Source organism: Streptomyces sp. NPDC001153 (assembly GCF_053598315.1).
Genome location: NZ_JBSFJZ010000041.1, coordinates 1 through 57,671, shown reverse-complemented (window position 1 = coordinate 57,671; position 57,671 = coordinate 1). Strand labels below are relative to the sequence as shown.

Below are 57,671 nucleotides of genomic sequence, written 5' to 3'. Positions count from 1 at the left end.
CACCCAGAAGGTGCGCGGCACGGCCACCCTGCACACCACACTCACCCCGACCGCGGAGAGCGGCACCCTGATCGCCTACCTCTACGACGTGGGGCCGCTCGGCATCGGCAAACTGGTCACCAACGCGCCCCTTACCTGGCACGGGCGGACACCCGGCGAGCCGTTCGGCGTCGACCTGGACCTGTTCTCCACGGCCTACGACGTCCCCGCCGGGCACCGCCTCGCGCTGGTGGTCGACACGGTCGACCCGCTGTACATCGAGCACAACCCGTCCGGCGCGCAGCTGACCTTCTCCTCGCCCCCGGACGACCCGTCGTACGTGTCCGTCCCCGTGCGCGAGCAGTGATCTCCGGCTGCCGCCGGACGAGCATGGCCCGTGTGAACTGCCGCCCCCTGGGGTCTCGCAGCATGCAGAACGGCACATCTTAGTCGAGGTTGGCGGCGACGGGCTTCCCGGCAGGGAGGAACTCCTCCTCGCACAACGGGGCATCCGCGTGGAGTACGTGAACCGGCCGGTGTCGAGGAGGAGATACCGGCTCAGGTCTCGGCGATCTCCGCGTACAGCTGGGACAGCTCGGGGACACCGCTCGCGGCCCAGTCCTGCCCGGCGCCCGCCACCTCGATCTCACGGCCGGAGGCCAGCCGTACGACGGGCTCGCCGTCGGCGCGGATCAGCCAGGCGGCGCCGGGCACGGTGCGCACCACGACCGTGCCCAGATACAGTCCCGCGTCGTTGCCCAGCCGGGGCAGGATCTCGGCGTCGTCGCGCCAGCGTGGGACCAGCTGGTCCAGGGCCTCCAGGGAGGCCGGGGTGTCGTCGAGGCGGACGCCCGCCCGGGCCGCCTGCGAGCGGAGCAGTTCACACTCGGACAGCAACTCGGCGATCCCCTCCGGGTCGGCGGGGGTCGCCCCACCCCCGCCTTCACCGTGCTTCTTGTGCCGGTGGCCCAGGAACGGAAGGTTCATGGACCCAGCGTGGCATCAGACGTCGAGGTCGACCACCACCGGAGCGTGATCGGAGGCACCCTTGCCCTTGCGCTCCTCGCGGTCGACGTAGGCGTCCTTGACGGCCTTGGCGAACGGCGCGTTGCCGTACACCAGGTCGATGCGCATGCCGCGGTTCTTGGGGAAGCAGAGCTGGCGGTAGTCCCAGTACGTGAACGGGTGGTCGTACTTCAGCGGGCGCGGCACCACGTCGTTCAGGCCGGCCTCGCGCAGGGAGGTGAGGGCGGCGCGCTCGGCGGGGGTGACATGGGTGGAGCCCTCGAAGACGGCCGGGTCGTAGACGTCGTCGTCCGTCGGCGCCACGTTGTAGTCGCCCATGACGGCGAACGGGCGGCTGCCGCCGGCGTCACCGGCGACGGCCGCCTTCAGGGCCTCGAACCACTGGAGCTTGTAGGCGTAGTGCGGGTGCTCCACCTCGCGGCCGTTGGGGACGTACACCGACCAGACGCGGACCGGGCCGCAGGTCGCCGAGATGGCGCGCGGCTCGGTCACGCCCTCGAAGCCGGGGTCGCCGGGCAGGCCCTTGACGACGTCCTCGAGGCCGACGCGGGAAAGCACCGCCACGCCGTTCCACCGGCCGGTCGCGTGGACCGCCGACGCGTAGCCCAGCTCGCGCAGCTGGTCGGACGGGAACTGTTCCTCGGCGACCTTGGCCTCCTGCAGGCAGAGCACGTCGGTGCCGCTGCTCTCCAGCCAGGCCAGCAGCCTCGGAAGGCGGGCGGTGATCGAGTTCACGTTCCAGGTGGCGATGCGCATGTCCCACAACCTACCCGGAGCCGCTGACAACGGGCTCAGACCTCGGCAGACGCCCCCGGGGCCAGGCGCTGGTGGTCCGTGCCGCCCAGGGCACCGATCTGGCGGTCGTAGATCGGTCGGGCCAGGTCGGTCAGCAGGGCGTCGTGGACGTCGTAGGCGCGCCGCGGCCGCACCTCGCGGACGTAGTCGATCACCTCGGAGATCTTGTTCCACGGGGCCATCACCGGGAGCATCAGCGTCTGAACCGGATGGGCGGGGACGGTGAGGGCGTCGCCGGGATGGAAGACCTTGCCGCCGTCGATGAGATAGCCGACGTTGGTGATGCGCGGGATGTCCGGGTGGATCACGGCGTGCAGTTCGCCGTGGACCTGCACGTCGAAGCCGGCCGCGGTGAAGGTGTCGCCGTGGCCGACGGTGTGCACCCGGCCCGGGAAGGCCGCCGTGATCCGTTCGGCGACGGACTTCAGCGTCCAGATCCGGGCCGCGGGGTTGTTCTCCATGGCGGCCCGGAGCCGGAACTCGTCGAAGTGGTCCGGGTGTTCGTGCGTGATCAGGATGGCGTCGGCGCCGAGCGCGGCGTCCTCCTCGCTGAAGCCGCCGGGGTCGATGACGAGCGTCTGACCGCCCTTGTCGAGGCGGACACACGCGTGGGACTTCTTCGTGAGCTTCATGTCACACCATCCTGCCGTGCCTGCCGTGTACGGCGGCACGGGGCTCACCCGGCGTTCACTCGGCGGGCGTGGTCTCCTCCTGGACGACCTGCTGAGCCACCCGGAAGGCGCTGTTCGCGGCCGGCACCCCGCAGTACACGGCGGCCTGCAGCAGCACCTCCTTGATCTCGTCCGGGGTGAGCCCGTTGCGCAGGGCGGCCCGGACGTGGAAGGCCAGCTCCTCCAGATGGCCGCCCGCGACCAGCGCGGTCAGGGTGACGCAGCTGCGGGTACGGCGGTCCAGGCCCGGCCGGTCCCAGATCTCGCCCCAGGCGTAGCGGGTGATGAACTCCTGGAACTCCCCGGCGAACCCGTCGGACTGGGCCAGCGCCCGGTCCACGTGCGCGTCGCCGAGCACCTCCCGGCGGATCCTGAGCCCGGTCTCGTAGCGGTCGGGCCGCGCGGCGGGCTGTGCCGGTACGGCGGCCGGGGCTATCTCGGCGACCGGCGTGACGTGGGGCGCCGCGGCGATGGCCGGGTTGACGGGGGCGGCCGGCAGGGCGGTCTGGCCGGTGTCGTAGGGCTGGTGCCAGGCGGTGGAGAAGTGGTGCACCAGCAGGTCGGTGACGGCCGCCGGCTGCTCGACGGGGACCAGGTGGGAGGCGCCGGGGACGACCGCGAGCCGGGCGTCCGGTATGCCGGCGACGAGGGTGCGGGCCTCGGCGGGCCCGGTGACCTGGTCGTCGGAGCCGACGAGCACGAGCGTCGGCACGCCGACCCGGCCGAGCTCGGTCCTGACGTCGAAGGAGGCGAGCGCCTCGCAGGCGGCGATGTAGCAGCCCGGGTCGGTGGTGCGGACCATCTGCACGGCCCACTCGGTGATCGCCGGCTGGGCCGCGGCGAAGGAGCCGGTGAACCAGCGGTCCGGCGAGGTTCGGGCGATGGGGTCGAGCCCGTTGGTACGGACGATCACCCCGCGCTGCCGGAACTCGTCGGGGGTCCCGAACCGGGGCGAGGCCGCGACCAGCACCAGCGAGGCGAGCCGCTCGGGGTGGCGCAGGGCCAGTTCGATGCCGACGGCACCGCCGAGCGCGCAGCCCGCGTAGCCGAACCGCTGCACGCCGATCGAGTCCAGTGTGGCCAGCAGCCGCATGGCCAGCTCGGCGACGGATCCGGCCGGGTGGGCGGGGGCCCCGCCGTGACCGGGAAGGTCGAACCGCAGGACCCGCCACTGCTCGGCCAGCTCCGGCACCTGGCGGTCCCACATGTGCCAGGTGGTACCCAGTGAGGGACCCAAGATCAGGACCGGAGCGTCTTCTGGCCCGTCAAAGCGGTATTGCAGGGTGTTCGGGGGTGTCTCACTCACGCCCCAGACCCTCTCACGTCTCACGGACGCCCCTATAACGGGGGAACGCCGGGTACCGTTCTGACCAGGTTGAAGACCTCGCGGGCGGCATATCGCTTGAGGCATCGGATGATCTCGCGCCGGGTCTTGCCTTCCTGGGTGCGGCGTTCGTAGTACGCCTGGGTTCGGGGGTCGTGGCGCAGGCGGGTGAACACGATGCGGTGCAGGGCGGCGTTCGCCCGGCGGTCGCCGCCGTGGTTGAGCCGGCGCGTGCTCCGACGGCCCGACGAATACTCGACTGGGCTGACTCCGCAAAGGGCAGCAAAGGATGCCTCGGTCTCCAGTCGCTCGGGGTTGTCTCCCATGGTGATCAGGAGAGTGACGGCGCTGTCCGGACCGATGCCCACCTGTTCGATTAGCTGTGGGGCGTGGCGTTCGACGAGCCGGGTCAGGCGCTGGTTCAGCTCATCGATCTGCCCGGTGAGCTGCTCAACGCGCTCGGCGAGCATACGCAATGTCAGGTGAGTGGCCTGGGCCACCGCGTCCTCGTCTCCCCCACCGCCGGATAGGCCGAGGCGTGCGCAGGTGCGGAACAGCTCGCGGTTGCCCAGGCTGGACAGTCGTTCCCGCAGGGCGGGATCGGCGATGACCAGGACGGCCTTGAGCTGGTTGATCGCCTGGGTACGGGCCTTGACCGCGGAGTCCTTGGCGAGCTTGAAGATCCGGGCGCTGTGCACCGGACCGTCGCCGGACTTGGCCCGGGCCCGGGCGCGGCCACTGAGCACGGCCCGCGCGGCGGCCTGCGCATCGAGCGGATCCGACTTCCCCAGCAACCGGCGGGCCGAGCGGTCGGGGCGGTTCACCTCGTATACCTCGACCTGCTGCGCCAGCAGGTAGCGGGACAGGCCCGCGCCGAAGGTGCCGGTGCCCTCTACACCGGCCCGGCGCACCGTCCCCCGCTTGCGGGCCCACACGAGCAGCCGCCGGTAGCCGGCCACCGTCGCCGGAAAGGACTCGGTGCCCAGGATCTTGCCCAGCGGGGACACCACGGCGGCGACGTGCACCTCACCGTGCGTGTCCACGCCGAGCACGACCTCTCTCCGCACGGGAGGATCCGTACTGGAGGAGGTGCTGCGCTGTCTGGTCGTCATGGTGGTTCGCCTCCCGCGGGGTGACACGCCGAGTGGACGGCACCGGCCCGCTCGGGCGGTCTGAACCGTGATGGCGCCTGGAACTCGGCAAGGCCCCTATAGGGACACGCCCCGTGGCTCGGTGACAGCAGACGCCATCCCGCAACGACAGTCGACAAGTCCGTGACTGGACACTTCGGTCAAAGATCTCAAGAGTCAGACCCCCGTCCGGGACGGCACTGCACAACCGTCCCATCGATCCCAGCGCAACGGCACGACCCGACCACGGCCGGATGGTTTCGTCCGAACCGGCGCCCAACCTGGCCGGAGCAGGCTGACACTGAGATGACTCCCCGCCCACTCGCGACCGGCAATGACGGACAGCCTGTGACCCGCCTTACTGGTCGCCCTCCATCGGCCATCGCACGAACGGCTTCGAGCCCTCATTCTGGTGCACGGTTGTCCGCAAGTCATGGAGCGGGCTGCCAAAGAGACGGCCTAGCAACTCGGCAAGAGCACCGGCGAGTGCTGGGCGGCGGCCAAGAGCGGCCGGTGTCGGCCGGTCAGTCGGGAACAGGCGCTGGATGCCCTGCGGCAGAACGTGGCGCCGTGCATCCACTGCGGACCGGATACGGAACTCGGCCTACTCGAGTAACGGGGAACCAGCAGCACCGCACGAAGGGGCGCCCGCGTGGAAGGCATGGCGCATGTGGGCGCTGCCGGACCCGATGCTCGCGGCCCCCGTCTCCGACCCGGCGCCGCCCGATGGGTGGGCCGCCGAGGAGAAGTGGGACGGTTCTCAAGACACCTCGTGATGTCTCATTCGCGTTGGCACCGTTCACCTAGGTCACGACTGGTCCTTCGTGCGTGCGGCTGAGGCTTGCCGGGTGTCTGCGCCGGCGCTGACGTGCCGCTGGGTCTCCTGGGGGCCGTGCCAGTCCAGGCAGACGGCGGTGGCATCGTCTTCGAGCCGGCCGTCGGCGGCGTCCCGGACCGCGGACGTCAGCGCCAGCGCGGTCTCCCTCGGGTGCAGATTCCGGGTGCACCCCAGCAGGGCGGGCAGATCGACCTTCTCTCCGTGACGTTCGAGCATGCCGTCGGTGAACATGAGCAGACGGTCACCGGGCCGCAGGTCGAGGTCCTGCACACGGTACGGGTGGGGAGTCAGCTCAGACAGCCCGAAGGGATGGTCCACCTCGCAGGTGATCGTCTCCACAGCCCCGTCGCGCATGCGCAGCGGCCAGGGATGACCGGCGTTGACGAATTGGGCCCGCCCGGTATGGAGATTGATGCGCAGGAGCTGCCCGGTGGCATGACCGTGGCCGTGTTCGATCAGTGCCTGGTCTGCCCGGTGGGCCTGTTCGCCCAGGCCGGTGCCCGCCCGGCGGGCACCGCGCAGGGCGCCCACCAGGACCGTGGCGGCCAGGGCGGAATCCATGTCGTGGCCCATGGGATCGGTCACCGACACGTGCAAGGTGTCGCGGTCCACGGTGTAGTCGAAGGTGTCGCCGCTGAGGTCCTCGGAGGGCTCCAGGTTCCCGCACAGGGTGAACTGTGCGGCCTCGCACGACAGCGACAGGGGCAGCAGCTGGTACTGGATTTCAGCTGCCAGGGTGGCCGGCTTGGAGCGTTTGCCCCAGGTGTAGAGATCGGTGAAGCGGCCGTTGGCGATCACGATGTAGGCCAGGATGTGGGCGGCTTCCCCGACTGCGTCGAGCACGTCCTCGCCAGGGCCGGTCGGCAGGAGCAGTTCCAGCAGCCCGATCGCATCCCCGCGGTTGGTGACGGGCACGATCACCCGCTGCCCCTCGCCGGTCGCGTCCTGATACAGGCGCTGGGTACGGATCACCTCCTCGTAGACACTGCCGAACAGGGGAACCCGCTCGGCCTGCCGCCCACCTTGAGTGGGAGCGGTGGACAGCCGAGCCACCGCCTTCCCCGTCAGGTCCACGATGAGGAAAGAGACCTTAGTGGCCTCGAAACGCCGCCGCAGGTCCTCCGCGATCACGTCGACGGCGTCCGCCGGCGCCGCTGTCTCCGCTGCTGTCAGCAATCGAGTGAGCCCACTTTGTCCACCGCTCACGACCGCAGTCCCTTCCGCAACCCCCCACCAGCTTGGTAATCACCGCAGTGAGCGTCAATCCGTGAACAGTCACGCTCCGGCGTTCGCCCGCGGACGGGGCCGCCACGGCTGCTCTGTACAAAAGCGGCTCGACGGGCCCCTGTCTTATGAGACACACCAGAGTCTGGAGAACGATCGCTGGCGAGCGCTGCTCTCTCTGGATGCCGGGCGTTTGGTGTTGCGCTCTCGCAGGGGCAGGAACCTCGCACCCTCCTTCCCCTAGGTCCGTTCCGGGCGCGGTCCAGCTGCCCGACGCGACGGCCCTGGACGGCGAGCTGGTCGTACGGGAAATCCAGCAGGCTCGCCTTCGAGCGACTCCAGGGTCGCCTCCAGCGGCGCGGTGCCGGCGCTGCCCGGCTCGCCGAGCAGTGGCCCGCCCACTTCGTCGCCTTCGACTTGTTGCGCCTGGCGGGCACCGACACGACCAGGTGGCCGTACGCGGGCGCCGCAGGGCTGCTCTGGATCGCCTCTTTGCCGAACAGAACCTCACCGCGCCGTGGGCGCTGTGCCCGTCGTTCCCGCTGACCTGGGGATTCACGAAACTGCGGACAGAGCCCTGAAAACGGCCAGGGCTACTTGTCGCCCCACTTGGTCCGGCGTTCAACGGAGTGGGGAGTTTCAGCGAGCGTCGCGCCCGCTGCCGACCACGCGGCCGGTATGTTGGCGGCCACCGGTCCCGGCTGACGTGGACCTGCAACGCAGCCGGCCCGCAATCCCGCAGTTCAGGGGCGGCCACTCCGCCGACATGACCGCCGAATACCGAGCCGGGTCCCATGGCCGGCCGCTTCACCGTGCCGTCGGGCCCGTTCCGCGGGGAATTCCTCGATACCGATGACCCGCAGCAGTTCCAGCCGCTCGCGAGCCTCGGCGACGCCGAGCGCGGCGCCGTGGTCGGCGAGCAGAAGACGGATGCCGCACCGGCCGCTCCCAGGAAGGCGCTGTGCACGGTGGCCAGCGGGGAGTCGGGCGGTGCGTCCAGGTCCACCCGCTTCTCAAGGACGGGAGCGCCTCCGTTCAGTACCTGGACCAGGGGCGAGTGGGTCGCCTCCCCGACCGGGGGCAGATGACCGCGCCAGTCCTCCTGCCAGGCTTCACGGCTCTCCGGGCCGGTCACGGCAACTCGGTGCACCTGACGGGATCCGACCCGCAGGTCCACCGCGGCCCAGTCGGCGAGGCGGGGAGCAAGGCCGCGGCTCAACCGGGCGAGGGCGTCGTCCACCTCCAGGGTCTGACCGAGCACCTCGGTGATCTCCGCGACGAGTGTCAACCGCTCGGCGAGACTCTCCAGAGCGCTCGCACGAGCGGCTCGTTCCGCCTGTTCCATCCGTTCTGACTGCCCCGCACGTTCCGCGCGTTCCCTACCGGCATGGCGGTCCGCCGCGGTCTCGACAATCAGCACGACCAGGCCACGCAGACGCCGGAGACGTCGTCCGCCAGGGGTGGCCGACGAGGAGATCGGGACCAGCCGTCCGTCACCACGCAGGCATCTGTCGTCGTCCCCGCGTGCCGAACGCCTCTCGGCCAGTGCCCACAGCAGCGGGCAGCGCTCCCGCGGGACGAGGGCACCTCCCGGGTCGCGATGGCACAGGGTCGTGCGTGGAACTCGCCGTCACCACCCGCCACACCAACGGCGGGGCCATGGGCGCCATCGTGGGGCGCCACCACTGCGGTCCCGTCAGCGGCTCCCCCGGCTCGTTGGCTGAACCGGAGGAGCCTGAGTCGAGCCAGCCCCATGGATACGCTGCTGAACGCGGCCCACCTCCGGGTCCCCCTCCCGAGTCCCCCACCCACACCCGAATGCCTGCCGCGATGTGCGACAGGCGCTCAATCGAAGCCGCGACCGGTCGTGCGCAGGGCCCCGGGAGGAGGGGATGCTCTGGGACGCCGCGATCAAGACGTCTTCTTCCGGCTGCGGTTGATGCACTCCGAACGCACGGCCGTCCGCGCCCCCACCGGAGACCCTCGAACCGACTCTGAAGACGGTCAGCCGAGCCAGGACGACACCCGGCCTCGTGATCCTGCCCCGGTATCTGATGGTCGAACAGTCCTCCGCCCGGATCAGGCGCGCCGGCAGCCACCCGCGACCATGGACGGCACATCCCGCGATCCGAGCGGTACTGATCGTCCGACGGGCAGGTCCCACCGTCATGGCCGAGTGGAACCCCGAGTGAGCTCCGCTCCACCGGCCGGTGCGCGCCGTGGAACGGGATGCACGAGAACGGCAACCTGGGGTAATAGTCGAACTGTCGTCCTCGCAATTCCGTACGGCACCGGCGGCCCGGACGGGAAACCCGAGGTCTGGGATGTGATCATGATGGAAGACTCTCTGAACGGCACCCCGATGCGGCTCGAGGGGGACTTGGTTCCGCCACGGACACCGCTCCTGAACAAGATCAGCGAGTTGCAGACGGAAATCAGTCAGCTGCAGGAGGCCGTCGTCTCCCACACCGTGGTGGACCAAGCGATCGGTGTGGTCATCGCCCTCGGTGGCCTGCGTCCCGTGCAGGGCTTCCAAGTGCTACGAGAGGTCTCACAGCACACCAATACGAAACTGCGGCAGGTCTGCGAACTGATCGTGGACTGGGTACACGGCGAACAGCTGCCCGACGAGATCCGCACCTCCCTGGACAAGGCACTGGCCACCGCACGGTCCATCTGAACGCAGCACAGCTCTGCCGCCCGCGTTCTGAGCCGGACGGCAGGGCGGGCGGACGAGTTGAATGCCAGCTCACTTCCGAACCCGCACGCGACGCGACCTCCGCTCAACGTGTCCCCGCACCCATCTGACCAAAACGTCGCACGCCAGACTTTCCGGCGGTCGCTGATCACGCACGCTACGAAGCGCCGGGGCCAAACCGGAACGCCGCTCGGGACAACGTCGTAGCCGGTCCGTTCTCGTCTGCGTCATGCGCTGAGCGAGACGCCGTATGTACGCGGCCGGTGCCCGCCGAGGCCGCGTACCGGCACCGGGCGGCAGGCCGGCGCGGGCCGAACAGCCGCTCAGTACGCCTGGGACCTGTGCGCTGGAGATCCTCCAGGGCGCCCGGGATGACGGTGCGTCGGTGTCATGCCAGCCAGCTGCCCACCACGTCGGCGGTTTCGCGCAGGGCCGCGAGCTGGCTGCGGGTGAATCCGGCGATGGGCCGGGCGTGATGCGTCGAGATCACTCCCAGCAAGGCACCACGCTCGTCGAGCAGCGGGATGCTGTGACAAGCGCGGCTGCCGGCGTGCAGGATCACGTGCCGGGAACATCGGCGAGCCGCACATGGCCCATGGCGGTCTCGGTGATCTCCAGTACGCGGCGCAGCCCCGCGCCGAGGACCGCGCCCTGCGGAGCCGTCGGGCTTGTGCTGCCGGACAGGCGGAGCCCCGGAAGCCGGGGAGCGGCGGCCCGGGCGCGGTGGGGAAACCAGCCGCCGGTCCGCTCATCCGGCCCGGCGATGCGGTTGACCGCGTCCGCAAGACGCCTGGCCGGACGGACTCGGATGGCTGCTGACGTGAGTGTCGATCTCCTGGCCCACGGGTGGCCGCCTCGCCCTCCTCGCTGCTCGGCAGGCCCCCGTACATGATCCGGGCTCTTGCGGTGTCTCCTTGCCGGCGCGCGCACCTAGGTGTCACGGTCGCAGGATCATCGCGTACGGCCTGCACTGCCTGGCCTCAGGGCGAGACGCCGTCTCCCGGCCGTGGCAGTCGCAGGGCGAGCAGGGCGATGTCGTCGTGGGCCCCTGCCACGAGTCCGTTCATCAGCTCGTCGCTCAGCTCGTCGAGGTCCTGGCCGACCAGGGCGGCAGCGCGCTGCCGGAGCCGGGTCATGCCGTGATCCATGGATTCGCCGCGCCGTTCGATCAAGCCGTCCGTGTACAACAGCAGGGTGCTGCCCTCGGGCAGGGGCAGGCAGGCACTGGGCCGTTCGGCGTGCGGGTCGACGCCCAGCAGGAGGCCGTGTGCTTTCCAGAGGTAGGTGGTGCCGCCGTCCGCGGTGACCAGCAGGGGTGGCGGATGTCCGGCACTCGCCCATTCCAGCTGGTACGGCCCTCCTTCCTGGCCCTTGAGCAGTGCGTACACGCAGGTGGCGGTGCGGTGGCCGTAGAGGGCGTCGACTGCGACGTCCAGGCGGCGCAGGATCATGCCGGGCGGCTCCCGACGGTCGCAGGCGATGCCACGCAGCATGTTCCGGATCTGGCTCATGGTCACGGCGGCATGCAGATCGTGGCCGGTGACGTCGCCGATGATCAAAGTGGTGTCACCGCTTTCCGGCAGGACGAAGCTGTCGTACCAGTCACCGCCGATCTGCGCGGTGGCGAGCGCCGGGGAGTAGCGGGCGGTGATGCGCAGACCCGGTACGACGGGCAGGTCCGGCAGCAGGGAGCGCTGGAGGCGCTCGGCGACGGCCTGGGTCTCGGCGTAGAGCCTGGCGTTGTCGAGGGCCAGCGCGATGCGGTGGGTCAGGTCCTCGACCAGTTCCAGGTCAGCCTCGGCCCACGGCGGGTGTCCCTCGCCCCGGACCAGGGTCAGCGCACCCAGCACTCTCCCGCGTGCCCGCAAGGGTGCCACGATCACGGAGTCTCCCCCGAGTCGCGCGAACGGTTGCATGGTTGCCGTGTGCAGCGGATCGGACGCCTCCTGCGCGGTCGGCAGCCGCCCGGCCGACAACAGCAGCGGGCCGGCGCCGCGAAGCACCCGGGACAGCGGGCCTGTCGCCGTCTCCGGCACCGGCGGCAACGGTCCCGTCAGGCCGGTCAGGGCGGCATTGGGGTCACGGTGCGAGACACAGACCCGCTCGACGGCGCCGTCCTCGTCCATCAGGTCGGCCGCGGACCAGTCGGCCAGTCCCGGCACCAGCACGCGGCACACCCGCCTGAGCCCCTCGACCGCGTCCAGCGTGCTCGACAGCGCCGCCGCGCTCCGGGTGGCGAACGCCAGCTGGTCGAGCGCCGCTCGCAGCGCCGCGTCCGCGTCATCCTCGTCCATGGCGACCACCTACCCGCTTGGGGGCTCTACGGCCGCTTCCGCCCTGGGAAACCACTCCCCGGGCAGTCCACCGCGTCCGTATACGGCAGGGGCCCGGGCATGTCCTTACGGTCTCCCCGGGGCCGAGTCTCGTGCTTCCGGCGTGTTACCGAGCGTTCTGATCGGCCGGTCCGGCCGGCTCTCGCTCTACGATCGCAGCATGCGCGGACGTCGCACGGCCTGTCGGACACCCTCTGGACGCCTCCGGCCCCCGTCGTGGGTCAGGTCTCGGGCCTGACCGACATCCAGTCGGCACGGCCGCCCGCCCCGAGCACGTTGGCCTCGGCCCCGAGTTCGTCGGTCGATCCCTCCCGCAGTTCGCGTCGGGCGATGCGGCCGACCACGAACGGGAAGAGCGGCCGCAAGGGCTGGCACCAGCGTAGCCACGGGGGCGCGTAGATGCTCCGGGCACGGTGTGTGATGCCGGTGGCGAGCCAGTCGGCCACCTGTGCGGGACTGTGGACCCGCCGAGCGAAGGGCGGCTGGTGTCGGCGGAGGACTCTCAGCACCGGGTGCTCGTCCATTCCGGCGATCATGTCGGTGCCGGTCCAGTGCAGGTAGGCGATGCCGACGGCGACCCCCTCGGGGGCGACCTCACCGCGCAGCGCCAGGGCGAAGGACTCCGCGCCTGCCTTGGACGCGCAGTACGCGCTCATCATCGGAGCGGAGCCGAACGCGGCGGTCGAGGCGATCTGGAGGAAGTAACCTCCGGTCCGCGTGAGTTGGGGAAGGAAGGCCCTGGCGGTGTTCGCCGCCCCGACCAGGTTGACGTCGACGACGCGTCGCCACAGCTCGGCCTCGGTGCGGGTGAAGGGGCCGCCGACGGCGATGCCGGCGTTGGCCACGACGACGCCGGCCGGTCCGAGCCGCTCCTCGACCTGCCGCGCAGCCCTGTCGAGGGCGGCCTGATCGGTCACGTCCGCCTCGATGCAGACGGTCATGACGGCCAGTGACGCCGCCACCTGGGACAGCGTCTCCTCCTCACGACCGAGCAGAGCGATCCGCATGCCCTCCGCGGACAGGCGCCGCACCAGTGCCTCGCCGACGCCGCGCGCCGCCCCCGTGACCACAGCGACCCGGCCCCGCAGTGGGCCGTCGCGCATGGCGGGAGGCGGGCGGCTGCCGAGGACAGTACGCATGCGACCCTCATCTCTCCCGCTGCCGTGGTCGGCCGCCTCCCCGCGTGGTCGGCCGCCTCCCCGCGTACCCGTAACTCACAGCCGGTCACCGCGCACGAGGGCTGGATCGTCGGCGGCATCGAGGCTTGAGCCGCGACCGCCCATGTAGGACTTCCGGACGGGAGCAGCGTGCTCCCACGGTCGGCGACCTGCTGCTTGCCGAACGACGGTTCGCGGGGCCCGTGCCCGCGCCGCCGCTCATGCCGCGTCGCGCCAGGCGGCAATACCGGTCACCGTGACCGCGACGGTGACCGGCTCCGCGGCACCGTGGGTGGCGAGGTGGGTGATGAGGGCGTCTGTCACCCGGTCGTGGACGTTTCGGGCGATGTCCAGCGCCCGCCGATCCTCCGTCAGGACGCAGCGCACCTCGATGTGCCATCCCGAACCGTCCGGCGCCCGGTCGGCGCGTATGCCGGCCTCGGGTGGCGTGGTGTCCGCCCGGGTGGGCGCGGCGGCTGCCGCGAGGCGCCGGGCGAGGCGGGGTTGCAGGGCGGCCACGCCAGGAACCGCGAGGGCTGCCTCGGCCGCGACGCCGAGGAGCGCGGTGGTGCCGGTGGCGGTCATCATGCGCCACCGCCCGTCGGGAGGCGGGGACCAAAGGTCGGTCCCGGTTCCAGTACGTCGGCCACGGTGATGTCGACGGCTGTCACCGTGAGCCCCAGGTCCTGTCCGGCCGAGTGGAGGACCGATCGGCGTACCTGGTGGACCCGGTCGGGCAGCGGGCGGTCGAGGGCGGCGGCCAGGGTCATGGTCACCCGCACGTCGGTGCCGTTGCCCTCGGGTACGAGCCGGCAGGTCGCGGCCCTGGCACCGGGGACCGTGTCCGCGGCCCGCCTCAGCACCTTGGCCGCGGCGCTCTCGGCGATCCGCAGGTCCCGGTCGGGGTCGGCCAGGGGCAGCAGCCGCCCGAACCGGACCTCTGCCCTGACGATGTCCATGACCCGGTCGGCGAGTGCGTGCAGGCCCGGAGGGTCCTCGTCGCGCAGCGTCCGGGCGGCCGCGTTCACCGTGGCCAGTCCCTCGACCGCCTCTCGGCAGTATGGACAGGACACCGGGTGCGGGTCCGCGGCCGGTGGTGCGTCCCGTGCCTGTTCCCAGACCCGGCTGAGCAGGCGGCCGCAGGGCAGTACCTCATCGCCTGCGATCGGGGGCACGTCGGCGGCGGCCCAGCCGTTGCGGGGCCCGTCGGCTCCGGGCGGTTCGGGAGGCCGCGTGTGCGGGTCGTCTAGCGCCATGGGCCCATCGCCTCCTGCAGGGATCGGCGTGCCCTGAACAGTCTGCCGCGTACCGTCTGCTCGCCGGTACGCGTCACGTGCGCTATCTCCTTGTAGGGCAGGCCCTGCACCTCCCGCATGATCCAGCAGACCCGCTGTCCGGCGTCCAGCTCGGCGAGTGCGCGGGACAGGGCGGCCGTGGCCGCGTCCTGCTCGGCGGTCCGGGCGGGCTGGCTCCACGCGTCGCCCGCCGCGGGTTCGGCGACGGCGTCCAGGGGGAGGGGCGGCGGTCGGCGGCGGCACATGGTCTGGCAGCGGTTGACGGTGATCCGGTACATCCAGGTGCGGAACTCCGCCCTGTGGCGGTATTCCGGCAGGTGGCGCCAGGCGCTGACGAAGGCGTCCTGAACGGCCTCTTCGGCGTCCTGGGGGTTGCCCAGCATGCAGCGGGCCAGGGTCAGGAGGGACCGGCTGTGCCGCTGGACGAGAACGGCGAAGGAGTCCTCGTCTCCCTCGGCCGCCCGTACCGCCAGCAGGCGGTCGGGCAGGTCGCACCCCAGTCGTGGGGAAGCAGTGCGTTCGATCATGACGCTCCCACGCAGGCTCGGAACGAGCGTGTACCCCTGATACGAGTTGTGACGCACATCACATGCCAGACGCGTGAGGATTGTGCCGCCCGGTATGTCCAACGTTCGACGGGCGCCATTCCGGTGTCCGGCCGACCGATCGAGGCGACCGCCATGACGGACAACATCACCAGCGTCGGCGGGGGCAGCCGGCCCGAAGCGGGCGTGAGCGCGCTCAAGGGCCGCACCGGGGCCGGGGCTCCGGCCGAGACACGGGGCAGGACCACCATCGCGGACGGTGTGGTGGCCAAGATCGCGGGCATGGCCGCCCGCGAGGTACCGGGCATCCACAGCCTGGGCGCGGGCATGGCCCGCGCCTTCGGAGCCATGCGGGAACGCGTCCCCGGCGCAGGCGGAGGCGGAGCGGTCACCCGCGGCGTCAAGGTCGAGGTCGGGGAACGGCAGGCCGCGGTGGACCTGGACGTCGTCGTCGAGTACGGCGTCTCCATCGTCGACGTCGCGGGCGGCGTACGCGTCAATGTCATCAGCGCCGTGGAGCGGATGACGGGCCTGGAGGTCGTGGAGGTGAACATCGCCGTCGACGACGTCCACCTGCCCGACGACGAGGAGGAACAGACCGAACTGGACGAGGGCCGCGTGAGATGACCGCTGCCGGGAGCACCGCCGTGTCCTCGGGCCCGAGCGGATGATCACGGCGAGAGGGACGCTCGCGAGACGGGTGAGTGCGAGATGAACACAGCAACGACGGGACTCGCGGCCGGCATGGCCCTCGGCTTCGCCGGCTACTTCGGCGGCTTCTGGGCGTTTCTGCTGGTGCTGGTCCTGGGTGCGGCGGGGCTGATCGTCGGCCTCGTCGTACAGGGCGACCTGGACCTCCGGACACGGAGGCAGCGGTGAAGACCCGGCCCGGTTCCCCCGGTGAGGGGTCGGGCCCGCCGGCGCCGGCCGCCGGGCTGCCGCCCCCGGCCGAGCGGGGCGCCACCGTCATCCCGGACAGGGTGGTCGCCCGTATCGCCGCGCAGGCCGCGCGCGCGGCGCAGGCGCGGCGCGCCGCGGTACCGCCCGATCGGGGCGGACCTGCGGCACCCCAAGCCTCCGCCGCCGTCCGTACCGGATCGGTGCGCCTGCATCTGACCATGGACCTGCCCTACCCCACGGACATCCCGCGTGTCTGCGAGCGGATCCAGCGGGACGTCGCCGAACGGGTCGCCCAGCTGACCGGGCTGCGAGTGGGAGAGGTCCTCCTCACCGTCCGGCGGCTGGTGACCGCCACCGACCCGAGCCGGGGGCGGGTCCGGTGAGCGGCCGGGCGGCCCGGGTCACCGGGCACGCCGTGCAGGAAGGGCGATCGTGATGACATCCGGTCCACATCCCCCGGGCCGCGGCTCCGCGTCGTCCGGGCACCGTGCCGCAGTGCCGCTGACGAAGGAGCCCGATCCTCCCGAACGCGACGTGTCCCCCTCGGACCTCACAGCCGGTGAGCACGAAGGAGGGCACCGAACCCGTCGCAAGTGGTCGGCGCGCAGCGTCACGGCGGCGCTGGTCGCCGCGGTGATCCTCGTGGCCGCGGTCGCGACGCTCGTCGACGTCGTCGCCGTACGGGCGGGACGTCCGGCCACGGCCTGGCGACGGCACCTGGCCGACGAACTGGCGACCCGCCCGGTGGACGACGTATGGATGCTGACGGGGGCCGCCGTGGCCGCCGCCGTCGGCGTCTGGCTGATCGTCCTGGCCCTCACCCCCGGTCAGCGACGCTGGCTGCCCCTGCGCTCACCCGCCGGCTGCCCGCGACTGCGGGCCTTCGTGGACCGCAACAGCGCCGCCGTCCTGCTGCGCGACGCCGCCATGCGGGTCCCCGGAGTCGGCGCGGCGCACGTCCTGGTGGGCCGCCACCGCATCAAAGCCCGCGCGGACGTCCGCTTCCGAGACCCCCGACAGGTGAAGGACGACCTCACCGCCGTCCTCGACGAGGAGCGCGACCGGCTTGCCCTCGCCCGTCCTCCCCGCATCGCCGTACGGACGCGGCGACGCACCCGCTGACACAAGACCCGCAGCACCGGAGCCCGCCATGACGCCGCGATCGGCTCTCAACCGCAGTCTGCTGGCCCTCGCCGGACTGGTCCTCCTCGGCGGCGGACTGCTCATCCTCTTCGCCGGGCTCGACCTCTACCGGCGGCACGATCTGGCCCCACCCGCCGGCTGGCCCCTGACCACCCCGGCCGACGTCCTGCTCGGCCCCGCCGACCGGGCACGCTGGAGCAGCCAGGGCTGGTGGTGGTGGCCCGCGGTCATCGCCGCCCTCGTCCTCACCGCCCTGCTCGCCCTGTGGTGGCTGCTCGCCCAGCTGAGCCGACACCGCCCCGGCTCACTGCCCGTCGGCGGCACACCCCCGCAGGAAGGCGTCGAACTGCGCGACCACGCACTCAGCGAAGCGATCGCGAACGAAGCCGGTGCCCTGCCAGGGGTAGGCCATGCGGCCGTAGTCATCACCGGCCGACCGGGCCGCCACCGCACCCGCATCAAGCTCACCCTCACCCCCGAGGGCACGCCCGGCGCCACTCTCGGTGCCCTGTGCGAAGGCCCGATCGGCACCGCGCGTCGGTCCACCGGCCTCACCGACATGCCAACCGAGGTCCGCCTACAGGTCAGCCGCCACGGACCACACCGCGTGGAGTGAGGAGGAGATCGGCCGTTCCCGCCGACGCCCTTGCGGCCCATAGCAGTTCGCGGGCGCGCCGGCACCACTCCCCGAAGGAGAGATCATGATCATCCTGGGCGTCATTCTGCTCGTCGTCGGCTTCCTCACCGGCCTGTCCATCCTGTGGACCATCGGGATCATCCTGCTGGTCGTGGGAGCCATCCTGTGGATCCTCGGCGCGATGGGACACGCCGTCGCCGGTCGACGCCACTACTGGTAGGCGGGGTCGGTTGCCCTGCAGGGCAGTGATCCATGCTGCGGGCAGGCCGGCAGACGGCGCGGACCCCACCAAGATGTTCGCGGCGGCGGACGACGACGGCGAAGAGGTCGATCCGGCTGAGGCCGCCGCCGGTGCTGACCAGCCGCCGCGGCTCGGCCGGGGCGCGCCCGGTGGCCGTTGTGCCGGTCCTCGCCGCACGAGCGCACGGCCGACTCGATGGGGAGTCGGTGGATCGACCCCCACGATCCGGGCGGGAGTTCCCCACCGCGTCGACCGGTGAGTCTCCGTCGGGAGTTCGTATGCACAGCACCTTCGTGAAGATCCGCCAGAACGTCCCCCCCGGGCCACGGCGATGACGGGCGGTGAGGGGCAAGGACCCGCGGAAGGCTCCACCCGGTCGGAGCGCTTCGGGGAGGAGTTTCTGGGAATCCTGCTGGACCAGGGGCACGAGCTGCCGCCGCACCAGCTCGGTCCGCTCGTCGCACGGCAGATCGGCAGGCTCGACGGCCGCGAGACCTCGCTCTTCCTGCAGGACTACGGCCAGGTGTGGCTCGTCCCCCTGCCGGGCGACGGGCTGGCAGCCGGGGAACCGCAGCCGATCGACGGCTCCGATGCCGGTCGTGCCTTCCAGGAGGCGCGTCCCGTCGAGGTGCCGCAGGCCGGCGGTGTACGGGTCTATATGCCCCTGCTGGACGGTGGCGACCAGGTGGGCGTCCTGGCCGTCACCCTGGACCGCGTCCACGACGACGAGCGACGGCTGCTGCGCAGGCTCGCCTCGCTCGTGGCCGACATGCTGGTGACCAAGCACGGTTACACCGATCTGTTCTTCCGGCTGCGCCGCAGAGAACCGATGAGTGTGGCGGCGGAGATCCAGTGGTCGCTGCTGCCACCGCTGGCGATGTCCACGCCCCGGGTCGAGCTGGCCGGGATGCTGGAACCCGCCTACGACGTGGCCGGCGACAGCTTCGACTACGCCCTCAACGGCGATGTCCTGCATGTGGCCATGGTCGACGCGATGGGCCACGGACTGGACGCCGCCACGATGGCCACGGTGGTCATCGGAGCCTACCGGCATGCCCGGCGCATCAGCGTCGGCCTGTCGGAGATCTATACGTTCATGGACCGGGCCGTCGCCGATCAGTTCGGCCCCGACCACTTCGTGACCGCTCAGATGATGCGGCTCAACACGGCAACGGGCAGGCTTCAGTGGGTCAACGCCGGACATCCCGCTCCTCTGTTGATCCGTGGACACCGTGTCGTACGACGGCTGCAGGGCCCGACGACGCTGCCCGTCGGCTTCGGCGGTCACGAGCCCCGGATCAGTGAAGTGGCTCTCATCCCCGGCGACCGGATCCTGTGCTTCACCGACGGACTGATAGAGGAGCGCGATGTCGGCGGTGAGGAATTCAGTGAGGAGCAGCTCATCGGGTGGGTGAACCGCCTTGAGCCCACGGCCCAACAGATCCGGACGGTGGCGCGCTCCCTCTCCCACACGCTGCAACGGGCGCGGGGCGGGATCACGACGGACGATGCGACGCTCCTGCTGATCGAATGGCGCGGGAGCGCCACCGACGACCTCGCCCTCCCGGAGTGAGCCGGCCTCCCACCCCCAGGGAAAGGCCGACGGCACGCAGCCTTTCCCCCACCGCCGATCTCTCACACTCCTGCTGCCGCGGTGGGCACGTGACGGGTGACCGGTCCGTCAGGAGTGCGTGAGGCGGAGTGGGGGGCGTCGTGTCCGCCTTCGGAGTCCCAGACCGCCTCCCGGAGCGAGTCCGAGTCGGCCGCTGCCTCTGCCGCGGCCCGGAAACGTTCGGCCTCATGGATCAGGCCGGTCGCCGTGAGGCTCCGCGACGGGTCGGTGGCCGTGGCCATGAGCCGGGCTGCGGTGGCCGGGGCTGTCTCCGGTGGGATCACCAGCAGGTCCCAGCGGCCGAAGGTGTGGGACAGCAGCAACAGCTTGTGCGGGTCCTGCCCGGCGTTGGACCAGCCGACGCGCACCATGTGGCCGTGCGCGGGCACTTCACCCGGGATGACCGGCCACAACGTGCGGCTCACCGCTATCCGGGTGATCCGCCCCCACAGCGGGTCGAGACATTCGACGAGCGCCGGGAGCTCCTCCGTCAGGTTGCGCGAACGGGGCCACCAGGCACCGTCGATCAGGGCCGGAGGGGCGCCGGCCCGCGCCAGCGTGAGTCGGAGCGGTGACGAAGAAGGGGCCCGGTCTCCGACTGCGGGTGTGAACGGAATGGTCGCGGTCATGACGCGGACCCAACCCCGGGCCGGTCACGGCCGACCCGGTTGCCATGAATCGCCGAGAACGACCCGGCGTGGAAGCCGGTGTACGAGATGCTCTCGGTAATCACCAGGATACTCCTCGCCCGCGCCCGGCGGACCGATGCGGAGCGAGGGGTTGAACGGAACACGAGGAAAACCTCCCGCGCAATACAGCCAAGGAGTGCCGGCCAGGGCATGCGAGCCGTCGGGCGTGAGACCGGTCCGGTAGCCGGCGTACGACGTGCCCCGGCGCCCTCAGCCCACTTCCCGCCGGTATCGACAGCCGCTTCACCGAATGCGGCGGCGTCTCCACAACCGCCCCGGCGTGTGCGGAGTACCGTGGACAGCACCGAGGGCATTTCGCACACCGGCTTCCACGCCGGGTCGTTCTCGGCGAGAGACGAAACCCGGGGCGCCGCCAAGGCGGCCCGGAGACGGGTCCGCATCATGTCGGCGACCTTGCACCAACTCCTGCCAGACCACGAGCCCGTCGCAGCCCCGGCCGCGCGTCTCGCGCTGAAGACCGACGGCCCGTCGCGCGGCCTCCTGGACGGTGCCTGGTGGCCCCGCTCCCGGGACCTGCTGAGCGAGCTGCCCGCACTGACCGATGTGCTGGACCCTCTGTGGGGCCGCATCACCCGCATCGCCGTCAACCCGAAGTACTGGCCGGTCATCCCGCACGAGATCCCCGTGGGCGGTCATGTCGTCAAGGTCGGATGGTTCACCCCGGAGATCGACCCGCACAAGCTGCTGCTGCTCTCCTACGGCACCGGCCGCTGGGACCTGCTGGTCATCCCACCCGAGACCGAGACGAAGTCGGCGGCCCGCCTGATGGCGGCCGCGTCCGACTACGACGGCCCACCGCTGACCGCAAGCGCTCTCATGGCCGCGGACGAGACCCGGCACGCCATCTCCGCCGCCGACCGGCCACTCGAACCCGACGAGGCAGGGAAGCACGAGGAGGACGGCCCCGCCTCAGCGGCCGTTCCGGCAGGGACGGATCGCGCCAGTCGCCTGGTCATCGGCATGTGAGACGGCCGCCACGACCGGTGCCTTCACGGGTTTCGGACCTGCCTCACGAGCCGGCGCAGGCACATGCAGGGGTCTCGACCGGCGAGTCTCCGCCCCACGTGGTCCTCGTCCCGAGGAGCAGTACATGCAAGCCCTGATCGTTCTCATCGTCGTGATCGGTCTTCTGGCCGTCCTGGCCCTCGCCCTGTCCGTGAAGGTCGTCAAGCAGTACGAGAAGGGAGTGCTGTTCCGCTTCGGCCGACTCGTCGGAACACGCTCCCCGGGACTGCGGTTCATCATCCCGTTCGTCGACGCCCTGCACCGGGTGTCGCTGCGGGTCGTCACCATGCCGATCCAGTCCCAGGGCATCATCACCCGGGACAACGTGAGCGTGGACGTGTCGGCGGTCGCCTACTTCCGGGTCGTCGACGCCGTGAAGTCGGTCGTCGCCGTGGAGAACGTCAACGCGGCGATCAACCAGATCGCCCAGACCACCCTGCGGAAGGTCGTCGGCCGGCACACGCTCGACGAGACGCTGTCGGAGACGGACCGTATCAACCTGGACATCCGCCAGATCCTGGACGTCACCACCGTCGACTGGGGTGTGCAGGTCACCCTGGTCGAGCTCAAGGACATCCAGCTGCCCGACACCATGAAGCGCGCCATGGCCCGCCAGGCCGAGGCCGAGCGGGAGAAGCGAGCGAAGATCATCAACGCGGAGGGCGAGTCCCTGGCCGCAGCCGCGCTCGGCGACGCCTCGGACACCATGATGGCCCACCCCCTGGCGCTTCAACTGCGCAATCTCCAGAGCCTGGTGGAGATCGGTGTCGACCAGAACACCACCGTCGTCTTCCCGGCCCCCCTCATGAGCACGATCGGCGAGCTCGGCTCCTTCCTCGCCCGGGAAACCGCTGCCGCCGCACCCGCCGCGGCAGCGCCACCGGCCGGCACCGGCCGCACCGACACGTCCCTCAGCCCGGCAGGCAGCGCGCCCGGCACCGCGGCGTGAAGCCGACCACGGCCCGAGCGATCCGTGGCGCCAGGGAGGATTCGTGACCGTCGCCTGTCGCGCGCGTCCTCCGGGCACCGGCTGATGATGGGGGTACGGCCGAACACGCGGAGCTGATCATGACGGGTTGGCGGGTCAGGGACTACACCCAGGACGATCTCGAAGCGGTGATCCGTGTCGACATGCAGAGCGGCACGACCGAGGAGCCGCCGCTCTTCCCACTCTCGGACGCCGTGACGGCCCTCCAGACCCGCCACCCGGCCGTGGTGGCCACGGCCGACGACGTGCTGATCGGCGCCGCGGTGAGCAGGGTGGAGGGCGAACGGGCATGGATCCTGCGCATCTGCATGGCGCCCGGCTGGCGGCAGCGCGGGCTGGGGAGTGCCCTGATCACCGCCCTTGAGCAACGGCTCTTCGCCGCCGGCGTCCGCGCGGTGCACGCCGCCCTGCCCGAGGGCGAGACCGGTGCCACCGCCCTGCGCAACTGCGACTTCGGCGCCCGCCCCGGGCTGGTCTTCTTCGAGAAACGCGGACCGGTGACCCCGCAGTCGGCCGGCACGTTGTCCTCGCTCGGAGCGGAGCTGCCGCCAGGGGGGCTCTGGCAGAAGGTCGCGGGCATGCAACGGGAGAAGCGGCTCATCGAGCGGCGCCTGGTCCTGCCCCTGGCCCATCCCGAACTGGCCGCCCAGCACGGAGTGGAACTGCCACGGGCGGTGATGCTGTTCGGCCCGCCCGGGACCGGCAAGAGCACGTTCGCGCACGCGATCGCCAGCCGCCTGGGATGGCCCTTCCTCGAACTGTTCCCCGCCCGTCTGGCCGCCGAGTACGGCCTGGCGACCGGGCTGAACCGGCGCTTCGACGAGATCGCCCGGCTCGACCACGTCCTTGTCTTCATCGACGAGGTCGAGGAGGTCGCCGGCGAACGCGGCGGCGCGGACGCCACTGCTGTCGGCGTCGTCAACGAACTGCTCAAGGCGATCGTCCGGTTCCGAAGCCAGGACGGACGGCTGCTCGTCTGCGCCACGAACAACGTGACCACGCTCGACTCCGCGTTCCTGCGGCACGGCCGCTTCGACTACGTGCTGCCGATCGGCCCTCCCGACCACACCGCCAGGACCGCGCTGTGGGAGAGCTACCTTGCCCGAGCGGGCGCGCGGGCCGACAGCGCGGTACTCGCGTCCGCCAGCGAGGGGTTCACCCCCGCCGACATCGCCCACGCGGCGCGCACCGTCTCCCAGGCCCAGTTCGAGCGCACCTTCGACACGGGAACCCGGACCACCCCCACCACCGACGACTACCTGGACACGATCCGCGACACCAAGCCCACGGTCAGCGCTGCCATGGCCCAGGACTTCGCCCAGCAGACGGAGGAGTTCGCCCGCATCTAGCGTCCAGGCCGATGGGGAGTCGATCTGCGACGGACGTGTCAGGCCGGCGCAGGTGGCGTGTCGCTGCCCGTATCGATGAGGATCTGCCTGGCCTCGGTGACGTTGTCGGCCCGTACGGCCCTGGCCATCGCGGCGCGTGCCGCATCGGGCGACGTGTCCGGAGGGACCAGCAACAGAGAGAAAAGGTCCCCTTCGCCTCGGGTGATGAGGACGGTGTCGTCACCGACCGGGAAGGAGTCGATGTGCACGACCCGGTCGTCGACCATCACCCGGGTCGGCAGTTCGTCCCAGGCGCTGCCGTCCAGACCGACCCGGGTGACAGGTCCGAGGTGCTCGGTCAACGCGGAGATCAGCGAGGGCAGCTCCGCACCGATGTCCCGGGACCGCGGCCACCATGCGCCGTCCAGGATTCCCTCGCGTGCGTGTGTCGTCTCCAGCCGCAGCAGGGCCGTCCCGGGGTGCACCGACCGGTGGACGGCGTCCGGCAGGAGCCTGGAAAGGTCGGGGGTGTCTGAGTCGGCCATGGTGTCCGCCCGTCCGCAGAGAGCAGTGCGACCGCAGGGCGTGCTGCCACGATACGACCCTGCTACCTCACGGTACTCCGCACGACGCTCCCGCGAGCGCTTCGCCGCAGGGCGCGGTTACGGAAACAGGCAACGGCTCCGGCGTATACCCGCCGGAGCCGCCCTTCCGGGTCATTGCACGTGAGCGTGCGCCGACCCGCCTTCCAGGTTACGTCAAAGGGATTGATCCGGCATAAGCAATCCTTGCGAGGGTTCACTTCGGTCCGAGAAGCCGACGCGGCGGCTCAGCCACGCCCTTCCTCTTCCGTCTCCATCTGCCGGATCCCCTGGTGCGTCAGCGTGATCATCGCGGGCGTGTTGCCCCTCCCCCAGTCCACGACGACCCAGCCTTCACCTGCCAGGTACATACAGGCAGCGGCCATGTCCTGCTCAGGGATACCCAGGTCCGTGCGGAGCTTCGCCCCATCGACACCCAGGAGGCGATTGCCCTCGGCGGCCTGGTACAGAGCCTGCATGATCCTCTCGCGGTACGTCTTCCGGTCCCGCAACATCGCCATGACGCGCCTTCCTCTACTGCCCACGGTCGGGCCGAAGCCGATGTCATCCGCGGTCGCCGTCGCGGTGGGGCGCGTCGGAACGGTCGCGTCCACCGACCGACGGTGTCTCCGGGGCCGACGCCCGATCCCCGGCAGAACATCGCTGTAGTGGAAGGCAGCGATCCGTTCGGCGTGCTGGCCGTTGAGCCGGTGGATCAGAACGACTCCGACGGCGATCAGAAGGAGCAGCGCGGCCGCGGCGATGACCGTCATGGTTCTCTCATCTCCGTCGAACGGCGGGCGAAGGGCCTGCCGATCCGATATGCCGGGGCAGGCACGACGGCCCGACCGGCTCCGCCGTCGGTCTCCCACGCTTCTTCCCTGATCCGGGCGTCGATCCTGTCTGCTGCTTCCTCCAGTGCCGGGGCCTCGATGCCGTCGCCCGCCATGAGCTGCGCGGCTGCCTCCGCACCGGTTTCCGGCGGAATCACCAGGACGTCCCGGCGGCCATTGGCGGAGAAGAAGGTCAGTCTGTGCGGATCCTGCTCCTCGGTGGACCAGCCCACGTGCACTGTACGCCCGGCGATGGACACCCGACACGGGATGACGGGCCAGTGGGCCGGGTTCACCGCGATACCCGTGATGCGACCCCAGAGATCGCCCAGGGCGGCTGTCAAGGGTGGCAGCTCACGGGTCAGGGCACGGGAGCGAGGCCACCACGTGCCGTCCAGCCCGCCCGGCGCGGGTGTCAGGGACAGGCGAGCCGGCAGCGACGGCGCGCGCTTGCCCCATGTCGTACGGTCGATGGTCACGGACATGGTGCGAACCTGCCCCCGGGCTCGTGAGCGGCCCGGCGTTGTCGATCACCGGAAACGGCACCCGCAGCGGAGCCGGTACGCGAAGAACTCCCGGTGCTTTCACACTACTCCGCTCACCGGCCCGAGAAGCCTGGGGTGACCAGGTATTTCCTGCCTTCGGCCTGGTCACCCGCGCCCGGCACTGGGCCGGTCAGAGCCAGTCCTTGCGCTTGAACGTCAGATACAGCACTGCGGACAGGACCACGATGACGGCTGCCGATGTGATGAATCCGGACTGCCGGCCGAAACCGGGGTAGGGAAGATTCTGGCCGTAGTAGCCGGTGATCGCGGTGGGTACGGCGATGATCGCGGCCCAGCTCGTCACCTTCTTCATGATCAGGTTCATGCTGTTGGCCTGGACCGAGAGGTTCGTCTCCATGACCGAGGCCACCAGGTCCCGCAGTGATTCCGTCCACTCGGTGGCACGCAGCACGTGGTCGTAGACGTCCTGGTAGTACGGGGCGAGAGGGTCGTTGATCAGGTGCAGGCCGGGGCGCATGAGGGTGTTGACCACCTCACGCATCGGGAGCACGACGCGGCGCAGCTGGACGAGCGACTTACGCAGTGCGAAAACCCGGCGCTGCACGGCTTCGATCTCACGGCGCCCGGCCGCGAAGAGCAGACCCCCCAGCTCCTCGACGCTGTCGTCCAACTGCTGGACCGCGGCGAAGTGTCCGTCCACGAGATGGTCGAGCAGACCGTGCAGCAGGAATCCGACGCCGTGGCCGGCCAGGTCCGGGCTCTCGTCCCAGCGGGCGACAACGTCCTCGATGTCGAGGCCGTCGTCCTTGCGGACGGTGATCATGGCCTGGCTGGTGAGGAATACGGCGATCTCGCTGTACGTCAGTTGCGCACCGTCCGGGCTGACGGTCACGGCGTAGGCGCTGAGGAACTCGTGGGTGCGATAGCGGTCGAGTTTCGGCCGCTGTCCATGGTGAGCGGCATCCTCCAGAGCCAGTTCGTGGATGCCGAACTCCTGACCGAGCATGGTGAGTTCAGCGGCTCCGGGCCGGTGCAGGTCCAGCCACAGGACCGACGCCGGATCAGCGAGATGCGCAGAGACGTCACTGGCGGGAAAGCCCTCCAGGACCAGAGTGCCGTCGTGATACAGCCGGGTACGCGTCACCATGGCCCGAGGCTAGTGTCTTATACCCCTGTCATGCCGCTTCGCCCCGATTGCCAGCGCGGCAGGTTCATCGACAGCAGCCACCCTCCGTGGGGGCCTTACGTCAAAGCCCGCGACATCCGGAGCTCCGACCGACGAGCATCGGGTGCCGGTCCGAAGGCAGGGATGTGGGTACCCGGCCGCCGCATCGCATCCGGCGTACACCGCACGACCGGATGCGGCCCGTCAGCCGGGAAGGACACTCCGAGACCATGACCACGCATACCCCGCGCCGTCGCCCGCCTCCCCCCGCAGGTGGCAGTGATTTCGCCCGCCTGTCGAAGAAGATCGCCGAGGCCGGCCTGATGAACCGGCGCCCCGGCTACTACACCGTCCGGTCCATCGTCGTGGCCGTCGCCTACGCCGGGGGCTGGAGCGCGTTCGTCGTCATCGGCGCGGGGTGGTGGACCCTGGCGCTCGCCGCGTTCCTCGCCGTGATGTTCGGGCAGGTGGCTCTGCTCGCCCACGACGTCACGCACCGCCAGGTCTTCCGCCGGCGCCGGCCCAGCGAAACGGCCGGCCGCATCGCCGGGGCCGCGATCGGGATGGGCTACGGATGGTGGCAGGACAAACACACCCGCCACCACGCCAACCCCAACCACGAGGACCTCGACCCCGACATCGCCCCGGACCTGCTGGTGTGGTCCCAGGACCAGGCCCGCGCCGCGACCGGACTGCCGAGGATCATCGGCCGTCGGCAGGCGTTCCTCTTCTTTCCCCTGCTCCTGCTCGAAGGGGTCAACCTTCATGTCTCCAGCGCGCGAGCACTGGGCAATCGCGCCCTGAAGAACCGCGCCCTGGACGGCACGCTGCTCTACGGGCACACCGCCGCCTACCTGACCGCAGTGTTCATCGTCCTCCCGCCCGGCATGGCGATCGCGTTCCTGGCCGTCCACCAGTGCCTGTTCGGCCTGTACCTCGGTTGTCTGTTCGCCCCCAACCACAAGGGCATGCCGATCCTGACCGGCAAGGACCGCCCCGACTTCCTGCGCCGCCAGGTCCTCACCGCACGCAACGTACGCGGCAGTTGGTTCACCGACCTCGCCCTGGGCGGCCTGAACCACCAGATCGAACACCACCTGTTCCCCAGCATGCCCAGCCCGCACCTGCGCAGGGCCCGGCCCATCGTCCGCCGCTACTGCCAGGACTTGGGAGTCGACTATCGGGAAACCGGACTGATCGCCTCCTACCGGCAAGCACTCGCCAGCCTCCACCGAGCAGGAGCGCCACTGCGGCGAGCCCGTATCAGCAGCGCCCGAGCATGACGCACCGGCGCCGGCGGTAGATGATCTCGCCGCCCTGTCTGAACCAGGAGGCAATCCCGTCGAACCGCTTGCATGAGTCCGCAGCTGTAACGCATCCAGACGCCCTTGCCGTACTCCAGCGCCTTGTCCCGGTGCCCGGCTGAAGTGATCCGGTGAGACCCAGCGGCTGGAACAGCCCCGTCGGCTTCCCGGCGCGGCTGCGTCGTCTTACGGCTCCCCTCCCAGATGGGCGCAATCGCAAATCCAGCGTCCCGCGAGCATCGCAGGAGCGCGCACTGTGTGCGGAGCCGAACGCGGTCATGCGCGCAAGCACAGTCGAGATCACGGCGAAGCCCCGCCGGAGCGCTCCGGCGGGGCTTCGTCTCAGGGCTCCGAGCAGAAGCCCCGTCGGGGGATGGTTCCCGGATGGGCTTCACTGCTTCGCCCTCTCTCACACCGCTGTCACGAACTGAGCGGACACCCGCGAACCATAGGGACCTGACCTGCAATCTTGTGCGCGCCCCGGAGCGGCTGGACACCCATGGACGATCGTTACGACCTGTGCCATGTGGTACCCAGTGAGGGACCCAAGATCAGGACGGGAGCCTCTTCTGGCCCGTCAAAGCGGTATTGCAGGGTGTTCGACGGTGTCTCACTCACGCGTCAGACCCTCTCATCTGTCACGAGATGTCACATCGCCGGGGTGAACCTAGCGGACCTTAGCCCTCTCGCGTCGGCATGTCCGGACACTGCCGGAACCCTTGAGCGTCTAGGTATGTGGTTCTCCGGCGTGTACTCATGACCGCGTCGACAGCGGACCCTCCGGGCGCGTTCCTGGTAGGAGACTTGGCCGTAGCCGGATGGGCCCTCCCGGTCACGGCTTTCGGTCCACAACCGGCAGCCGCATTCCGAGTCCGCCGGCCATACGGCTCGGCAAGTCGCTCGGCTGGTGGAACGCGTGGCTCACGCTTGCCCCTCCGCCGCACCCCCGTGCAGGCCGTCCCATGTGGTGGCGGCTCCGCGGAGGTCCTCTACATCCGGCTTGACCTACCACCTCTTGGTCGTCTTTACGTTCGTATGCCCGGCCCATCGCGCGAGGATGTGGTCCGGCACGCCGTTGTTGGCTAGGAAGGTGAAGCACGACGAGCGGGCGTCGTAGAGCCTGACGCGACGGAGGCCGAGAAGCTCCATAAGCCGGTACGCACGCCGACGAAGTTGCTTGAGCGTGAAAGCTTCTCCGGTCTCGTGCACCAGCACATATCCGGACACCACGTACCCCTCTCCCAGAGCGAGTTTCTCCTCGGCCTGGAGAGCCCTGAACGTCTTGAGGGCGGCTAGCACCGGAGTCGGCAGCGGCAAATCCCGCTCGCCCGCAAGAGACTTGGTGTCCTTCTCCACCACGTAGCGGTTGCCCATCATCGTGCGCGTGTTGGCAATGACGATCGTTGCGTTTTCCAAGTCAACATCTTCCCAGCGAAGGCCGCAGACTTCAGCTGGGCGGAGCCCCATCAGAGAAAGCAGAAGCGCGGCGTAGAGGCGTTCTCCCCTGATGCCATGGATGAACTTCTGAACCTCCTGGACGTTCCAGGGCTGCACCTCCTCCTTATTCTTCCGCTCCTCTTTGCGTGCCCTGCGGGGGATGGTGACGTGTTCAGCGACATTGACGTATACCAACCGCCGCGTAACAGCTCTCCCCAGAGCTTCCTTCAGTCGAGCGAGGCTCATATCCACACTCGTGACACCGAGTGGCGTACCTGCCCTCTTGCCACGCACACGACCATGCGCCAGCGCCCAGTCCCTCCATTCCTCCACATGCTCTTCAGTAAGATCCTGCAGGAGGATCTTGCCAAGTCTCCCCCGAACTCGATCCAGGGTAAGAGGCTGTCTCACGTGGCAAGTTTCGCGAGCTTCTTGTAGCAGGCCAGGGCGGCGGCCATGGCCCGGCCTCGGCTCTGCCAGTCGTTGCGAACCACGTACGGGATCTTGAGGCCACGAGCAGCCCATGGCAGGCTCATGCCGCATGATCGATGAATTCGCGAAGGACAACCTGCACGGGAGACTGCGGCGGGACCGCAAGGCGCTGCTCTGGAAACTCGACGGCTTGTCCGAATACGACGCCCGCCGGCCTTTGACCGCGACCGGGACCAACCTCCTCGGCCTGGTCAAACACGTGGCCACCGTCGAGGCCAAGTACTTCGGCGAGGTTTTCGACCGCCATTCCCCGGAACCGCTGCCCCGGTGGCAGGACTCCAACGGCAGCGATCTGTGGGCGACCGAGGACGAGACCCGCGATCAGATCATCGGGTTCTACCGGCGCACATGGGAACACTCGGACGCGACGATCAACGAGCTTCCCCTCGACGCCCCCGGCCACGTGCCGTGGTGGCCGGAGCCTTATGCCGACACGAACCTGTTCGCCATCATGGTCCATGTCCTCGGCGAGTCCAACCGGCATGCCGGGCACGCCGACATCCTGCGCGAGGGCCTCGACGGCCGGACCGGGATGCGCCCCGAACACGAGAAGCAGATCGACCAGGAAGCCCGTGCAGCCTACTGCGCGAAGATCGAGCAGGCCGCCAGGTCGGCCGCACCAATCAAGGCGTAGAGGTTGTCTCACGTGACTTGATGTTCGTGCGGCACGATGCCAGTCGTGGGTGCTGATCTCTCGAAGCGTCTGGTTCCTGATGAACTCTGGGAACTGGCCGCCCCGTTGCTACCGTCGTTCGCTGCTCGTCCGCAAGGTGGTGGGACCGCTCCGTGTGACGAGCGGGCCGTGTTCACCGCAGTGGTGTACGCGCTGACCAGCGGCTGTGCCTGGCGGCATCTGCCGCCGACGTTCGGCACGTCGCCCGCCACCGCGCATCGCCGCTTCACGGTATGGACCGCGGCCGGCCTGTGGCGTCGGCTGCACCGGGCGGTGCTGGACGAACTCGGGGCCCGCGGCGAGGTGGACTGGACCTCGGCGATCGTCGACGCGGCCTCCGTTCGCGCCAAAAGGGGGGATCGCTCACCGGCCCGAACCCGGTCGATCGCGGCAAGAAGGGCAGCAAGCTGCACGTGCTGTCCGATGCCCAGGGCATCCCGCTCGCCGTCGCCGTGTCCGGCGCGAACATGCACGACAGCCTCGCCCTCAAGCCGCTCATCCGCGGCATACCCGCCGTCCGGTCCCGCCGGGGACCACGGCGGCGCCGACCCGTCAAACTCCGCGCGGACAAGGCGTACTTCTCCGCCGAACACCTGGCCTGGCTGCGCGAGCGCGGGCTCGTCGCGCGCATCGCGCGGCCCGGCATCGAGTCCGGCGAACGCCTCGGTCGGCACCGCTGGAAGATCGAACGGTCGATCGCCTGGCTCTTCGGCTACCGCCGCCTCACCGTCCGATATGAACGAAAGGGCTCGCACTTCCTCGCCTTCCTCGGCCTGGCCGCCGCCCTGACCTGCTACAAGAAGCTCGCGAAACTTGCCACGTGAGACACCCTCTAATCGTGTAGTTGTAGATGGTGGTCTCTTCGAGGTCATCGGCTTTCATGGCCAGCCATCGATCAAGCCACTCGTTCACAGTGATCTCGTTGGGCGGCACGAACGAGCCCTCGTTCCGCCGGTTAGTTATGTTCGCGTACTCAGCCTTCGCTTCCTTCAACGAATCGAAGGTGCGCCTCAACTGCTTACGCTTCCCGGTTTCAGGGTCGACCCCGACGTCGACAACAAACCGGTATCTGACCTTCCCCTTGGAGTTGGGAGGAAGTTTCTTGATGGGATCGGACAGAATTCTCACTCTCCCCGAATGCGCGGGAACATCTACACTGGGCCGCCTCCGCCAATAAGGGTCTAGGCGAATGGGCTACACCGTCCGCTACGGCTCCACCGCCAAGCACAGCCGAAGACGAACAGCACCAATGGTCCGGACGATCCCCGGTTTCGGTAACCGGGGATCGTCTGCTATGTATCGTCCTGTACTCCGGCGGCGGGATCCTGCCCTGGCCAGGAAGCCAGTCGGCAGGACCTGTGCGTAGGGTTGGCGCCGTCAGTGACGAGCGTTAGGAGTCCGTCGGCGGTAAGGCCGTCGAGGTTACGGGCGACGCGCTCGGAGGCACCGACGGCTCGGGCTATCTGACGGGTCGCCGCTCCTGGGTTGCCCCGCGACGTGCGCGAGGACCTCGCGGTCCCGGTGATAGCCGCGCTGCAGCAGATCTTCGCCGCACAGGCCGTCCGTGCAGATGCAGAGGCACAGTGCCGTGGACAGCGACGCATAGTCCTCCGTCTTTTGGCCGTCCACGCATTCATGGCGCCGAGCGCCAAGAGGGCAGGGGCAGTGAAGCGGGCAGATCGCAGAGCAAGTTTCGACAGAAGGGCCTCCTTGGGACAGAGCTCGGCCGCGAGGCCGAGGGGCGCGGGCTGCCGAAGCGGCCAGCCGTAAGCCGACTGCCCCAGAACCCCTCATCCCTTCGCTGACCTTGTGCTTTCCGGGACGTTGTACGTTGACATGGTCCCGGCGGAGGTTCCAGTCCCTTTGGGCTCTTTCTCGTCTGCCGTGGGCGAATGCCCTGCCGACGCCGCATGTGAGACGCCCGTCAGCTGGTCCCACCCGGACGGCAGAACGGCGGTCTCTTCGCTCTCTCGAGCCTTGGGGAGATTATTGCTGCCGAGGCCCCGCTTCTTATGCACAAGGGCACAAACCTGATAGAAGCGCAGCAAAGGGGCGACCCGTCATCTAGGCGGGGATCCATGACACAGCCGCGCGCACGATATCGAGGACCGTTCACAGATGCTTGCCCTCGAAGCAACGCCCGCCGAGATCGATGAGCTGGACCAATGCCAGCGCGACGCTCTTGATGCGTGCGTCATCGCAGCAATGACGTTGTGCACCCCCGAGGGGGGTGCGCGAGGTCGTGCGCGTCTCCTGATAGAGTGTCACGGCCGCTATACGCGGTCGTGGGGTACATTCGGGAAAGCAGCTTCGTTCCCTGCCTTCCTGAACCAGCTGCAGTCAGCACCTATTGGCACGTTGCTGCCGGGTCCTGGTTCGTGGTCAGAGATCTGGGACGTGCGTCTGCTGGAGGATGACGGCACTGCCACGGCCGCCCTGACGCGTCTGATTATGGAAGCGTCAGCTCAGGCCCACGAGGTGCCTGGGCTCTCGGCTGATCTGCGGCACCTTCACAGTGTGCTGCGAGCCCTGGGGAAACTGCCATCGGGGGCGCGGCTGTCTCGTATCGCGGCCGAGGCTGTGCAGCACGCCGTATTTCGTACTTTGCAGCAGGCCGGGTTCGCCGCCTACACCGAAGGCCGCAGGACCTTGGTGAACGAGCCCGTCCTTGGACGGCGTGCCCTGTCTCGCTATGCCCTTCTCACGGACCTGGGCGTGTATACGGGTATTTCCCCCGTCCGGCAGTTCGCTGGCCAGTGGGCGCCCTGTCCGCTGTGCAAGTGGACCATGCGGGCAACGCCACGAGGCCGCCACGACGCGGAGTTGGCCTGTGAGGACGAGCGCCATCGCCAACGGGGTGCGCGCTTCAAGATGGAGTCGGACGACGGACATTGGCGGCTCAAGCCACTGGGTGAGATCCGGGAGATCCCCGAACTCCGCCCTGTCGAAGGGTGGGTCGCTCTGTCGTACGGGCTGTGGCAGTGGATCACGATTCCCGGGTTGCTGGAGATTGACCTGGAGGCGCTCGCTGACGGGGCAGGCGCAGATGTTCGCCTGTGGCCGTTCGGCGACAGCTACGACCTCCACATCACGAAGAGCGGCCTCACCTGGCGCGTCGATGTCAAGACCTGGGCTGACCCCCAGGGCATCGCGGAGCAGATGCGCGCGGATCCGGAGGGCTGCTCGGGTCTGATCGTCGTCATCCCCGAGCACCTGCGCGGATACACCGCTGTGCTGTACCGGGTACTGGGCCCGTTCGGCGCGAGGGTGATCACGGATCTGGATCTCATCGCGGAGGTTCGCGCGGCATGAGCCGAACTCTTGCGGCGGCTCTCGCGCTGGCCGAGCACTACTTTCCGGCAAAGGATGACGAAGGCCGTGCAGTCGTCCGGCTGGAGGATGCCCACGTCCTGATGTCAGGGCAGTTGGCGCATGTGTGGCCCGAATGGGACTCACTGACGTACCCCGAGCAGCAGCGCATCGGGAGGCTAGTCGCTCAGAGGTCTCGCGGCGAGGCGGATCTGACGTCGGTACAACGCCGTGTGCGCAAGTGCTTCGACCAGCAGTGGGAAGATCCCGTCTTCCACCGCTACGCCGCAGGGGCCCGGGATGGCTGGCGCATGGTGGAGGTGTACCCGCGCCACGGCCAGGATCCGCTGGAGTCGGCGGACCGGCTGCTCGTGCCCACGGACCGGGAGGTCCAGATCCGCGTGGCCAGCGGTGGCGGCTGGGTCGCCACCAGCTCCCGCGGTCCGCTGCAGCTGGCCTTCGAGACCACCGCCATGCCCTACAACCCGCCCGTCATCACCACGGTCGACGCGACCGGCCCGATCCCCATCAACCCGAATGTACTGAGCTGGCTCACGCGCAAGACCGACGTCGGAATGGGTGGCGATCCGTTCCGGGAGCGACAGGTGGGGCTCCTGCTGAGCGGCACGATGGGGGGAGGGAAACTTCCGCAGTCCGCGGTGCTGATGGACCCCGGGCTGATGCGTCATCTGAGCGCACCGACGGGTGTGGGAAAGAATGTGTTCGCCCGCGCCCAGGCCAAGCAGCTGGCCCGGGACGGCTACACAGTCACCCTGCTGGTCAGCGACAACGCTGATGTCTTCGGCGAGGTGGCCACGCTGCGGCGGGAGCTGGCCGCCTTGAGCCTCGATGTGGCGGTGACGCCCTTGATCGCGCCGGGAAGTCGCCACGAGTTCACACTCCAGACCGCGCACAAGGCAGTCGACGAGCACACTGCCCTCTCCCAGATGCCGGCCGACCTCATGGAACGCCTGGCCGAGTCGGGCTATGGCTGCGCGGTTAGGGCGCAGTTGGAGGGGCGCGACGCCTTCGGTGACGGGCGGGAGCCGTGCAGCAGCCTGCGTCATACGGACCCCGACGGTCCCCAAGGCGCGGCCTTGTGCCCGTTCGTGAACCGGTGTGACAAGTTCTCCCATATCCGGGCTGCCTGCTCGGCCCAGATCATCGTGACGACGCATGCCTGTTTCCAGCGCGGCATGGTGAAGATCCCCGTCATCGTGGACGGCGAACTGCGTCGTCAGGTGAGCGTGCGCGAGACGCTGCTGCGTCTCTCCCACTTGGTAATCATTGATGAGGTCGACGCCTACCAGTCCCGTGGCTTCGAATCGTCGCAGAGCTTGGTGCTGGCGTCGGTCAGCGAACCGAACACCATGATGCGAAAGATCCGTGACAACCTGCACCGTGCCCCTGAACGGCTGCGACTGGAGGCGCGGGGACCGCTGACTCGGGCCGTCTTCCTCTCCGAGCAGCTCTTGGACCTGGCCAGCAGTGGCGAGGTGTGCACGGAGACATATCAGGCGCACGCGTTGGCCTCGGGGCAGGACCCGCGACGGATGCGGCAGGTGCTCCGCGACCGCCGGCGCTGGTATCAGCCGCATCATTGGGACCGCGAACTCCTCGAAGATCTCATCGGCGTAGAGGTCGATGACAGCGCCTCCATCGCGCAGATGGACCAGCTGCAGGCCCTTCTGCCACCTGTCGCTGCCCGTCCGGAAGACCGCGTTTCCGCTGATGTGCTGCCCGACCATCTGCGGCAGATCCCCAACGTGCTGGAGCGGATGCTCAGTATCGACAAAGGCGGTCAGTGGGAGCTCGACGAAACCAAGGAGTTGCTGCGCGAGGTCGTGGAGAAGGCCGTCACCAAGCTCGCCAAGCACCGCGAAGGCAAGAAGAGGGACACGGGTCAGCAGATCCACGAAGCATCACCGCCTCCCGAGCAGAAGAGCCGCAGCGAAAAGCGCCAAGAGCTGCCTGCCCCGGTCCTCGCCGCTGGAGTCTTCCACGCGGTGATGATGAAGGCATGGCTGAGCGCGTTGAACCACACTGTGTTCGATCTCGCCGACCGGGCCGGTGAACTGGCTGGTCACGGCATCGACGCCGCCTCCACGCTGGCCGATGCGGTCGGGCACCGCGACACCGGCAACATCGTTCCCTTCGGACCACTGGGACAGCAGATCAGCGGCTTCCGATTCGAGGGCCTGGACGACCCCACGGCAAAGCCCTGCCTACTCATGGAAGTGTTGCGCGGCGATCCGCACACCGAGACCGCCTATCTTGGCGACATCGTGTCGCTGGCCCTCGCCGGCCACCGCAGGGTCATCCTGGGCATGTCAGCAACCGGATATCTGCCCCGGGCAGCCCGGACGCACCTGCTGGCCGAGCCGCAGTGGACGATGCCCGACGCGCAGCAGGGCGGCCTCACCATCTTCCGCAGCACCCCCGTCGTCGACCAGCGCACCCTGGCGGTGGGCAGTACTCCCTACCGTGAACGCGCCCAACGCGTCGCCGCTCTGGCCAGCGGATACGCGGCTGCCCTGATCGCAGACCTAGCCCGCTTGGCCGCCGACCCGGCCACCGCACATCGTGCCCGGGCTCTGATCGCCGTCAACTCCTATCCACAGGCGCGCTGGTTCGCCGCCGCCTTGTACGAAGCCGCGCTGGCCTTGGGCTGCAAGCTGAAGATCTGCGTAGCCACCCCCGACAAGGAGAACCCCGACCTGCCGCCGGTGCCCGACGCGGTCAGCCTTGTCACCCGCGACCAGTTCTCGCAGCTCGCCGAACGCGGAGGGGAGGTCCTCATCTCACCGCTGCCGCGCACCGAACGAGGCCTGAACATCCTGACCACGGCGCCATCGGGCAAGCGGGAGTCGGCGATCACCCTGATCGGACTCGCCATTCGCCCGGTCATGCCCGTGGACGAACCGCCCGTCCTGGCCGCCAGCATCGCGTCCTGCGCTTGGCGTTCCACACCCCGTACAGGCTCTCCTGCAGCCCGCCTCGCCGCGATCCGCAAGACGGCCCGGCAGCGTCTGTGGGCCATCCTCGCGGCCCCCAAGCGGTTCACCGCCCTGCCCGACGATCTACGCAGTGAGCTGATCGCCACCCTGCTGGGGCAGTGCATCCAACTGGCCGGGCGGGGCAGACGGGGCCAGACCCACGTCGAACTGCACTTCATCGACGGTGCCTTCCATGACACCACCTGGGGCAGCGACCTGCCCACCCTGGTGCGCGACCTGTACACAAGCTACACCGCCACGGAACTAGCCGGCACCGGCCGCACCTACGGGTACACCGCCGAGGAGTTCCTCGACTACGCCCAGGCCCCCCATCTGCGCGCCGGCCTGCGGAACGGATACCCCGACCACTTCGGAGTTGCCGCATGAGCCCATGTCCCCCCGGCGACGAGACCCGCAAGCGCGCCGGCCTCCTGCAATACCGCACCGACGCCAACGTCCTGGGCACTGTCTATGCCTACCGTCCCGGCCCCACAGCCTTTGGGATCTGGTGCGACCTGTGCAGCGCCTACAAGGAGCGCTTCGGCGACAAGAGGAAGGACGTGCAGCCCCCGTACCGCTCCCTGGAGGCCATCCTGCGGGCCGTTCTCGGTGACTGGGCACGCTGGGATGTCAGCGACGGGCAGGCACAGCTGATCACCGGTGCAGAGATGACGGCCGAGGACCGTTATGACGTCTTCCTGTACTGGGGCGAGGCGATCTTCCCCGACGGGCACGGCAGGCAGCTCGCTCAGCAGTTGGCCGAGCTGGTCGCCCAAGCACTGCCGCTGCCCTACCCCGACCTCCCACGCCCAGTAGCCGGACGACGCACCCTGAGCTGGTGGCCCGGCGAACTCGCCCGCTGGCGCCTGGCCCAGGACCTGGCCCGCATCGACTGGAAGCTCGGCGCCAAGGATCCGGTCCGCTTCACGCTGTGCACTGACGGAACACTCGCTGCCATCGGCCACGAGCTGCCCAGTGCCCCCGATTCCCAGGGAAGAATCCGCCGCCTCCTGCCCCGCATCAAGATCGGCACGGCAGCCACAGGACACTCTTCGCGCCACGCAGTCACCATCAATGCAGTCGCCACGCTGCTGGCCAACCGGTGGTACGGCGTCGCCACAGTCCTGCTCTCCAACCCCGAGCAGCCGCTCGCGGTTGCCGCTCACACCGACGGCCTTGCGTGGCAGCGCCGCTTGAACGTGCCCGCTGTCGCCGCCAGCCGACGGCTCGCCGGCCTATCCCGGCTGAGCCGACGCGTCCCGCCCTTCCCCGAGACGCTGGACGAACAGGCCATCGCGCCCGATGCCGAGCTGGGCGCGGTGCGGGCCGTCGCCCCCAAGAGCGTCGTCACACCCGGCCTCGGGCGCGGCCACGGGATGGAGATGTTCCGCCGGATCGAGGAGCACATCGACGAACACTGTGAGCGCTACCGATCCCGCAGCCCGCTGTATGTCGAGGTGCCGGACCTCTCCGTGCCACCGGGCAAGACCGGCATCCGTATCAGCGGCCCGATCCTTCCCAAAGACCTGCCCGCCGCCATGGACGCTGCCCAGCTCGACACGGTCCTGGTCGTGGTGCTGTGGCACACGGATGAGGTTCGTGCCCGCCTCCAGCGCGAGATCGCCCGGCAGTGGAACCTCGATGTTGACTTCGTCGCACCGGACAACACCGTCGTGACCGAAGTGATCCCGGGCCGTGTGCACCTGCTGTTTCTGGAGGACAAGGCCGGGGCGCTCACGCACGGCCCCGCATCCTCAGCACACCGCCAGCAGCAGCTCGAGGCCCTCCTGGCTCCGCATCTCACGCCAGGACTGACGATCGCGGCCCTGTGCGAGACCCAATGGGACCCCGACCGCAAGTTCGCCACCCCGGAGGAGAAGGAACAGGCTGAGGCCGAAGACGGCAAGTGGCCTTCGAAAGCCGCGCTGGCCCGCATGGGCATCACATCGCAGTACATCAAGCAGGCCCCTGCCCCCGTCCCCACGCACAAGAAGAACGGCGAGCCCTGCTCCCCCAAGTACATCGAGAAGGCCACCGCGGCACGGGAGTCGGGCCTCGCCAACTCAACCGAGAACTCGCTGCGCGACATGCTCCGCGGCCTCGGCCTCGCCGACCACCGCCTCGGCGCTGCCTTCGGCCCGCTGCCGCTGCGCCCTTGGTGGCACATCGGTATCCACGTACGACGCCACAACCAGCCACGCCGGTACGGCCAGCGCAACACCAAGCCCGCCCCCATCACCATCACGCTCACCGCCATCCGCCCCACCGGCGGCACCAGCGAACCATGGACCATGTGGGCCTACTCACCTGTCACTTCCCAATGGGCCCCCTACCTCCACACCCGCCTGGCCGTGCACGCCACTGAACTCGGACTCGACGTCGCCAGCTTCGAAACCGTCGGCGACGAGAGCCACCAAGCATCCGCCGCGGCACAGATCACCGAGACCGCTCTGCTGGCAGCCCGAACTCAACTGCCTCTGCCTGGACCCATGGTGATCTACGTCAACGGCGACACCTCCGAGTACATCTGGGCCGGCCTTCGAGATGAGAACATCGGTCAGCAGCCCCCCAGCGACCTTCCACGACCAGCCTCGTGGCTGCCCGGGCACGGCCTTCCGCGGGCCCAGCGCCCCATGGCAGTGGTGCGCACGATCACCGACCTGGAACGCATCGGCCGCCCCACCGGCGCCTACCTCTACGGCAAGGACGGTCAATGGCGTCGCACCAGCACCACCAACAGTCCGTTCCAGCTTGCCTCGGACGACGGTGCAACTTACCTGCCCGACTTCCTCCTCATCAGCGTCCCGCGCACATATGCCGCTGGGCCCGGCGGCCGTTTCGGAGGTGAATACACCCGGCTAGACCTGCAGGCGAAGGCACGGCAAGGAAAGAACGGATACGCCCACACCGCAGTACGCCTCACCGTCATCGTCGCGGCAGAGACAGCCGATGCAGATCTCATCGGCAAAGTCGGGGTCGTACTCACCAACCAGGGCGTCAGTTGGGATGGTCGACAGACCGAGCCCACACCTCTTCGTCTGGCAAGGCAGATCGACAAAGACCACCCCTACTGGCGACGCAGCTGCGAGGAGACGGAGCTACAGACTCCAGAAAGCAATGCAACCGGCGACCACCTGTGAACAGCGAGTTTCGCGTGCGGCCGAAACTCTCCTCCCAGCAGCAAGTACGCCTTCAGCACGCCTAGTTCAGCGAACACGCCTCAAACTCGACGCATTTACCAGCTCAGTTCTGGTCCTGGGTTGTGTACGGCATTGTCAACTCGTGCTCCTCCAGGCTGCGCAGAACTGCCGTGCCATTTGAAATCTTATTGAGCAGGAACAGTTCCCGCGTGCGGCAATCCGAGCACAGGCTGACCATGGCCAATGGCCATAGATCGATCGGAACGCCTGGCGGGGTGCCGTCGACATATATCCTGTCCGGCCGCAGGGGGTGGTTGATCGGCCGGCTAAACGGCTCCCAGCTCGGGTGGCTCCCTCGTAGCCTCAGGCCCACAGCCTGGAAGGAGGAATCATCGAGGTATTCACAGCGCTCCACCCAAAACCAGTCGGTGCTCGACAGCCAGTTGACTGAGTTGAGCGCCGAGACCACATACGGTTCGAGCTTTTCGACGTCCTCGTCGAGTTCGTGACTCCTGCGTACTCCGTGAGCGTGGTGAGAATTATTACGGAGATCCTTGATGTCCTTCAGAAGTGATAGCGTGACGCCGTGTTCGCGGAGCGCGACAAGTTCCGGCAGCTGAGGCGTTGGGACCTCATCCATGAATCTCTTAATGAGCGTGGTCCAGGTGCCAAAGGTCGCCCCTTGACCGAAAGTTTTACGTAGAGAGCTGGTGAAGCTCCCGTGGTGCGCAATGAGTTCATGCAATGCAAGGACGCCCAGAGTGCGTGCCGTTCCTTCACCAAGCTTGAGCAGTCCGTCCTTCCTCTCGGCCGGGTGAGTGCTCACGCGGTAACGCCGCGCGAGAGCGGCTACGTGAAATGGATAGCTCGCCTCCGCACGCCACACGGGGTCATCGAAAGGGCGCACCAATTGTCCCGCGAGGCGCGCTTCGCGGGCGATGAACCGGATGGACTGACGGATCTCCGCAACGCGTGTCTCGGGGCCGGCGAAGACGTTCGGCAGGATGCCGTCCGTCGCCATTCGCAGCGCATGACGGCCCTCCTGCACCTCTGTCAGCAGATCCTCGACCTCCGGGGCTGCGACCAACTCCACTGGTACGGGCGTGTCGAGCAGCTCTCGGGCTTGCGGGTAAGCCGCGTTGCTCTTGCGGGAGTTTAGCCATTCGCATAGTCCACGGCCGCTCCCCGGGGTGGGGTGCAGCACGAACAGCCGAGTGACTGCGTCACCGAACCCTGAAGGCAGAAGGCGCCAGTTACCAGAGCGCCCGACCAAGTCGCCGCCCGTGCATGGTGTCAGTTCGGAGTCATCCAGTTCCGCATCTGGCAGTTCCAAGACCGAGTCGACACTGTGCAGGTAGGAGGCCGTGAGGTGCTTGGGCGGGATGGGCTCTACCTCGCCGCGTCGCGGACGTCGCAGCTTGACACGCTCTGTCTCCAGCTGTGCGAAGGCACGCAGCGGCCCGAACTCCCCGTCAAGCTCCGCGACGTAGAAGAGCGAAGTCCGGATAGCGCACCCGAGCCGGGTCTTCGCATGGTCGAGCCAGGCATCTGGAGCGTGGGGCAGCACCTCTTTGCGGAAGTATTCATCAGGATCGTCCCGCAACGGCACGACGACCAGGTCACGCAACTCCGGATCAGGTTCCGTCACACCCCGGCGATGCTGCACTTCTCCTTGGTCATCGCGCACCCCGATCGCGTTTCGGACGCTCCTTTCGAAGGCGGCACCTCGCGGCCAGGTGTGGCCGACGGTCGCGACCGCGTGCCGTAGTGCCGAGAAGGCGTCTGAGCTGGTGGTCCAAGACGTTCCGACGAGCCCACGCAGCGCGCCAACCAGCTTCTCGGGCTGGTCCCCTCGTTGGATCAGCCGCAGGGAGGAGAGCTGCTGCAAGCCGTCGGTGGTGAGCTCGAAGCGCAAGCGCAGCGGGCGCTCGATGACAATCTGCCGGTACAGCAGGTCCTCGTTCCGCACGACACTCACCTGGTCGCGGGGAGACCCGCCGACCGGAGCCGACAGCGCCTCTTCGTAGAGCCGGACGATCTTGTTAAGTTGATCGGGGCCGAGGTACTTCCGCTTGCTGCCCGATGGCTGCCGCGTCTTCTGCCAGTGGTCCTGCGCCTTGACCAGGGCCACCCTGCCCCTGTGCGCCAACTTCTTGCGATTACTCAGGACCCATAGGTACGTACTGACCCCGGTGTTGTAGAAGAGTTGGTCAGGCAAGGCGACGATGCCCTCGAGCCAGTCATTCTCGACAATCCATCGCCGGACGTCGGACTCACCCAGGCCAGTGGCTCCCCCCTGCATGGGAGAGCCACTGAAGAGGACCACGACACGACTGCCACCATCACCGGAAGCGTCCACCGGCTTCATCTTCGCCAGCATGTGCTGAAGGAAGAGCAGCGATCCGTCGCTGACACGCGGCAGTCCCGCACCGAACCGTCCTGCATTGCCCAGCTCATGCTCGGCGCGGACCTGTTGCTCAGCGTGCTTCCAGCTGAGGCCGAACGGAGGGTGCGCCAACAGGTAGTCGAAGCGCTGGTCCCTGAAGAGGTCCTCCCGCAGGACGTTCCCGAACAGGATCTGTCCCGGATCGCGTCCGCTCATCAGCATGTTGGAGCCAGCGACAGCCCAGGTCTCGGCGTTGATCTCCTGGCCGTACAGGGACACGTGCGCCGAGGGGTTGGCGGTCTCGATGCGCTCGGCAACCTCCTCGAGCAGTCCGCCCGTCCCGCAGGCCGGGTCGTGGACCGTGCGGAGCACGCCGGAAAGCGTGAGCTCATGCTGATCGGGCTGCAGCAGCAGTGCAGACATCAGCCGGCCGACGTCACGGGGGGTGACGTGCTCATCGGCGCCAGCCCCTCCTGCCTGGTCGACAGAGCGCCGTACGAGGTCCTCGAACACAAACCCCATGTCGCCGGCAGAGAGGGGTGCCCCCAGGTCCATGGAAAGGAACCGGCTGACGACGGCGTACAGCAGCCCAGCGTGGTGCAGCCGTTCGACGGTGCGGTCGAACTCGAAGCGCTGGAACACGTCCCTGACGTTCTCGGAGTAACCGCGCACGTACTCGCGCAGCAACGCCACCAAGTTGCTCGGGTCGGCGACGACAGCATTCAAGGCGTAGCGACTGGTGTTGAAGAAGGGATGGCCAGAGGCGCGGCGCAGCGCAACGTCCCGGAATGAGTCCGAATATGCACCCTTATCGGCCAATTTGGCCGAGGTGTCCAGCACCTCCTGGCGAGTGGGTTCGAGCAGGCAATCCAAGCGCCGCAGCACGGTGAACGGCAACACAACGCCGCCATACTCTGATGTCTTGAAGTCCCCGCGAAGAAGATCCGTGAGCGACCAGATATGCCTGGAAAGTTGGGTCCCTGAATCGCTCATGGCATTCCCCCTCCGGCCACCCGGCCCCTCCTGCGCTCAAGGCCGATCTTCACACAGCCAGTTGGATCTTACGCAGAGGGCATCACTGCAACGGCCCACTCCTGCCAATCGGTCATTGCCGCTCCCCCGGCGGCAGTCGGCGCCACATGGGCTCGACCTGGCATGACCGCGTCAGGAATTGCTGCGACACGAAGGTATAACGTCACGGGCACGGCGATGTGATCGCCCACCCGACACCCACCGCTTCATCCGTACACGCAATCGACTCGGCGCTGCTGCGGCTTGAATTGCTATGGCCCACCTGGCCGAATTCGTTCGCCGTGCACTGTGCCCCGTTCCATAGCCACCAGGTCTGCGTGGCAGGGCCTCTGTCGTGCCACGCTCAGGCCGCTCTTGGTGTCAGTGTCACCCTTTACGAGTTGGTGCGTGATAGCGGGTGAGGCGTGTTTGGCCTGGTCGTGGCCTGTGCTCAGGTGTTGTTGGTGCGGTCGGAGACGAGGCCGGCGATGGCGCGGTAGGTGTCGGGCAGGCGGTCGCGTCGATGGGTCCAGCGCATCAGTTGCTTCCAGCGTTTGTCGTCGGCGAGGGCGTGTTCGACGGTGATGCGGTCGGAGGAGTGCCCGTGACGGTCGCGTTCCCACTGTTCGACTCTGCCGGGCAATGCTCCGGGCCGGGGTTTTCTGGGCGGTGTGATCGCTTGCCCGCGGTGGTCGCGGCTCAGGCCCAGGTAGCCGTCGTCCAAGAGGACCTCGACATCGGGAAAGTGCTGGAAGCAGACGGCGATGCCTTCGTTGCGGGCGGCCGTGGCGTCGTGCATACGTCCAGGCCGCAGGGCATCGGTCCATAACGTGCGGCCCCGCCAGTCGGCGATCACGGTGGCCTTCATCGTGTTCTGCTTCTTCTTGCCCGAGACGAACGCACGGCGACCGCCGCGGTTGGCCGGCGGCCTGCGGACCTGGATCTCGGTGGCGTCCAGCCGCAGCTCGACGCCTTCGGCCTGGGCGTAGGCGAACACGTCCGTCAGCGTCCGCAGTCGCAGGCCGGGACGGTCGGGGACCGCGCACCCCCGCTCGGCCAGGAGCGTACGTATCTCTGCGATCGCACGGGTGATGGTGGAGCGGTCGACGTCGAACAGCAGCCCCAGCACCGAATGCGGCAGGTCGTGCCGCAGATGGATCAGCGTGGCCACCAGCCGGTCGACGAACACCAGCTGGTGGCGGGCGCCAGCACCCGCGGCCCGCTTCCGGACTCCTCCTCGTGCAGCATGGCGTCGGCCCTCGAGTCCGGCCTGCCACGGCACCGCCAACTCCTCAACCAAGCAGGCGAGATGCCGTCGAGAGATCCCAGTGAACAGCCGATGCGCCAGCACCGCCCGATTAACCATGATCGCCACAACCAGATCATGCCACCTGCCTGGCACGACACCTCACCCGCTATCACGCACCAACTCGTAAGTGACTTCAGAGGGGCTCCCTTGACCCAGGACCCCAGCAGATCCCGGTGCAGGGCCACAATGTCGTGCCGCAGCGCCAGCCCCTGCGCGGCCTTCGTGAACGTACGGCAGGTGGTGACGAACAGAGCAACGTCCGCGCCGTGCTCGAGGCGGGCCGTGCCGACGAACTTCTGCATGTCCTGCGAGGAGACGCTGCGCTCGGGCGCGTACTTCTTACATTGGACGACCAACTTACGTCCGTCCGAAAGGTGCCCGACGACGTCGGCTCCCAGGTCGCCGCTCCTGCCGCTGACCACAACCTTCGTGCAGCCGTCCCGGCGACACAGCTCAGCGACGTAAGCCTCAAAGTCCTGCCAGGACAAGCCGTCCACCTCCGTCATCGATAGTTCTCGCGCCTTCGCCTCCTCCTGCGCCCGCCACTTTCGGTCCTGGCCTACCGCGTCTTGGTGCGCGCGCCACAGCCTCCAGCCGACCCCGGCCACCACCGTCGCGGCGAGCACGGCCACCAGGACCGGCCACACCGCCGTCCAGTTCCCCGCCAGCCACACCGCGGCGACCACCGCCGCGACGATGCCCCATCCTGAAGCTCTTCCTCGGGCACTGGAGCCCCTACGGCCCCACCTACTGACGCCCGCTCCGTCAAACGTCCGGCCCGCCGAAAGACGGCGGCACCGCGCCTGCCACCGTAATCAGCGGCGCCGGGAACGTGACGTGCGAGCCGATCCGACTGGCCCACCCCGTACCTCGCGTCTTGGTAGCGTCAGGGGCGCATATCGTGTCAGGGGGGTTGGGGGAAGAGCATGGGCAATCCGATGAAGCCGCAGCTAGTCTTCGTGCACGGCATCGGCGGCCCCCGAGATCCGAACGCGGAGTTGACCGCCTGGAAGCGCGCCCTGGCGGAGGGCTTCCGCGCCGCCGGAGGGTCGTCGGACATCTCGGCACTGACCATGGACTGGGCGGCGGACAGTCAATTCGCATACTACGGCGATCTGTTCACCGACGGGCAGGCACAGAGCGGCGACGGCGAGGAGCTGGACGAGGCAGAGGCAACCCTCGCGCTAGGCATCCTGGCGGACTTCCTGGACCAGGAGGCCGCCCGGCCTGAGAACAAGGACAATCTCTCTCTGGCACGAGTCCGGGCACAGATTCGGCCTGATGGAGAAGCCCAAGGAGTCGGCGCCGCAGTCGGGCACCTGTGGGCGGTGTGCACGGCGGTTGCGCGTGTACCGGGGATCACCCCCATCGCACGATGGACCTCGGCTCGGGAAGTCCTCGGCGCCATCTCCCAGCCTGCTCGCTACCTGCGTCGCAAGGACGAGGACGAGGACGGCCACACCCTCGACCGGCGGATCCGCGACCGGGTGCTGGCGTGCCTCGATCCGAACCGCCCGGCTGTGGTGATCGGCCACTCCCTCGGCAGCGTGGTCGCCCTGGAAGCCCTAGGCGAACACAATGGTCCCGTGCCTCTGTTCATCACCATCGGCTCGCCGATCGCGACACCAGCGTTCGTCTGGCCCAGGCTACGTCCTCAGCCCCCGACCACGCCCGAATGTGTGTACCGGTGGCTGGACTTCTGGGACGGGGACGACGTGGTCGTGCCCCGCGCCCGGCTCGCCGACGCCATGCTGCCCAACGCCCGTGGCGTTCGGCCCACCCCCGGGCGGTTCGACTCTCGCCTGCTGTGGGCGCACTCAGCGACGACCTACCTCGCCCGCCATGAGATCGCTGAGCCTGTACGGGAGGCAGTGGTCACCGTCCGCCCCGCGGCTTCATGACAGCCGTGCCACGGCATGTACTCGTCGTCGCCACCCAGTGCGAGGCAATGGAACAGGAGCTCAGCCGCCTGGTGGAGGCCGCAGAGGAGCTCCACCACGTACTGACCGATCCGTCGTTAGGAGGCTGTAAGCCTTCCCGGCCCGGTGTGCCAGCCCGTGCCTGCGGATCGCTCCGCTACGGCAGCGCATCGGCTGGCGACGCCCACGGGGGCGGCGCTGCCGCCCTACGCTCCGGCAAGGCGGCCTGTCAGGACATCGTCACGGCAGTGGAACAGGCCATCCGCGACGCCGCGGAGGTCGGCGCGGTCTTGGTGCTGGTATTCCTCGGCCATGGACAGAGCCCCAAGGCCAGTCCGAGGCTCCATTACATGGCGAGCGACAGCAAGCCCGGCGAACTGCTCGGCTCGATCGACATCGGCGCCCTGCTGATACGGGCAGCGGACCACCCCGGCATCGGCGGGGTCATCGGCCTCGTCGACACTTGTCACGCCGGCGCCGCCGTACCCGAATCCAGTGATCTGAAGGGGGGCTTCTCCATGGGCGCGACCAGGCTGTCAGTGCTCATGGCCTCGGCGGCCCATCAGAAGGCGTACGACCTGGACTTCAGTCGCACGCTCACTCGGCTCATCCGCCAAGGACTGCCGGGCAGGGGTCCGACCCTGCGTGCAGCCACCTTGAAACTCGCCCTAGGCGAAAGCCTGTTGAGGCAGAACACCAGCGTCCTCGATCTGGACGGCTCCCCGGACGCCACCGAAGAACTCTGGATCACCGTCAACGCCCGACGGCCGGACCGGCCGGGCGGACGCGCGGGTCGGACCGGCCCGCTCGGCGAGCACGACCTCTCCGAGGCCCTGGCCGCCGAACTGCCCGGCCACCCTCACCCGCCCGGCGGCTGGACGCGTACGGCCCTCGAAGAACTGCACGACACAGCCGCCGGCCCCGTCGGGGCCCTCTGGGTGGAGGACGTGGCTGGGGCGCTCATCAGGGCCGCCGACACGGTGACGGCCGTGGAGGACTGGGCGGAGGGTGAGCTGACCCTCACCGGTCTCCGGAAGGCGCTGCGCGAGCTGAGCCGTCTTCGTCCGCCCGGCGCCGGGCCAGAGGACGAGGGATCCGCGCCGCCTGACGGGCTGAGCACTTCGGAGTTGCTGCGCTACCTCGTCGAGTACGCCGTCCTCCGGCTCACCCGCGTTGGCAGCGGGGCCAACCCTCTCGCCCGCGCGGTGGCGGCCGTCGGCATCCACTGCGGACTGGACACCTCCGATCCGAAGATCCAGGCGTGGGCGCGGCGCACTGGATGCGCGGCCGAACTCCGACAGGCGCACGAGGCGTACGACCGCACATCCCGGGACCGGGCCCTACGGCTGGTCGTCAGCCTCCAGGCGGCCCAGGTCGACTGGCCGGACTCGCTGTTGGCCTGGCTGCTCGACGGGGCGGACTGCCTGGAGCGGACCGAGTGGGCCTGTGACCCCACCCGGGCGGGGGTGGAGCAACGGCTGGCGGAGATCGTCCTGTGGGCCGACGCGCGGGTCGCCGAGCGGGCCCCGGTGCGCCACATCGACATCGCCGCTCCAGCTCCACTGCTGGCCACCTGGCAACCGGAGACGGTACGTGTCGGCCCCTACCGGCTGGGGGCTCGGCGGACCGTCGTGCTGCGCTGGGCCAGACGACTGGCCGTCCCGAGCCACCTGACCGGCATGAACGAGTTCGCCAGACGCCAACTCGAGGAACTAGACGAGACCTTCAACGGCCCGGGCGCACCCATCGACTGGTTGGGCGCCACGGCAACACAGGTGCTCGACGCCCTGCGGGAACGTCTCTCGACTGGGATCTACCGGCGGGCCATCGGCCTCGACCACCGTCCGTCGCACCTCGGCGAGGTGCTGGAGGCCGTGCTGCCGTACTCCCCCATCGTGCTGTGGCCGCGCGGGGAACAGGGCATCGCCGACGACGAGCGGCGCTGCCTCGACGAGCACTGGGATCGGCTGCCTGACCGGTTCACCGAGGCGTACGCGCATCACTGGCAGCAGGAGTATGCAGACGCCGTCGCAGACCCGCTACTCGACCGGCTGGCCCGGCTCAGCGCGGCCTGGCACGACCCCGGTTGGCTCGACTTCTGCCAGCGGACCTCGCAGCACCACCAGCAGCACACCCCGACCACCCCGTGGAGCGCCTGATGTCCTGGAACACGTACTACCGCGGCACCGGTGAACCGCGCTACGTGCCCCTCCCCGCCCCCCCGCCGTGGCGCGCCTTCCCGCGCCAACCGGTCCCCGGCAGCTTCCAGCCCCCGGAAGGGCTGACCGACGCCGTCAACGCCGCCCTCTACCTGCACCGCCCGCTGCTCCTCACCGGGTCCGCCGGCACGGGCAAGTCCACCGTCATCGAACAGGTTTCCGCCGAGCTCGGCCTGGGCCAGGTGCTGCGCTGGCACATCACCTCCCGCAGCACACTGCCCGACGCCCTGTGCCGCTACGACGCCCTCGGCCACATCCAGGCGCTACGCCTGCAACACCCCAACGCCCCGTCCCGCACCGAGGGCCGGGTTCACAAGCTGGCCCGGCGCCGGGGCAGCGGATCCGGGACCGACATCGCGCCGTTCCTGAAGCTCGGCCCGCTCGGCACGGCGCTGCTGCCTGCCGACCGGCCCCGCGCCCTGCTCATCGACGAAATCGACAAGAGTGACCTCGACCTGCCGAGCGACCTGCTCGACGTGCTGGAGAGCGGCACGTACGAGATCCCCGAGCTGGTCCGCCACCCCAGGCTCAGGGTGGCTGTCTCGGAGTGGGACGGATCGCGGACCCACGTCGTGGAGCGGGGCCGGGTGCAGTGCACCCTCTTCCCATTCATCGTGATGACCAGCAACGGCGAACGGGACTTCCCCGCTCCCTTCCTGCGACGGTGTATTCGCTACACCATGCCGGCACCCACACCAGAAATGCTCCACCGCGCGCTCGAGGCCCACCTCGGGCTGCCGATCGCCGCGCACGGCCCGGCAGCGGACCTCGTCACAGAGTTCGTCGAGCGGATCGCGAGGGGTGAATCCCTGGCCGTCGACCAACTCCTCAACGCAGTACGGCTCGTCACCGACCCTCATGCCCCGAAGGCGGGCGCGCAGCGGGACCGGCTGCTGGAACTGCTCATGCGCGAGCTCGCCGGTGCCTGAGCGGCCGGAGTCCGTGCTGCGTGTCCTGGCGGAGGCGCTGGGGGCCGACACCGACGCCACCTCAATCGCCGACGCCCTGTGGCTGGCGGCGGCTGCGGGGAGCAACCGGTTTGGGCCAACGGACAAGGCACGGGCACCAGTCCCAGCCGCAGACCCGGCCGGCGCGCACCAGGACACCGGGCACGAGCAGGAAGAGGCATCGGCGCCGACGGCACGGCACCCGAAGCCGGACGCGGCGGACCCTGATGCGGCGGACGCGACCTCGCTGGTCCTATACGAACGCCTCCCCGGTGCACGGTCGGCCCCCGGCACCCCGGTGACGGTCGCCCCGGGACGCTCTCTGCCTCAGTCGATGGCCCTCGGCCGCGCACTACGTCCCTTCAAACGCCGCTACCAACACGGCTCACGGCAGGACTTGGACCTCGACGCGACCCTTCGAGACTACGGCCGCAGCGGCGAGCTGGTCCCGGTGTTCGGGCCCACCCCCGAGCCATGGTTCGACGTCCTGCTCGTCGTCGACACTGCCCCGTCCATGGAGCTGTGGAAGAGGACCGTCGGCGAGTTCACCTCGCTGCTGGCAGGTTCGGGCGTCTTCCGGCAGGTGCACACCTGGCGGCTGGCGGCGGGACCACAGCTCACCGACCACCAAGGACGCCCGGCCGCCCCCGGACGTGCGCTCTCCTCCGACGTGCGGCGGCTGATCCTCGTGGTCTCCGACTGTTCCTCGGCCGACTGGCGGGACGCAGGAGTGTGGCAGCTCCTCCGGCGATGGGGCGCAGCCACGCCCACTGTCCTTCTGAACCCGCTGCCGAGCCGCCTCTGGCACCAGACCGCCCTCGATCTGCCCGCCGTACGAGTCACCCAGCGCGGGCCCGGCCTGCGCAACACTGAGCTCGACTACCGGGCACCGCTGTTGCCGCGCACGCAGGAAGGCCCCGGCGCCGAGTGGCTGGCCCTGCCAACCCTCGCATTCACACCGCACTCCATCGGCCGCTGGGCACGGGTCTTCATGCGCGGGGCGCCCCACGGGTGCGACGCCGTTCTCGTCCCTCGGTCCGGCAGGCTCGCCTCGCCCTTCGCGGCACCCGCCGCACCCGCCGGCCGCTCCGGTCCCACCGAGTCCTTCCTACACACCGCCTCACCATCAGCCGTACGACTGGCGATGCTCTGCAGTCCGTTCAGCCGGCTTAGCCTGGACCTCGTACAGCTCCTCCGCCAGGAACTCGTCCCCGAGGCCACCACGGGCGACCTCGCCGAACTCCTGACCAGCTCCCTGGTCACCCTCGCCACGCCGACGGGCGGCGAGCCGTCGGTCATCACCTTCGACCCCGCAGCCCGCGACCGGCTGGCCGCCGACCTCGGGCGCAGGGACGCCCTGCACACCCTGGACACCCTGAGCCGTTACGTAGCGCGCCGTCGGCCTGCCGCCGGCCCGGGCATCGAGGCGACTGCCGTTCCCGACGGGGAACCGCTCCCCGAGGACCTGGCACCCTTTGCCCGTGCCTCGGCCGAGCTCCTCCGGCTGCTGCGGACCGGCACAGTGGTCCCCCTACCGCCGGAGTCCCAGCCGCCGGCGCCAGCGCCACCGGCAGCCCTGCTGCGGGAGGAACCCCGACTGCCGGTTTCGCACCGCAGCGCGGCCCTGCTGTTCGACGCCGAACCATCGAGGCATGCCCCGGCGGGTCCGCGTACGCCCAGGGCAGCGGTACACCTACGAGACCTCCTGATGTCGGACGTCGGTTGGAGGCTGCCGGAGGACCGGTGCACGGCGCTGCCCACCCCTGGCAAACTCCAGCGCGTGGTGAGACTCATCGAAGAGCGCTGCCGATCCGCGGACGACAGCCTCGTGTTGTACGTCGGCGGACATGGTCGACCGGTGGATCTGGAGCCGGTGGGACGGACCCTCGGAGCCTCGGGCCCCGTCTACGCCGTGGTGCTCCTCGACCAGGGTGACGGGCGCCAGGGTGCGGAGCTGCTGATGTCCTCATGGCAGGCGGAAGTCGCCAAGCGAGCGCTCATGCCGGGGTTCCGCCAGCCGACCCTCGAGGTGGCGTTCACGGACGGGCCGGTCAAGAGCGGAGTCGCCGAGGCGCTGCTGCGGACCGCCCGAGAAGGGGTTCCGGATGGACCCCCATACCTGGATCTGCACACGGTCATCTCGGAGTCCCGGCGGTACGGGGACCAGTCTCTGGTTCTGTTGCAGTCTCTGGGGTCCTCCAAACGCGTATGGGTGCGCAACGTGTGCTACGTGCAGCCTGCGCCATCGGCCCTCGGTGCGGAGATCGCCACCGTGTACGCCGAGCTGTGGGAGAGACTCCGCGATCACCTTCCGCAGCACGGCAATAAGTCACACGAAAACGCGGTCGAGTCGCTGCTGCGAGCATTGCTTTTCTTTGCCGCGGAATGGGCGCACAAGAACCTGGTTGTGCGAACGCTCTCGGAACTGGCCAAGAACGTACATGAGTCACTGCAAGGGCAGGGCATCGAGATCCAACACGAACGTGCGGTGGGCGGCCGGGTCAGAAACCTGGTCTGGGATATCGGCGACGCCTACCTCAACGTGACGGTCTCTCGAAGGAGTCGCCGTCAGCGGGCACCAGGGCGACCCCAGAGGCTGTTCGACTCGCCCGTCGCTTTCTGTCTGATCCTCGAGCCGGAGCGAGAGCTGAGAGGCGTGCCACTGTCCCGTCGGGCGTCCGTGCGGGAGGCAGACGGCGGCCCGGGAGCCGATGCGGGCTGCGAGGTAATTCTTACGGTGCCAGGCGCGCCAGCGGAGTCCTCGTTCCCCCCGCAAACCGGTGCTGAGCCGTTGATGACGACGTCCGATCTGGAGGCAGAATTCCATAGGGATACCCTCCCGCGTGCAGTCGAGGTCGCCTGCGAGAACCTCCGTGACGTACCACTCGGCGAGGGGCAAAGGGCCGCCTTCGGAACAGAAGTCGAGCAACTGACCATCGCGCTGGCTGCTCCCGCTCTCGACCAGATCGACTGGCGACCCAGCGGTGCTTATGAGACCGGCCTGGCGGGCGGCAAGGTGTTCGTCGCCGCCCGTCTCGTCCTCGAAGGAGCTCTAGAGCGGACGGCTTTGCCCTTGGCTGACTCGAACGTGGAGGTCGTGGACGACGCCTGGGGCGAAGATACTGTGTGGGTCAGCGTCGAGCGGGACGCCGTGCTGGTCTTCGAGGCCGAGCGGGACCTAGTAACAAGCGACGTTGACCTGGAGTTCTCTACAGCCGAATTTCGCCAGCCATCCGGTCTCCCGTCCGCAGACTAGGCACCCCGACCGTGCTCTGGCATGCAACTGCCGTGCGCTGGAGGAATAGGGCTGGTCACGGTCCGCTCCTGGACACTCGGAACGGTGCGGAATCGGCCGCGTTCTCGGAGCCGGGTATGCGCCCGGCTCATAGGCACGATGGGGCCCTGGACTCCTTGTAGGGTATCCCCCAGCATGGGCTCCCGAGCGGCCTGTCCGCCGTGGTGGCGCAATAGCTGAGCAAGCCGAAGAAACAGCGATAGGCGCGCGATAACACAGGTTTAGGAGTCCTGCGCAACCATAGAGGTGGCTCGACCCATCCCCCGATCCCTGAAACCACCATCCCTGCACCTGCGGGGTGGCTCGGCCCAGTCAGTTTGCTTGGTGTCCCACTGGTAGCAGTCCCCACTGACCGCGCACCGTCGGGACGGCCTGAACCGCACAAGACCCTTTCGCCTACCTGTCGATAATGGGACGATCGGGCAACGAGGAGTTCTTGGCGCGGAATCGGACCAGAGGAGATTGCGGAGCCGCTTCGTCGTTCGAGTCGCCAGGCGGGAGCAGGGCGAAGGCAAGGGAGACCTGGGACGGGTCGACCGGTGCGCCGGGCAGGTACGCGGTGTGTTGGTAGGCGTCACCCGCCTCCAGGACCGGGTAGAGCAATGCGATCCCCCTGCGATCCGGAAGGCTCGCACGAAGAGCCCGGGCGGCCAGGCGATGTGCGGGGCCGCTGATGGCGCCGAAGAGCGGCCCCCTACGCCGACTGCGGACGAAGAGGGAGAGCTCTGGGGATCCCAGCACAGATCCGGCCCGGCGCTGCGGCGGGGCTAGCTGAGGGGCGAGGATCAGCCAATCCTCGATGCTTGCCCCCGTCGTGCTTGCTTTCTGCAGATAGGCGAGGTGCGGTGCAAAATTGTCAGGGGTCAGCCACTCCAGCCTGCTGAGCACCTCAAGGAGCTGCGTGTGTCCGATGACAGTCGTGTACGCGGAGAAGGAGGTCTCCTGCCGACTGCCGTCGGCCGGCACGGAGACGGGGATCAGGGGGCTCTGGAACGCGTCAAGGATCGCACGCCACCGCTCCGTGTTTCGGCGCTTCGCGCCGATCTCCAGAGGGTAGCCCGACGGTTCGATCCACCTCCCCGGTGACCGGACCTCCACGAGTTCGGCGTTGTACATCTTGGTGGGACTCGTCGGCTTGAGCCAGGGCAGGTACTGGGCCACCAGTGGCGGGAGTTGAGCCGGAGTGATCATCGGCTTGCCGTCCACCAGGTGTGCGTAGTCGGCGAGTTGAGACCGAAACTCCTCCTCATCGCGGCACATCGCTGCGAACGCCTCGTAGAGATCGATCTCCTTGTTCCCAGTAGCTTCACCGCGACTGATGTAGAGCCGGACCAGGTCGGCATAGCCTTCGCGGAAGCCGAACCAGCGGCCCATCTGCATCAGGGTGTCCGCCTGTGAGGCGGCACGGCGGTAGTAGCTGATGGTGAGGCCCTCGACGGTGAAGCCTCGGGCGAGCTTGGCGCCCCCGACTAGGATCTTCCATACGGGGCGCTGGTCGAAGTCCACGCTGGCGCGCTCGATATCCCTGTCACCGTTGACAATGATCACAGGCTTCTCTGAGCCGTCGGCGATGCGGGCACGCGCGGCATCGATATGCGGGATCAGCTCGTCGAACGAGACAGGGCGTGCGAGGTCTTCGGCCCGGTGGGCGGATACGGGGGCAAAGTCCAGGTCGTAGAGCGCCCTCAGCCGATGAAGAGCCTCGGCCTCGAGTGGGCCAGGGACGTACCAGAGCTTAAGGAGACGATCCATGAGCTCGCGGTGGTCGGCGATGCGCACGGACTCGTGCACCAGCATAGTGTGGTGACGATAAGTGATACTTCTCGGGTCGAGGGCTTCGCGGTACAGCTTGATGGCGCCCGACAGGACAAAGGCATCGAGGGCCTGTTGCAGAGAGGAGTCGTCGCCCGGTTCAGCTTCGTGGATGGCGCGGACATGGGCCATCTCCTGGGAGTTGGCGACCGTTCGCTCCTCAGGAGGAACGGCAGAGTCCACGTCGTGGAAGTCACGCGCCCCCATGTACCCAGCCGGGCGGGGCAACGAGAGCACGAAGTCCTTTGGGAAGACGTCCTCCGCATCGTGCGGATCAATGAGGACATTGGCGAACGGCGTAGCCGTATACGCAACGTACTGGGCTCGGGGAAGCAGGCCAAGCAGTTCGGAGAGGAGTCCGTTGATGGCGCTGCGCTCACGGCCTTCGCGTTGATGCCCAGGGTGCAGCGTATTGACCGATCCGTGGTCGGATTCGTCGTCCACGATCAGTGCCGGAATCTCCTGCAACTGGGCACCGAGTCTGCGCAAGTCCCTGATAACCGAGCCGAGCACGGCCTTGTTCTTCTTGACCACCATGAGCCGGGCAGCCGTGCGATGCAGGTTGGCCGGGTGGTACAGCGGCAGCGTGGGGTCATGCTTCTCGAACTCGAGCGCGATGATCCCTTGTTGCAGGGACTGATAGTCGCTGTTCAGGGTCGTGAGTCGGAGAACGTCGAACGCTCCGCGGAGGGATGGAAGCCCGCCGTGAGTCAAGAACTCTCCCGCCCTCCACTCCGGGTCCAAGGTGTACTCGCAGTCCTCTTCGGGGGCTCCGCGCAGAATGTTCTCGCGACCGACCAACTCCTTATCGATCCGCCGTTGTGTCTGGGCGCGGAGGATGTTGAGAGAGCCGCTGAGGATGATGACCAATCGGTAGCCGGCATCGACGGCCTTGGCGACGACCCCAGTAATGCTGGCGGTCTTCCCGGACTGGACGTAACCGATGACCAAACCCTTGGACTGGTAGGCGGCAGCATCAGTAGGGTCGGCGAGACGCGCGACCACTTGGGCAGCGCTCTCTCCCACGGTGGCCACGGCCTCGGCGGTCCATCCCTTGATTTGCGCCAGATAGCGCTGGTAGGCGGGCCAGTACCAGGGGCGGCCGGGCGGGTGAGTAGGCGCGTACCACGGGGTGAACTCGCTACTGATGATGATCGGTCCTTCAGCGAAGGAGATCGGGATCAGCTCTGTGAGCACTCTGCGGGTCGCGGGCTCCAGTGCGAGGCGCTCATACACCGCGATGCGGCGCTCGGCAGTACGGGGTGGGGTGGATGTCCAAGCAGGCCGTTCCGCGTGGTCCCATTCGGTGAGGCTTCGTCGCCACAGAGCCAGGAGCGGAGCAGCGGTTTCGCCTGACGCCAGGTGACTGCGGAAAGTGGACTGGCTCGCGTCCAGAGCACCGGCACCCGATACAGACGGATGGTCCTCGGACCAGTATTCGAGGGCGCGTGCGAGCGGACGGGGGCCGTTGGCGTGCATGGCTCCCAGCGCCAGGGAATGCACCTCGAGCGCAACGTCATCGACAGCGGCGTCGCCGCCGACCTGTAACGGTACGAGTTCGTCGAGCGCGTCGCGGTGCAGTTGATCCAGCCCCAGACGCCGATAGCTGGCCACGCGGCGCTCGGGGGTGCACGGTCCGGTGTCCGTCCAAGTCAAGGCCGGGGCGCGATCGTATTGGTTCAGCGCAGTGCGCCAGCGGCGATGGGTGTCGTGTGAGATGGAGGTGACGGCATCGCGTGCACCTGCCGCGCGTAGCGCGGCATACCGCTCCAGTTCGCCGAGGAGGTCATCGGAGGTGTCGGCCAGCGGTCCGGTGGAAAGGCGCAGCTGAGTCTTCAGTCTGTGGATCTCTGTTTGGGCCCGATCCAAGGCGCCCATCGTGGCCAAGTGCTGGCGGGCCGCCGTCTCGTACTGCACTTTCTGATTGAGCATGCGCGCCGTCAATGTCCGGATGCTGCTCTCTCCGTGCTCCGCCTTCTCCTCAGCCCGCTGGCTGTGGAGGTTCCGCAAAGTGGTGGCGTCTTCCGCGGTAAGACGAGTGCCGGCCAGCTCGATGGTCTTCTCGATGAACTCTTTGGACGGAATGCGGTTCCCGCTCAGATATCGGCTCACCACCGACACACTCAGGTGATGTCGCCTGGCGTATTCCCTCAGGGTGATCTGCATGACCTCGAACGCACCACGTAGGGCTTTGGCCAGGGCTTGATGGAGTTCAGGCAGCTCCTTGTTCAACTCGCGCAGGTTTCCGCCTGCCCAGTGTTCTGACGGCACCAGACAGTCCTACCGGTTGTTGGGCTGACTCGTGGCTGTTGCCAGAGATTTGGCAACAGACCTGGCCTGTTGCGCTGTGATCCGGCAACGCGTTGCCACGGGTGCACCAGAGTCCCGTGCGAAACGGTCGGGGCTCGGCCATGCCCGTGGCCCTGACCCGATGTGCGCGTCACGCACGTGAGGAAGGCGAACGATGCGAAAGCGTCCAAGGAAGACGAAGATCTCCCCCCGGAATTCCCGACGTGCACGTCGGATGATCCGCCGGGCCTGGCTGCTATTCGGCCGGTTCGTGCTCCGCGGTGCGGCGACCGCATTGGGCGCCACGCTGACAGCCTGGCTCACCTGGTGGGTACGGAGTCGTTGACTGGGGCTTCACCACATGGGCCGAGGCAGATCGCGTCCCATGAAGTGGTGTAGCCGGGCAGGGTTCCGGAACGCGCGGGTGTCTGCTCGGGGCGTGCATCCGCTGGCGTTGCGTGCTCCCTGA

Annotated in this window: 46 protein-coding genes and 2 pseudogenes (1 of these 48 running past the window's edge); 24 read left to right on the top strand and 24 right to left on the bottom strand. The window is 68.6% G+C overall.

Annotation, left to right across the window (positions count from 1 at the left end; genetic code table 11):
- Nucleotides 1-346, top strand: the final stretch of a protein-coding gene (locus tag ACWDEN_RS36130; protein ID WP_450862144.1) for an alpha/beta fold hydrolase. The gene continues 1,220 nt to the left of window position 1, outside the view; only the last 346 of its 1,566 coding nucleotides appear in the window; the start codon falls outside the window, past its left edge; the stop codon is at nt 344-346.
- A gap of 191 nt (nt 347-537) precedes the next feature.
- Here ACWDEN_RS36130 and ACWDEN_RS36125 read toward each other — a convergent pair whose 3' ends face one another.
- Genes ACWDEN_RS36125 through ACWDEN_RS36105 form a run of 5 tightly spaced genes read right to left on the bottom strand, consistent with a single transcriptional unit; the run spans nt 538 to nt 4,907 of the window.
- Nucleotides 538-966: a DUF6278 family protein gene (locus tag ACWDEN_RS36125; protein ID WP_450862142.1), complete on the bottom strand. Its 429-nt coding sequence runs from the start codon at nt 964-966 to the stop codon at nt 538-540.
- Nucleotides 967-981: 15 nt separating this feature from the next.
- The gene (locus ACWDEN_RS36120; protein ID WP_450862140.1) at nt 982-1,761 is read right to left on the bottom strand and encodes an exodeoxyribonuclease III; all 780 of its coding nucleotides are present in this window, start codon (nt 1,759-1,761) and stop codon (nt 982-984) included.
- Nucleotides 1,762-1,796: 35 nt separating this feature from the next.
- Nucleotides 1,797-2,432 (bottom strand): MBL fold metallo-hydrolase, encoded by a 636-nt coding sequence (locus tag ACWDEN_RS36115; RefSeq protein ID WP_351604802.1) that lies wholly within the window; start codon nt 2,430-2,432, stop codon nt 1,797-1,799.
- A 55-nt stretch (nt 2,433-2,487) separates the two neighbouring features.
- Nucleotides 2,488-3,777: a bifunctional 3-oxoadipate enol-lactonase/4-carboxymuconolactone decarboxylase PcaDC gene (gene pcaDC, locus ACWDEN_RS36110; RefSeq protein ID WP_351604803.1), complete on the bottom strand. Its 1,290-nt coding sequence runs from the start codon at nt 3,775-3,777 to the stop codon at nt 2,488-2,490.
- A 32-nt stretch (nt 3,778-3,809) separates the two neighbouring features.
- On the bottom strand, nt 3,810-4,907 hold the full coding sequence (locus tag ACWDEN_RS36105; RefSeq protein WP_450862138.1) for an IS110 family transposase: 1,098 nt from the start codon (nt 4,905-4,907) through the stop codon (nt 3,810-3,812).
- Between the two features lie 508 nt (nt 4,908-5,415).
- Here ACWDEN_RS36105 and ACWDEN_RS36100 point away from each other — a divergent pair.
- Nucleotides 5,416-5,541, top strand: a pseudogene (locus ACWDEN_RS36100) (DUF6233 domain-containing protein); the annotation flags it as partial.
- Nucleotides 5,542-5,733: 192 nt separating this feature from the next.
- On the opposite strand, the gene ACWDEN_RS36095 reads toward ACWDEN_RS36100, so the two are convergent.
- Entirely contained in the window at nt 5,734-6,939 is a 1,206-nt protein-coding gene (locus tag ACWDEN_RS36095) for a PP2C family protein-serine/threonine phosphatase (RefSeq protein ID WP_351604806.1), read from the bottom strand.
- 1,132 nt (nt 6,940-8,071) lie between these two features.
- Between ACWDEN_RS36095 and ACWDEN_RS36090 the strand changes: the two genes are divergently transcribed.
- Together ACWDEN_RS36090 and ACWDEN_RS36085 are read left to right on the top strand one after the other, a co-directional pair.
- Complete coding sequence (locus tag ACWDEN_RS36090) at nt 8,072-8,341, top strand: hypothetical protein (RefSeq protein WP_351604808.1); 270 nt, start codon at nt 8,072-8,074, stop codon at nt 8,339-8,341.
- Nucleotides 8,342-9,319: 978 nt separating this feature from the next.
- Nucleotides 9,320-9,667 (top strand): ANTAR domain-containing protein, encoded by a 348-nt coding sequence (locus ACWDEN_RS36085; RefSeq protein ID WP_330337002.1) that lies wholly within the window; start codon nt 9,320-9,322, stop codon nt 9,665-9,667.
- 406 nt (nt 9,668-10,073) lie between these two features.
- On the opposite strand, the gene ACWDEN_RS36080 is transcribed toward ACWDEN_RS36085, so the two are convergent.
- From ACWDEN_RS36080 to ACWDEN_RS36055, 6 genes are all read right to left on the bottom strand, one after another.
- Nucleotides 10,074-10,421, bottom strand: a complete 348-nt coding sequence (locus ACWDEN_RS36080) for a GAF domain-containing protein (protein WP_351555781.1) — start codon at nt 10,419-10,421, stop codon at nt 10,074-10,076.
- 244 nt (nt 10,422-10,665) lie between these two features.
- A complete protein-coding gene (locus ACWDEN_RS36075) occupies nt 10,666-11,979 on the bottom strand; it encodes a PP2C family protein-serine/threonine phosphatase (RefSeq protein WP_351813025.1) in 1,314 nt (437 codons plus the stop codon).
- Nucleotides 11,980-12,239: 260 nt separating this feature from the next.
- Nucleotides 12,240-13,157, bottom strand: a complete 918-nt coding sequence (locus tag ACWDEN_RS36070) for an SDR family oxidoreductase (protein WP_351813022.1) — start codon at nt 13,155-13,157, stop codon at nt 12,240-12,242.
- Nucleotides 13,158-13,394: 237 nt separating this feature from the next.
- Nucleotides 13,395-13,763, bottom strand: coding sequence for a hypothetical protein (locus tag ACWDEN_RS36065; protein ID WP_450862134.1), 369 nt, complete (start codon nt 13,761-13,763; stop codon nt 13,395-13,397).
- Nucleotides 13,760-14,431, bottom strand: a complete 672-nt coding sequence (locus ACWDEN_RS36060) for an Asp23/Gls24 family envelope stress response protein (protein WP_351604817.1) — start codon at nt 14,429-14,431, stop codon at nt 13,760-13,762. The genes ACWDEN_RS36065 and ACWDEN_RS36060 overlap by 4 nt, the downstream gene beginning before the upstream one ends.
- A complete protein-coding gene (locus tag ACWDEN_RS36055) occupies nt 14,422-14,997 on the bottom strand; it encodes an RNA polymerase sigma factor (protein WP_450862132.1) in 576 nt (191 codons plus the stop codon). Before ACWDEN_RS36055 ends, ACWDEN_RS36060 begins: the two co-directional genes overlap by 10 nt.
- A 153-nt stretch (nt 14,998-15,150) precedes the next feature.
- Between ACWDEN_RS36055 and ACWDEN_RS36050 the strand changes: the two genes are divergently transcribed.
- From ACWDEN_RS36050 to ACWDEN_RS36020, 7 genes are all read left to right on the top strand, one after another.
- Nucleotides 15,151-15,642, top strand: a complete 492-nt coding sequence (locus tag ACWDEN_RS36050) for an Asp23/Gls24 family envelope stress response protein (protein WP_450862130.1) — start codon at nt 15,151-15,153, stop codon at nt 15,640-15,642.
- An 84-nt stretch (nt 15,643-15,726) separates the two neighbouring features.
- On the top strand, nt 15,727-15,894 hold the full coding sequence (locus ACWDEN_RS36045; protein WP_030645371.1) for a hypothetical protein: 168 nt from the start codon (nt 15,727-15,729) through the stop codon (nt 15,892-15,894).
- Nucleotides 15,891-16,298 (top strand): Asp23/Gls24 family envelope stress response protein, encoded by a 408-nt coding sequence (locus tag ACWDEN_RS36040; protein ID WP_351604822.1) that lies wholly within the window; start codon nt 15,891-15,893, stop codon nt 16,296-16,298. Before ACWDEN_RS36045 ends, ACWDEN_RS36040 begins: the two co-directional genes overlap by 4 nt.
- A 112-nt stretch (nt 16,299-16,410) precedes the next feature.
- Nucleotides 16,411-17,037, top strand: a complete 627-nt coding sequence (locus tag ACWDEN_RS36035; RefSeq protein WP_234357808.1) for a DUF6286 domain-containing protein — start codon at nt 16,411-16,413, stop codon at nt 17,035-17,037.
- Between the two features lie 28 nt (nt 17,038-17,065).
- Nucleotides 17,066-17,674, top strand: coding sequence for an alkaline shock response membrane anchor protein AmaP (locus tag ACWDEN_RS36030; RefSeq protein ID WP_351604825.1), 609 nt, complete (start codon nt 17,066-17,068; stop codon nt 17,672-17,674).
- A gap of 85 nt (nt 17,675-17,759) precedes the next feature.
- Nucleotides 17,760-17,915 carry a DUF6131 family protein gene (locus tag ACWDEN_RS36025; RefSeq protein WP_099054839.1) on the top strand — a complete coding sequence of 52 codons (156 nt, stop codon included), beginning with the start codon at nt 17,760-17,762 and terminating at the stop codon, nt 17,913-17,915.
- A 352-nt stretch (nt 17,916-18,267) separates the two neighbouring features.
- Nucleotides 18,268-19,509, top strand: a complete 1,242-nt coding sequence (locus tag ACWDEN_RS36020) for a PP2C family protein-serine/threonine phosphatase (RefSeq protein ID WP_055707164.1) — start codon at nt 18,268-18,270, stop codon at nt 19,507-19,509.
- 62 nt (nt 19,510-19,571) lie between these two features.
- Here the strand turns inward: ACWDEN_RS36020 and ACWDEN_RS36015 are convergent, their stop codons facing one another.
- The gene (locus tag ACWDEN_RS36015) at nt 19,572-20,177 is read right to left on the bottom strand and encodes a DUF5994 family protein (protein ID WP_351604828.1); all 606 of its coding nucleotides are present in this window, start codon (nt 20,175-20,177) and stop codon (nt 19,572-19,574) included.
- 354 nt (nt 20,178-20,531) lie between these two features.
- On the opposite strand from ACWDEN_RS36015, the gene ACWDEN_RS36010 reads away from it, so the two are divergent.
- The 3 genes from ACWDEN_RS36010 (at nt 20,532) to ACWDEN_RS36000 (ending at nt 23,600) form a co-directional block, all read left to right on the top strand.
- Complete coding sequence (locus tag ACWDEN_RS36010) at nt 20,532-21,224, top strand: DUF5994 family protein (RefSeq protein WP_351604831.1); 693 nt, start codon at nt 20,532-20,534, stop codon at nt 21,222-21,224.
- 124 nt (nt 21,225-21,348) lie between these two features.
- Complete coding sequence (locus ACWDEN_RS36005; protein ID WP_069777874.1) at nt 21,349-22,212, top strand: slipin family protein; 864 nt, start codon at nt 21,349-21,351, stop codon at nt 22,210-22,212.
- A 119-nt stretch (nt 22,213-22,331) separates the two neighbouring features.
- The gene (locus ACWDEN_RS36000; RefSeq protein ID WP_450862126.1) at nt 22,332-23,600 is read left to right on the top strand and encodes an ATP-binding protein; all 1,269 of its coding nucleotides are present in this window, start codon (nt 22,332-22,334) and stop codon (nt 23,598-23,600) included.
- Between the two features lie 38 nt (nt 23,601-23,638).
- Here the strand turns inward: ACWDEN_RS36000 and ACWDEN_RS35995 are convergent, their stop codons facing one another.
- From ACWDEN_RS35995 to ACWDEN_RS35980, 4 genes are all read right to left on the bottom strand, one after another.
- Nucleotides 23,639-24,124: a DUF5994 family protein gene (locus ACWDEN_RS35995; protein ID WP_450862125.1), complete on the bottom strand. Its 486-nt coding sequence runs from the start codon at nt 24,122-24,124 to the stop codon at nt 23,639-23,641.
- A 284-nt stretch (nt 24,125-24,408) separates the two neighbouring features.
- Nucleotides 24,409-24,681 (bottom strand): hypothetical protein, encoded by a 273-nt coding sequence (locus tag ACWDEN_RS35990; protein ID WP_450862178.1) that lies wholly within the window; start codon nt 24,679-24,681, stop codon nt 24,409-24,411.
- 248 nt (nt 24,682-24,929) lie between these two features.
- On the bottom strand, nt 24,930-25,478 hold the full coding sequence (locus ACWDEN_RS35985) for a DUF5994 family protein (protein ID WP_063785065.1): 549 nt from the start codon (nt 25,476-25,478) through the stop codon (nt 24,930-24,932).
- Nucleotides 25,479-25,668: 190 nt separating this feature from the next.
- Entirely contained in the window at nt 25,669-26,646 is a 978-nt protein-coding gene (locus ACWDEN_RS35980) for a magnesium transporter CorA family protein (RefSeq protein WP_450862122.1), read from the bottom strand.
- 248 nt (nt 26,647-26,894) lie between these two features.
- Between ACWDEN_RS35980 and ACWDEN_RS35975 the strand changes: the two genes are divergently transcribed.
- Nucleotides 26,895-27,947 carry a fatty acid desaturase family protein gene (locus ACWDEN_RS35975; RefSeq protein ID WP_351214724.1) on the top strand — a complete coding sequence of 351 codons (1,053 nt, stop codon included), beginning with the start codon at nt 26,895-26,897 and terminating at the stop codon, nt 27,945-27,947.
- A 1,026-nt stretch (nt 27,948-28,973) separates the two neighbouring features.
- Here the strand turns inward: ACWDEN_RS35975 and ACWDEN_RS35970 are convergent.
- Both ACWDEN_RS35970 and ACWDEN_RS35965 read right to left on the bottom strand, forming a co-directional pair.
- A complete protein-coding gene (locus ACWDEN_RS35970) occupies nt 28,974-29,816 on the bottom strand; it encodes a site-specific integrase (RefSeq protein ID WP_351604845.1) in 843 nt (280 codons plus the stop codon).
- Nucleotides 29,813-29,941, bottom strand: coding sequence for a hypothetical protein (locus ACWDEN_RS35965; protein ID WP_351604847.1), 129 nt, complete (start codon nt 29,939-29,941; stop codon nt 29,813-29,815). Before ACWDEN_RS35965 ends, ACWDEN_RS35970 begins: the two co-directional genes overlap by 4 nt.
- A gap of 5 nt (nt 29,942-29,946) precedes the next feature.
- On the opposite strand from ACWDEN_RS35965, the gene ACWDEN_RS35960 reads away from it, so the two are divergent.
- Together ACWDEN_RS35960 and ACWDEN_RS35955 are read left to right on the top strand one after the other, a co-directional pair.
- A complete protein-coding gene (locus ACWDEN_RS35960; RefSeq protein ID WP_351604850.1) occupies nt 29,947-30,531 on the top strand; it encodes a DinB family protein in 585 nt (194 codons plus the stop codon).
- A 45-nt stretch (nt 30,532-30,576) separates the two neighbouring features.
- Nucleotides 30,577-31,394 (top strand): IS5 family transposase gene (locus tag ACWDEN_RS35955; protein WP_450862119.1). Its coding sequence is split into 2 segments (ribosomal slippage): nt 30,577-30,919 and nt 30,919-31,394, totalling 819 coding nucleotides; the frame shifts between segments, so codons are not numbered across the junction.
- Here ACWDEN_RS35955 and ACWDEN_RS35950 read toward each other — a convergent pair.
- Entirely contained in the window at nt 31,294-31,698 is a 405-nt protein-coding gene (locus ACWDEN_RS35950; RefSeq protein WP_351604854.1) for an Arm DNA-binding domain-containing protein, read from the bottom strand. The two genes, ACWDEN_RS35955 and ACWDEN_RS35950, sit on opposite strands and share 101 nt — an antisense overlap.
- A 990-nt stretch (nt 31,699-32,688) precedes the next feature.
- Between ACWDEN_RS35950 and ACWDEN_RS35945 the strand changes: the two genes are divergently transcribed.
- From ACWDEN_RS35945 to ACWDEN_RS35935, 3 genes are all read left to right on the top strand, one after another.
- Complete coding sequence (locus ACWDEN_RS35945) at nt 32,689-33,882, top strand: restriction endonuclease-related protein (protein ID WP_351604857.1); 1,194 nt, start codon at nt 32,689-32,691, stop codon at nt 33,880-33,882.
- Nucleotides 33,879-37,262 (top strand): hypothetical protein, encoded by a 3,384-nt coding sequence (locus ACWDEN_RS35940; RefSeq protein WP_351604860.1) that lies wholly within the window; start codon nt 33,879-33,881, stop codon nt 37,260-37,262. Before ACWDEN_RS35945 ends, ACWDEN_RS35940 begins: the two co-directional genes overlap by 4 nt.
- 281 nt (nt 37,263-37,543) lie before the next feature.
- A complete protein-coding gene (locus tag ACWDEN_RS35935) occupies nt 37,544-40,015 on the top strand; it encodes an RNaseH domain-containing protein (RefSeq protein ID WP_450862116.1) in 2,472 nt (823 codons plus the stop codon).
- Between the two features lie 103 nt (nt 40,016-40,118).
- On the opposite strand, the gene ACWDEN_RS35930 is transcribed toward ACWDEN_RS35935, so the two are convergent.
- The 3 genes and pseudogenes from ACWDEN_RS35930 to ACWDEN_RS35920 form a co-directional block, all read right to left on the bottom strand.
- A complete protein-coding gene (locus tag ACWDEN_RS35930; protein ID WP_351604866.1) occupies nt 40,119-43,394 on the bottom strand; it encodes a type I restriction-modification system subunit M in 3,276 nt (1,091 codons plus the stop codon).
- A 469-nt stretch (nt 43,395-43,863) separates the two neighbouring features.
- Complete coding sequence (locus ACWDEN_RS35925) at nt 43,864-44,778, bottom strand: transposase family protein (protein ID WP_351604922.1); 915 nt, start codon at nt 44,776-44,778, stop codon at nt 43,864-43,866.
- A gap of 68 nt (nt 44,779-44,846) precedes the next feature.
- A pseudogene (locus tag ACWDEN_RS35920) lies at nt 44,847-45,395 on the bottom strand (restriction endonuclease); the annotation flags it as partial.
- Between the two features lie 264 nt (nt 45,396-45,659).
- Between ACWDEN_RS35920 and ACWDEN_RS35915 the strand changes: the two are divergent.
- The 4 genes from ACWDEN_RS35915 to ACWDEN_RS35900 all read left to right on the top strand — a co-directional run bounded on the left by ACWDEN_RS35915 (nt 45,660) and on the right by ACWDEN_RS35900 (nt 53,062).
- Nucleotides 45,660-46,622, top strand: coding sequence for an alpha/beta hydrolase (locus ACWDEN_RS35915; RefSeq protein ID WP_450862114.1), 963 nt, complete (start codon nt 45,660-45,662; stop codon nt 46,620-46,622).
- 266 nt (nt 46,623-46,888) lie between these two features.
- Complete coding sequence (locus tag ACWDEN_RS35910; RefSeq protein WP_450862112.1) at nt 46,889-48,799, top strand: vWA-MoxR associated conflict system protein; 1,911 nt, start codon at nt 46,889-46,891, stop codon at nt 48,797-48,799.
- Complete coding sequence (locus ACWDEN_RS35905; RefSeq protein WP_351604873.1) at nt 48,799-49,788, top strand: MoxR family ATPase; 990 nt, start codon at nt 48,799-48,801, stop codon at nt 49,786-49,788. Before ACWDEN_RS35910 ends, ACWDEN_RS35905 begins: the two co-directional genes overlap by 1 nt.
- Entirely contained in the window at nt 49,718-53,062 is a 3,345-nt protein-coding gene (locus ACWDEN_RS35900) for an SAV_2336 N-terminal domain-related protein (RefSeq protein WP_450862109.1), read from the top strand. The genes ACWDEN_RS35905 and ACWDEN_RS35900 overlap by 71 nt, the downstream gene beginning before the upstream one ends.
- Nucleotides 53,063-53,497: 435 nt before the next feature.
- Here the strand turns inward: ACWDEN_RS35900 and ACWDEN_RS35895 are convergent, their stop codons facing one another.
- Nucleotides 53,498-57,145, bottom strand: a complete 3,648-nt coding sequence (locus ACWDEN_RS35895; RefSeq protein ID WP_450862107.1) for a Z1 domain-containing protein — start codon at nt 57,143-57,145, stop codon at nt 53,498-53,500.
- Nucleotides 57,146-57,671 lie beyond the last annotated feature (526 nt).

Coding starts and splice junctions, on each gene's coding strand:
- ACWDEN_RS36125 (WP_450862142.1), bottom strand. CDS start 966: ATGAACCTTCCGTTCCTGGGCCACCGGCACAAGAAGCACGGTGAAGGC.
- ACWDEN_RS36120 (WP_450862140.1), bottom strand. CDS start 1,761: ATGCGCATCGCCACCTGGAACGTGAACTCGATCACCGCCCGCCTTCCG.
- ACWDEN_RS36115 (WP_351604802.1), bottom strand. CDS start 2,432: ATGAAGCTCACGAAGAAGTCCCACGCGTGTGTCCGCCTCGACAAGGGC.
- ACWDEN_RS36105 (WP_450862138.1), bottom strand. CDS start 4,907: ATGACGACCAGACAGCGCAGCACCTCCTCCAGTACGGATCCTCCCGTG.
- ACWDEN_RS36090 (WP_351604808.1), top strand. CDS start 8,072: ATGACCGCGCCAGTCCTCCTGCCAGGCTTCACGGCTCTCCGGGCCGGT.
- ACWDEN_RS36085 (WP_330337002.1), top strand. CDS start 9,320: ATGATGGAAGACTCTCTGAACGGCACCCCGATGCGGCTCGAGGGGGAC.
- ACWDEN_RS36075 (WP_351813025.1), bottom strand. CDS start 11,979: ATGGACGAGGATGACGCGGACGCGGCGCTGCGAGCGGCGCTCGACCAG.
- ACWDEN_RS36070 (WP_351813022.1), bottom strand. CDS start 13,157: ATGCGTACTGTCCTCGGCAGCCGCCCGCCTCCCGCCATGCGCGACGGC.
- ACWDEN_RS36065 (WP_450862134.1), bottom strand. CDS start 13,763: ATGATGACCGCCACCGGCACCACCGCGCTCCTCGGCGTCGCGGCCGAG.
- ACWDEN_RS36060 (WP_351604817.1), bottom strand. CDS start 14,431: ATGGCGCTAGACGACCCGCACACGCGGCCTCCCGAACCGCCCGGAGCC.
- ACWDEN_RS36055 (WP_450862132.1), bottom strand. CDS start 14,997: ATGATCGAACGCACTGCTTCCCCACGACTGGGGTGCGACCTGCCCGAC.
- ACWDEN_RS36050 (WP_450862130.1), top strand. CDS start 15,151: ATGACGGACAACATCACCAGCGTCGGCGGGGGCAGCCGGCCCGAAGCG.
- ACWDEN_RS36045 (WP_030645371.1), top strand. CDS start 15,727: ATGAACACAGCAACGACGGGACTCGCGGCCGGCATGGCCCTCGGCTTC.
- ACWDEN_RS36030 (WP_351604825.1), top strand. CDS start 17,066: ATGACGCCGCGATCGGCTCTCAACCGCAGTCTGCTGGCCCTCGCCGGA.
- ACWDEN_RS36025 (WP_099054839.1), top strand. CDS start 17,760: ATGATCATCCTGGGCGTCATTCTGCTCGTCGTCGGCTTCCTCACCGGC.
- ACWDEN_RS36020 (WP_055707164.1), top strand. CDS start 18,268: ATGACGGGCGGTGAGGGGCAAGGACCCGCGGAAGGCTCCACCCGGTCG.
- ACWDEN_RS36015 (WP_351604828.1), bottom strand. CDS start 20,177: ATGACCGCGACCATTCCGTTCACACCCGCAGTCGGAGACCGGGCCCCT.
- ACWDEN_RS36005 (WP_069777874.1), top strand. CDS start 21,349: ATGCAAGCCCTGATCGTTCTCATCGTCGTGATCGGTCTTCTGGCCGTC.
- ACWDEN_RS36000 (WP_450862126.1), top strand. CDS start 22,332: ATGACGGGTTGGCGGGTCAGGGACTACACCCAGGACGATCTCGAAGCG.
- ACWDEN_RS35995 (WP_450862125.1), bottom strand. CDS start 24,124: ATGGCCGACTCAGACACCCCCGACCTTTCCAGGCTCCTGCCGGACGCC.
- ACWDEN_RS35990 (WP_450862178.1), bottom strand. CDS start 24,681: ATGGCGATGTTGCGGGACCGGAAGACGTACCGCGAGAGGATCATGCAG.
- ACWDEN_RS35985 (WP_063785065.1), bottom strand. CDS start 25,478: ATGTCCGTGACCATCGACCGTACGACATGGGGCAAGCGCGCGCCGTCG.
- ACWDEN_RS35980 (WP_450862122.1), bottom strand. CDS start 26,646: ATGGTGACGCGTACCCGGCTGTATCACGACGGCACTCTGGTCCTGGAG.
- ACWDEN_RS35975 (WP_351214724.1), top strand. CDS start 26,895: ATGACCACGCATACCCCGCGCCGTCGCCCGCCTCCCCCCGCAGGTGGC.
- ACWDEN_RS35965 (WP_351604847.1), bottom strand. CDS start 29,941: ATGAGCCTGCCATGGGCTGCTCGTGGCCTCAAGATCCCGTACGTGGTT.
- ACWDEN_RS35960 (WP_351604850.1), top strand. CDS start 29,947: ATGATCGATGAATTCGCGAAGGACAACCTGCACGGGAGACTGCGGCGG.
- ACWDEN_RS35945 (WP_351604857.1), top strand. CDS start 32,689: ATGCTTGCCCTCGAAGCAACGCCCGCCGAGATCGATGAGCTGGACCAA.
- ACWDEN_RS35940 (WP_351604860.1), top strand. CDS start 33,879: ATGAGCCGAACTCTTGCGGCGGCTCTCGCGCTGGCCGAGCACTACTTT.
- ACWDEN_RS35935 (WP_450862116.1), top strand. CDS start 37,544: ATGACGGCCGAGGACCGTTATGACGTCTTCCTGTACTGGGGCGAGGCG.
- ACWDEN_RS35930 (WP_351604866.1), bottom strand. CDS start 43,394: ATGAGCGATTCAGGGACCCAACTTTCCAGGCATATCTGGTCGCTCACG.
- ACWDEN_RS35925 (WP_351604922.1), bottom strand. CDS start 44,778: ATGGTTAATCGGGCGGTGCTGGCGCATCGGCTGTTCACTGGGATCTCT.
- ACWDEN_RS35915 (WP_450862114.1), top strand. CDS start 45,660: ATGAAGCCGCAGCTAGTCTTCGTGCACGGCATCGGCGGCCCCCGAGAT.
- ACWDEN_RS35905 (WP_351604873.1), top strand. CDS start 48,799: ATGTCCTGGAACACGTACTACCGCGGCACCGGTGAACCGCGCTACGTG.
- ACWDEN_RS35900 (WP_450862109.1), top strand. CDS start 49,718: ATGCCCCGAAGGCGGGCGCGCAGCGGGACCGGCTGCTGGAACTGCTCA.